Below are 42,722 nucleotides of genomic sequence, written 5' to 3' on the forward strand. Positions count from 1 at the left end.
TGATTAATTGTAATATGCTTTTAAATTAATTCTTTTTACCTGTTTTAGTCGTATGTTAGTGAAATATTATAGGATTTGGAATTTCAAAAACCTTGAATTATCCTTCTTGTATTTGATTGCTTGGTAAAAAAAACAAGGGCAACAACGCCTGACACGACCGGCTCCTGACGACCGGCTACTGACTCCTACCCCCAGGAAAAACTTTTTCAGCAAGCCCTAAGTAGCCTATACTAAACGGATTTAGTATTAGTCCGATTATTTCCGAGTTATTAGTGGTAAATTAATCTTACCAATTAAAAGGTCCCAAAGCCCGATCGTTGTAATCGCCACCCTCGGCAATAAAATGAATGACCATCGATTTACGGGTTAGCAGGGTATTATTAATCTTCCCACCACCATGAATTAACATTCCGTGCCAGAGAAGAATCTCTCCTTTTTTAGCAGTAAATGATTGACAGTCATAATTCTGAGCGCGCTGGTTAACATAATCTTGGTATTGGGGAATTTGCTCGGCAGTAATATTTTTAAGATTGACGGCGGGATAGTCTGGAAAAAAGTCAGTTACTTTGATATTTTTATGAGATTTAGGATAAAAAATTAGCGGACCAGCATCGGCGGAAATATCTTCCAAGGCAATCCAAACACCGACTAAATGATTAGCAGGATGAACATAAAAAACTGCCATATCCTCGTGCAGCCCCTGCTCTGTACCGTGCAGGAAGTTGATGGAATATCTCGGTTCGCAGGATTTGCCAATAATTAAATTAACTAAATCTTTCAGATTTTGATTGTCAAAAATTGCTTGAGCGGCGGGGGAAATCTCATGAAAGCCATGAAGTCGCCAAATAGAATTAACCAAGGCTTTTCTTTGCTCGATATCTAGGGCTAAAACTTGCTCGTGACTTAAACTCGCCGGTAGATTTTCTGCTTGAATGCCTTCAATTCTTAATCCAGGGATAGCCGATTCTAGGAAAAATAAATCGGCTAATTCTGCTACTAAATTATCGATCGCCGTTGCGGGAATTAAATCTTTGACAATACAATAACCCAATTCTCGCCAATGGTCAAGGAGTTGATATTCTCGTTCGGAAATTCGCCGTTGTTGACGAGCTTTTTGCAGGGATTTTTCGGCTTGCGATCGCTCTAACCAGGGTAATTCGGCAGTAGAATTGAAAGACCAGGGCAAATTTTTTAAGATATCGGCAATTTTAAGAATCATGGTGAGTCCATCTTTTCCGAGCTACTTTCGGACTATTCTAATCTATGAGTGTTCGGTCTAGTCTGTCAACAGATATATAGCGTTTTTCAGTCTGCTGAGGTACAAAAGTTATGGGTTTTAGGCACTCATGCAAGAGGCAAAAGGCAAAAGGGAAGAAAAATAGGTGTACCTCACTAGCTTAGGAAACGATATAAATTATCTGAAAAAACCCCCTAGGATGAGTTAGGAGGTTACAGGGAAAAAATTAATCAGGGTTGATGGGATTAACTGGCGCTAACTTCAGCAGGATAAACGCTAACTTGACGGCGACTTTTATCCTTGTATTCAAATTTGACCACACCATCAATTAAAGCGAATAAAGTATCATCGCCACCACGACCAACATTTTTACCCGGGTGAACTTTAGTACCCCGTTGACGGATGAGAATATTTCCCGCTTTTACCACTTGACCACCGTAGCGCTTAACGCCTAGTCTCTGGGAACGAGAATCGCGTCCGTTGCGGGTACTACCCGTACCTTTCTTATGAGCCATAATTTCTCTCCAAATGCTTTTTTGATTCTAAAAGTTATTCTTCTTCATCGCTACTATCTTCCACAACTTCAGCGCTGGAGGTAGCAGCAGTGGCGACTAGGGTTTTACCGTTATAATTGATTGAATCAATCATAAAACGGGTAATTTCTTGACGATGACCGCGTTTTTTACGGGTTTTCTTTTTCGGGCGCATTTTATAAACAATAACTTTTTTGCCCCGACGATGTTGTATGACAGTGCCTTCGACGGTGGCCCCTTCGATAAAGGGTTGACCGATGCTAATATCATCCTCATCATGGATTAATAGCACTTTGTCGATGGTATGGGTACTTTGTTCATCGACGGGAAGAAGTTCGATATCGTAATAGCGACCGGGTTCTACCCGAATCTGTTTGCCACCGGTCTCAATAATTGCGTAACTCATGAATTTTCTGCGCTCGTTTTGCCGTACAGGTAGCTGAAAAAAATTCCAGCTTTTGTGCTAATGTCCTCACCTGATCCGAGCAGGAATTGACACAATTTACTATTATCTAATATCTAGGGGGCAATTGTCAAGCTTTTAGCCCACCGATTCGCTATATACTAAAAATAATCTTACGAAAAACTCAATTAAACCGTTATGGAACAGTGGGAAAGCAGAGGACACCTGTTAACCGAACAAATTAACCCAAACAGCCTAAATTTAGACCAATTAAACCCGCTCGAATTGGTGGATCTCTTCAATCGCGAGGATGCCCAAACCCTAAAAGCGATCGCCATGGCCCGGCAAGAATTGGCCCTAGCAATCTCCCTGACCAGTCAAGCTCTGGCTAAAGGTGGTAGACTCTTTTACATTGGGGCAGGAACCAGTGGCCGGCTGGGGGTTTTGGACGCGGCCGAATGTCCTCCCACCTTCTGCACTCCCCCGGAATTGGTACAGGGAATTATCGCCGGTGGAGCGGCGGCGCTGGTGCGTAGTTCCGAAGATTTGGAGGATAAAGCGGAAGATGGGGCGGCGATTATTGCCCAGCGAGAAATTCACGAATTAGACGTGGTAGTGGGGATTACCGCCGGGGGGACAACCCCCTACGTTCATGGGGCTTTACAGGCGGCAAAACAGCGGGGTGCGACGACGATTGCTATTAGTTGTGTCCCCGCCGAACAGGTGGAGATCGCGGTGGATGTGGATATCCGGTTATTGACTGGACCAGAACTTCTGGCCGGCTCCACCCGTCTGAAAGCGGGAACGGTGACGAAAATGGCTTTAAATATCCTTTCCACAGGGACAATGGTCATGTTAGGCAAGGTTTACGGCAACCAGATGGTCGATGTGGCAGTTACTAATCATAAACTCCATGACCGCGCCCTGCGAATTATCTGTAACCTTACCGATGTTAGTCGTCAGGAAGCGGCTATTTTACTGGAAAAAAGTGGCCGCCGGGTTAAACTGGCTTTGTTAATGCAGAAAACGGGACTTTCGGCGGCCCCAGGACAAGAATTGTTACAAAAGCATCGGGGTCAATTACGGGCCGCCCTGCAAGCTTATAATCAAATTGATTGATAAAAACCTATTGATTTTGACTTTCCTATGGTTAATATTTCTTCGGAAATTGCTGCGGTCGCTGTTATTTTCCTCGTCGCTGGTGCTATCTTGACTTGGAGTTTTTATCGAGCTAAACCCTACGGCCAACTGGGAATTTTACCTTGGTTACAATCCTTGGTACTAATTGCTCCTTGGTTAATTTTTTTCGGGCTATTTGCGGCGGGAATTTATCTCAATCTAGCGGTAATTCTCTTTTTACTGGTTGCTTCCACCATTATCTATATTTATTTGGGCAACCGTTTACGCTTACTGAAAACCAATCAGATAATTGAACCGAAAGTTAACCAGGCAGTTAGCCAGTCCGTTACTCCTCTAGAAATCCCGGCAGCGGTGACAGCAATTGTGCCGGATGTGATGCCAATTCCCGAAGAGGATTTAAAAGTTATTCAGAGTATTTTTGGGATAGATACTTTTTTTGCCACCGAAACTATCTCTTTTCAGGAAGGGGCAATTTTTAAAGGCAATTTACGGGGAGAACCGGATCTAGTTCACTCGCGCTTAACCCAGAAATTAAGTAATCATTTTGGCGATAAATATCGTTTATTTCTGGTGGAAGGAACCGAGGAAAAACCGGTGGTAATTATCCTTCCCAAAACTAATGATCCTAGTCCTGCCACTCTTGCTCAAAAAAATCTCTCTTTAGTTTTGTTAGTAGCCACTATTGTCACCAGCTTAGAAGCGGCTGGAATTTTATTGGGTTTTGATTTGTTTGGTAATTGGCAGAGATATCGAGAAGCAATTCCCCTGAGTTTGGGTTTATGGTCGGTATTAATTGCCCACGAAATCGGTCATCTAATTATCGCTAAACGCCATAATGTTCGTCTCAGTTTACCCTATTTTCTTCCCACTTGGCAGATTGGTTCTTTTGGGGCGATTACTCGTTTTGAATCTTTATTACCTAACCGCAGTGTTCTATTTGATATAGCTTTCGCTGGTCCTGCTTTGGGCGGTTTGGTTTCTTTAATCTTGTTAATCGTTGGACTGACTTTATCTAATTCGGCCAGCCTTTTTCAAATCCCTAGTACCTTTTTCCAAAGTTCAATTTTAGTGAGTTTTTTAGCGCGGATAGTTCTGGGCGACGAGTTACAAAATGCCGTTATCTCCGTGCATCCTTTAACTGTTATCGGTTGGTTAGGATTGGTGATTACCGCCCTTAATTTACTGCCCGCCGGACAGTTAGATGGTGGCAGAATTGTTCAGGCTATTTATGGTCGCAAAATTGCCCGCCGCACCACTGTGGCCACTTTGGTCATTTTGGGCATTATTTCCTTAGTTAATCCCAGTAATCCGATTCCTCTCTATTGGACAATTTTAGTCGCTTTTTTACAAAGAGAGTTGGAAAGACCGAGTTTAAACGAGTTAACCGAACCCGATGACACCCGCGCCGGTTGGGGTTTATTACTACTCTTTTTAATGTTGGCGACTCTGATTCCTTTAAGCCCTAGTTTAGCGGGACGGTTAGGCATCGGTGGCTAAATACTTCCCCGAAATTCTTGCCATTGATTGCCGTCAAAAAAAAGCTTGACAAAAACTCAAGTCTTGACTTATAATTTTCTTATAATGGGAATCCGTGTACGCCTATAGACCCCTGATTTTTCCGTAAAATATAGCCTCCAGCATTTACCCCTGAAGATTTGACTTTTGGAGTTGCTCAAAATGTCTAACGAAACTGTCACTTATTCCCTAGAAGCTGTCCTGACAAGGATTGAGGGGAAAATCGACTCTCTGGAAAAACGTATTGACGAGAAAATCGACTCTCTGGAAAAACGTATTGATGAGAAAATCGACTCTCTGGAAAACCGTATTGATGAGAGATTTGACAAGGTAGAAGACCGGTTAACTAAAGTAGAAATAGGACAGGCCGAACTCAAGGGAGATATTAAAGCTTTAGACGAAAAAATCAATGGATTAACTGCAAGGGTTGCCTATCAGGAATTCACCAATCGAGGGATTCTGATAGCATTGGTGGTCGCTATTTTAGGAGGTGCCGCTAAACTTTTTGGTTTTTTCCCTAATCCTTAGAAGTTGCCGGTAGCCGTACCTAGTAGATAGGCTCTTCCCCAAAATTTTTCGCTCATTACCCCGATCATTCGTTAGAATAGATTCAGAATTTAAGGATAAAATCTCATCTATGAATCCCGTTGTTTTGGTGCATGGTTTTCTGGACACTACTGCTGTTTTTAAACCGATGAGCGAGTATTTAAACTATCATGGTTGGCAGGTGCATAGTTTTAATCTAATTCCCAATCATGGTTACAAAAAGTTAGAAGTTTTAGCTGGTCAGGTGGAGAATTATATCGAGAAAAACTTTGCTAAAGAGCAGAAAGTAGATCTGATTGGGTTTAGTATGGGAGGATTAATTACCCGCTACTACCTGCAAAGATTGGGAGGAGTGGCAAGAGTGCAACGTTACCTAAATATTTCTGCTCCGAATCGAGGCACGTTAACCGCGTATAGTTTACCCTTAGATGGGATTAGACAAATGCAGCCGGGGAGTCAATTTCTAGAGGATTTAAATCAAGATTGTCAACAAATTTTAAATAAAATTAAAACCACAATTATCTGGACTCCCTACGATTTAATGATATTTCCTGCCCATAGTTCCCGTTTATCGGTGGGCAAAGAAATTTCCATTCCCGTATTGCTCCATGCTTGGATGGTCAAAGATAGCAAAGTTTTAACAACAATTAAAGATACTTTATTAGAATAGAAATACTGGTTCTCTCCAATACCAGAACAAAGTCAAAATATCACCAACAAAAAAGTTAATTATCATCAAAAAAGCTTGACTTATGGTTATAATTGTGCTAATTCAAAAATGAAACGCATCAGCGGCGGACTTCGGTATTTGTATCATTAGAAGATTATTAAACCTCTAGGTTTAATCACTTAAATTAGCAGTTTCTAGCCATTTTTTACCCATTTCAATGGGAATACCGAGGGGAGGACAGAGGACTTTAATTAATTCAATTCCTCCCGTGATTAAAATGCTTCTTAAGCGAGAATTTTTCTTGATTTCTGCGTCAACTTGTGCGACAAAAGTTTGTTTTTCAATTTCGGTATTAGTGGGATAAGTTTGGGTAAGTTGGCTGATAAGTTGTTGGATTTCTTGGGCGGCTTCAGCTAAATTTTGGGGTGTGGCGTAATTATGTTGAACTGCTTTTTGATCTCCTTGCACCGTATCGGCAAAGTTAGCAATATTTGCTCCACGAAGGTCATATTTAGGAGTTTCTGACATAGGATTAAAAGATTGAAGATTACTGATGAGAATTAGGGTTTGCGGCAAAAAGTACGGGCGAAGCATTCGGATAGAAAATCTCCGGTTTCACCGATAGGTTATTGCCCGAATGCTTCGCCCCTACAGGACGCGGGCCGATGAAGACGCAAGGTTTTGAAGCACGATTCTCTCAAAATCTTGCACCTGTTTCGCAAGAAAAGCCACAAAACCCCTATCTTGCCTACATTTCACATTTATTCAGCAAGCCCTAATTATAGCATCCATAATGGCAAAACTGAGAACATTTCTCTGAATGAAAGCGATACGTCGAATTCAATTCCCCCTTGAAAAGGGGGATTTAGGGGGATCAAAATAAGGATTGAGCGGCTTTAATCCGAATACTTGGATTCTTGTCTGTGAATAGTCTTTTGGCAAGAGTTCTGATAATTAAATCGAGGGATTCTGTACTCAATTTCATATCAGTTTACTGCATAACGAGAGCCAATTTTACCGAGGGCATCAACAGCACTGAAACGAACGCTATCATCTTCATCGGAACAAACATTTACTAGATAAGGAATAACATCTTCTAGTCCAATTTCACCTAAAGCAATTGTGGCTGTGACACGAACTTTTACTTCCTTATCTTGTAGGGATTGAATGAGATAGGATATTGCTTTTTCACTACCAATTTTTCCGAGAGATTCCGCCGTGATTATCCGAATATCGGGATTAGTATCAGATAAGCAGGAAGCTAGATAAGGAATTGCGGATTCATTGCCAATTTCTCCTAAAGCTCGAATCAGATTTAGGCGAACATTAAGATCATTTTCTCCTATTAAATGGGATACTAAGGTGTCGGCAAGGCTGCTATTGCCAATTTTGCCCAAGGCTTCGGCAGCTTTAGCGCGGATCTGGGGGAGAGAATCGTTGAGTTTATTCAATAAAGTATTGATGGCGATTTGGGTGTTATTAAGTTGCTGAACCATGTTATTTTTTCTCTGGGTTATTGTTATTAGGTTGCTGGGGATAATTCTGTTGGCTTCCTTGCACATTATGAGCTAAATTGCCAATAGTGGCTCCTCTGAAATCATAGGTAATAGATGAGGTTTCAGAGGTTGGGGATTGAGTGGAGTAAGAAATAGATTCAGGGAGGGGGTGATAGTATTTAAGTTTGTTTTGAATTGTGTCTAGTGCTTTTCTAGCTTGAGAGAGAGTATCGCCATTATTTAATGTGACAAAATCAGGATTTTTCAGGCATTTGATAAGTTCAGTCATCGCCGCTTCTGTGCCAATATTACCCAAAGCCTCGGCTGCCTTCCTACGAACAAACTCATCAGAGTCTTCTAAAGCCTTGAGTAACCCCGGAATAGCTGTTTCCGAGCCAATTTTACCCAAAGCGAAGGCTGCGTACCAACGAACATCCTCATCAGAGTGTTCTAAAGCCTTGAGTAACCCCGCAATGGCTGTTTCTGAGCCAATTTTACCCAAAGCGAAGGCTGCGTTCCCACGAACACCCTCATCAGAGTGTTCTAAAGCCTTGAGTAACCCCGCAATGGCTGTTTCTGTCTCAATCTCAGTCAAGGCCTCGAGTGCGTTATCAGAGTGTTCTAAAGCCTTGAGTAACTCCGCAATGGCTGTTTCCGAGCCAATCTTAGCCAAAGCGAAGGCTGCGTTCCCACGAACAGACTCATCAGAATCTTTTAAAGCCTTGAGTAACCCCGCAATGGCTGTTTCTGAGCCAATATTACCCAAAGCGAAGGCTGCGTTCCTACGAACATACTCATCAGAGTCTTCTAAAGCTTTGAGTAACCCCATAATCGCTGTTTCCGAGCCAATTTTACCCAAAGCTAAGGCTGCGCGCCTACGAACATCGCTATTAGAGTCTTCTAAAGCCTTGAGTAACTCCGCAATGGCTGTTTCTGGGCTAATATTACCCAAAGCCTCGGCTGCGTTCCAACGAACACCCCAATCAGAGTCTTTTAAAGCTTGACTTAACTGATTAACAACTTCATTAGACTTTGTTAATCCCAATAACTCCACCTTAAACCGTTTCGGTACATCCAACCCAAGCACTAACCCCACTGTCTGCTTTTGAAACTTAAAGTTGACTTCTCCTGCTAACCTCGCTCCTAATTTTAAATCAATCTCTAACCCTAATTTAACCACCCGTTTTGCTTGGGTTTCATTATCCAATAACCCCAACAGTAACGCCATAGGTTCCGTCCATTTGAGATAATTCAAATAGTCCCACTGTAACTGCTCATCCCTGAGATGGGGTAACTTTTTCTTTAATTCCTCAGCCGTGTAATATTCTTGAATCAGTTGATGGCGAAAAGCAATTTTATCATTACCTTCTAGGTGAATTAGATGATATTTCAGTAAATCCTTTAACCACTGCTTACTGTAATGTTTTGGCAATTCTTGATTTTTGATAAATTTGCTTAATTCTTCCTCTGCTTCTGTTCGGGAAATAGCCACCTGAATCTCGGTTTTTGACTCCCCTTGGGTCATTTTCCACGCTAACAATTGCAGCAATTCTCGCCACCAATCCCGCGATTCTTGGTAAGTAGGAACATCTGCTTTTAATTTCTTGTCATAAATTCCTGTAAAAATCTGGAAAACTAAGCCTAAATTAGCAGGAATTTTGTTCTGATTATTATCAAAAACTGAACAAAGCATCCACAAAAGTAGAGGAGTTTCTGCCAATTCCTTGAGACGATTTCCCAACTGTTTAAGCATTTCTTCGCCTTTTTCAGGCAAATAGGCCTTGACAAAATCCCGCATCTGTGGTTCAGTCAGGGGGAGCATTTCCAGCTTTTTTTCAATATCTAAGTCGTCGCTGCCTAAATCCCTTGTCGTGAAAATCATCGAAATTTCTGCATACTGCTGGCGAAAGTTTTTTAAATTCTGTCGCGCAGCTTCCGAGGGCAACTCATTGATACCATCAAATAATAATAATGGTCTAAAATTCTGATTTTCTAACAGCCAACTTTCTAGGGTATTACTATCAATAATTAATTTATGGCGTTTCAGGAATTGTAAAATTAAATCAAGAATTGAGGTTTCATACAAGCGTAATTCGATGAGAATGGGAATTTGAATGATTTTAGCCTGATTTTGTTGATTTAGGCGCAAGCTTTGGGCCCCTACGGATTCTTCTAATAATAATCTGGCTAAAGCGGTCGATTTTCCTGAACCGGGACGACCTTTTAAAAGAACGTGATTAGTTGCATACTTGCGTAAACCATCTAAAACTGTGAATCTTTCGGTTTTTTCTGGTCTTTCTTGTCGGTTTTGTGGTTCTTTTTCAATCGTCTGTACCCACAAATCCCTTAGCAAAGGTGCAGTTTTCGCTGGGCGTGTTTTTCCCTCTACGTCCGTGAGGGTGTAAAATGTCTCCCACTGGGCGTACTTTTCCGAGTCCGAGATTGATTCGAGATAGGGAGTCCAGTCAATCATTGATGCTGTCAAGTATTTAAATTACCTGTTGAGACGAGGAAAAAGGCAACCCCCCAACCCCTAGCAGGGGTAGGGTTGATTCATGAATCAACCCTACTATGAATCAACCCTACCTTGCTTATTTTTAATTGTAGGCTAAGAAGATTTGGTCATGACTTACAAGATAGAATCGGAGTTTCTGCATCCCTCTCTCCTGTCAGACCGGGAAAACCCCATCCGAATATAAACACTCACGCTGCCGTCGTACCTTGTTCCAAGCACTTTAGCGTATATCTGGCACGAGTTTTAAGAATTGTTAATTGATCTGTTTTTGCCAACAACTCATCTAACTCAGCTACTTCATCAGCGCAGAGTAAAGATTCTGCATTTCTCGTCACTAAATCATCTAAACGGGTTTGCTCTACGAGGGACAATTGACAACTTGCCAGCGCTTTTAATTCATCCACACTCAAACCAATCAAACAATCTTCATCGAGTCCTAATGAATTGGCAAATCGAGAATAGGTGTTCCAGTCTAATAAAACCCCAACTCGTTCCCCTTGCTCATTTGTTAAGTATTCTACTGGCTTGGACATATTAGAAACACTCACAATACAATATAATCCTATTTTAGTAATTAATTCCAGAAAATGCCATCGATCGCCGATAAGGTTATCCTATTTTTGTTTTCCTAATTGTTAGGTTTTCTAAAAAGTTGAAAAAGTACGGGCGAAGCATTCGGATAGAAAATCTCTGGTTTCAGCGATAGGTTATTGTCCGAATGCTTCGCCCCTACAGGACGCAATCGCCGATAAGGTTATCTTATTTTTGTTTTCCTAATTGTTGGCTTTTCTAAAAAGTTGGTGCGTTACGGCAATATTTAGACCTTGATTTTTCCCCTAAAAACAATGGATGCCTAACGCACCCTACGTTTATTTTTGTTTTCCTAATTGTTGGGCCTTATAAAAAGTTTCTAAACTGTGACTATCCCCGACAAAACGCCAGTGCCAGGGTTCATAATTAATACCCTGGAGATTATTTTCAGGGAAAGATAACTCGAAACTATACTGGGCAGCGTTATTTTGCAACCAACGAAAAGCGGCAGTATTAGCAAAACTGCTACTTAAATTCGTTGCGGGAGCGCGACCATCGCCAATATCGATCGCATAACCGGTATGATGTTCGCTGTAACCCGGAGGTGCGCTCACTTCTGCTCGTTTGCGGGTTTGCTGATTGCGTTGTTCTTTAACTTCAAAAAAGAGCTTGTCTTGGGTTGCTTTCGATCGAAATGCGGAAATCGGCATTAAAATCACCCCCGACCTTCTCGCGTCACTCTGCATCTGGATAAAAGCTTTGGCTGCTGCTTTCCTTAAACGCATAGCACCATCCCCAGTAATAGGGGCTAATTCCGTCTCTGGAGCCTCTTCATAGGGTAAATGACCTAGAATGTTCTCAATGGGGCTAGGAGTGGCTTTAATGGGGGGGGATGGATTAATAGGCAGTTTTTTTACGGAAGCAGGGGGACGATTCAAGACTGCTAGGGCAATTAGGCCGGTTCCCACCAGAGCGAGTAAACCGCTTGCGATCGCTATTAGACCATTAGGATTAGTAGTTTTTGTGTACTGGTTGTCCCGCAAAGCTTCGGGAATATCATCGATCGGTTTCACGGTTTACTTACCCTCCTCCAAGATAATTACATTATTCCCCGGCCACTCCATCTTGACGAGCAGCGTGTTGAACGGCGGCGGCCACAGCCGTAACTACACGACTATCAAAAACCGAGGGAATAATATTCTCTCGATCGAGATTAGCAGGAGTGATCAAAGAAGCGATCGCTTTGGCCGCTTCCAGATACATATTATCGGTGATTGCCCTAGCGCGACAGTCCAAGGCCCCGCGAAATAATCCGGGGAAAGCGAGAACATTATTGATCTGATTGGGATAATCGCTGCGTCCGGTAGCCACCACGGCCACTAAATCATTGATTAATTCCGGTTGAATTTCGGGAATCGGATTAGCCATGGCAAACACGATCGCATTTTTAGCCATTCCCTTAACCATTTCGGGAGTCAACACCCCCGGTGCGCTCACCCCCAAGAAAACATCAGCGCCTTTAAGAGCATCCCCTAGCTTACCACTGGCGGCCACGGCCCAAGCTTGTTTTTCTGGGGTTAAATCGTCCCGGTTTTGGGAGAGGATACCAAGGGAATCACAGAGGGTTATATCTGTGGCTCCTGCGGTTTTAAAGAGAGTAGCGATGGCGATTCCCGCCGCACCTGCACCATTAATGACGATTTTGACTGTATCAAGCGATTTTTTGACCAATTTGAGGGCATTAATTAGGGCAGCCAGGGAAACGATCGCTGTACCGTGTTGATCATCGTGGAAAACGGGAATATTTAATTCCGCTCGCAGACGTTTCTCGATTTCAAAACAGCGTGGAGCGCCGATATCCTCTAGGTTAATACCCCCAAAAACCGGAGCGATTCTTTTGACGGTTGCGATGATTTCTTCGGGGTCTTGGGTGGCTAAACAGATGGGAAAAGCGTCAATTCCGGCGAATTCCTTGAATAACATTGCCTTCCCTTCCATTACTGGTAGGGCAGCCTCTGGCCCGAGATTTCCTAATCCTAATACCGCGCTACCATCGGTCACTACAGCGACGGTGTTGCCCTTGATGGTCAATGAGTACACTTGTTCGGGGTCGTGGGCGATAGCGGTGCAGATGCGACCAACTCCGGGGGTGTAGGCCATGGCCAGGTCATCTTGGGAGGTGAGGGGAATACGACTCTCAATGGAGATTTTACCCCGACGATGGAGATCGAAGGTGCGATCGGAAACTTTCAGGAGTTTAACATCCGGTAGAGCTTTAACCGCGGCGATAATCTGTTCCGCTTGGTCGGTACTAGCGGCATCAACCATCACCTCGCGGGTGCTAATCTTTAAATTGCGTTCGATCAGAGAAATTTGCCCTAAATTCCCCCCGACATCGGCGATCGCATTGAGGACAGAAGCGAAGGTTCCCGCTTGATTGGGGATTTCTATCTTGAGACTTAAACTATAGCTAGGATTGGGCGTTAAATGAACCATGCTGAAGGCTTCCAATACTGATAAATATTGATTATCTTCTATCTGTGAAGGACTTTGGTATCTAATCGCGCAGTTTCTTTAGCTATTAGGGTTTCTCTGGGCCTAACACCAGGGGAGCGGGGTGTGGGGTGTGGGGAGAAGGTAGGAAGGCTGCATCTCACATTTGCAAAAATACCGACAATCAGCAATTATCAGTCACTCTCAAATGCGTACAAAAGTATTAACAACTACCTGTAAGCAGCCCACCGAAAAACTAATGCGCTCCGGGGTTTGGGGGCGGCGCCACGCCCCCAACGGGGGGTTTGGGTAGGGTTGATTCATGAATCAACCCTACTATGAATCAACCCTAGGGGTTTGGGGGGTAGAACCCCCCAAAAGCTTGGATTGAGCGATAAAATCGGAAGTAAAGCCCAATTTTAAAAGAGAGTTTTCCCTTAAAAATCCCAACTTAGTAGATTGACAAAAATGAGATGCACCCTAAATATTCCACATTTGTTGATAAGCAGTTTCTAAATCTCTGGTAAATTGTTTGGCATTCCAGAGGGGAGATGTATGACGAGATTGACGTAATTGATAACGGACTTCTTCCCTTAAATTTTTATTTAATCCTAACTTAATTCCCCACTGCACATATTCCTCATCACTCCAAGCTATACCCTGACTAATGCCGGCATTTTTCATAAAAGTATAGCTATTGCGGGCTGCAAATTGTTCACCAACCCTAGTGACTAAAGGAATCCCCATCCAGAGGGTTTCTAGGGTTGTGGTAGCACCATTATAGGGATAGGTATCGAGAACTATATCAGCAATTCCTAGATTAGCGCGATGGGTTTCCTCATTGAAATCATTGGGCAAAAATCTTAATCTATCTTGACTAATTCCCAATTCTTCGGCACTTTTGAGAAATAATTCTCGAATGGTTTCTTTGTCGGCAAAACCTTTGATTAAAAGATAGCTATTAGGAACCTGTTGGAGAATCTGCAATTGGAGACAAATCGTGTTTAAGGTGCGTTTTAATCCCGATTGCACGGTCAGATAAATAATAGCATCATCGGGAATATTTAAATCAGTTCTTCTCCTAGTGGGAACACCCACTTCAAAACCATCCACGGATAAATAAGAGTTAGGAAGTCGGATGATTTTTTCTGAATAAATTTCTTCAGCATTTTCGGGTAAAACGTAGTTATCGGCAATAAAATAATCAATCGCAGGGATTCCCGACGCATCTAATCCTAACCAAGTTACTTGTATCGGTGCGGGTTTTAATGCCATTACTAGATAAGTTGTATTATTGGTTAAGCTATCAATATCCACTAAAATATCTAATTTGTCTTGACGAATTTGGGCAGTTATTTGTTCAATTTTTGCTGGCAAGTTATAGCTATAATCTGAGTTATTTTTAAACCATTTTTCAGTAATTTCGTCTGCTGCTTGGTTGACAAAATAGGTGTAAATTTCAAATTTATCTCGATTATGATAGTGAAATAACCAGCGACTTAACCAACCCACAGAATGACGACGGAGAGTATGGGCAATATAACCAATTTTTATTTTTCTTGCTGGAGATTTTGGAGAAGAAACAGGAGCAATATAGTGGTAGCGGGTTCTTACATCTGCTTGAAAAATTTCCGCTAGTTTACTTTGTAAATAGCGATTAATTTTCGGATTATCTTGATAGTAGGGAAGACAGCTAGTAACTCCCAAAATAGAGTCGATAATAAAGGGAAGTGCATTAAATTGTTCGGCATTAATTTGTCCCTCGATTAGTTGTATTAATTCATCGATAAATTTAGGTAAATTTCCCCAGTCTCCCTTAGCTTGTAAAATACCAATCACTAGAGAAATTCCCAAGAGCTTTTCAGTAGTTGTCTGGCAATTTTTATAAAAATTTTCGGCAATTTCTAGAGATTTTTTATAGTCAACAGTGGTGGTTTTATAAAGATTAAACAAACTATTTTGTAAGTATAAATCCTCTGGTAGAAAGCGCAAACAAAGTTCTACTAAATTAATAGCAAATACACTTTGTTTTTGTTGATAAGCATAATTGACAATTGCTGAGATAACTTTGGCCGCAATTATTTCTGGATTATTGATATGTAAGGCTGCTAATTCTAAAAAGTGGATGGTATTAGTGCAGGGGTAGATTAAAACTTTTTCCGTCACTCGCAGCAGTAAATCAAGATTAATTGCTGCTGTAGCTGTATTCTCTAACAGTTCAAATACACACCAATCATTGCACTTTTCCATAGCAAAATTTTGGAATTGTATTTCTAATTCCATCAGATGCAGGAGATTATTTAAAAAACTAGGATTAAGATTTTGTAGCTGCCATCGAATTAGATAACTTGTCTCTAGTCTTTGGGAATTTTCTTGTCTGGTTGCCTCTGCATCTAAGATTTGAGTTAAAGTTTCTATCCACCCCGATAATTCTGATTCGGCTGCTTGACTCAACACCAGTAACCAAGTAGCTTGCGCGTCTTCTTCTCTATCTTGTAAAAGATAGGCTAATCCTAGATAAAAATAATCCTCAATGACCGAAGAATTGTTTTCAGTTAATTGTTCATAAAACTGCAATACCAGTTGATAATTGTTGTCGTTTAAATGGGTTTGTATGTCTTGATGCCATTGCATAGTTTTTATCCGCTAAGATTGACAATAAATATTCCACATTTGCCGATAAGCAGTTTCTAAGTCTCTGGTAAATTGTTTGGCATTCCAGAGGGGAGATGTATGACGAGACTTTCGGAGTTTCCAACGGACTTCTTCTCTTACATTTTTATCCAATCCTAACTTAATTCCCCACTGCACATATTCTTCATCACTCCAAGCTATACCCTCAGTTATTCCCGCATTCATCATTAAAGTATAACCGTTGCGTGATGACCATTGTTGCCCCACTTTAACCACCAGAGGAATTCCCATCCAGAGGGTTTCTAGGGTGGTTGTACCACCGTTAAAGGGATAGGTGTCCAAAACCACATCAGCGATGGCTAAATTTGCCCTGTAGGTTTCCGTCTGATAGAGAGGAAGCATCTTAATTCGATTAGTTTCTACCCCAACTTCTGCGGCAATTTGACAGAATAAATCCCAGAGGGAATTATCATCAGCAACTCCTTGAATCAGGAAATAACTATTAGGTACGGATTTGAGGATTTGCATTTGTAAGCGAATCATCGCCGGATTACGCTTAATTGCCGTTTGAGAGCTTAGGTAAATAACCGCATCATTATTAATACCTAAATCTTCTCTTCGCAGGGTAGGAACGGCTATTTCAAAACCATCCACAGCGACAAAAGTATTAGGCAAACGCCAGATTTTTTCCTGATAATATTCTTGGGCATTTTCTGGTAGTACATAAGGATCCGCTAAAAGATAATCTACTGCGGGTAAACCGGAACCATCAAAACCTAACCAGTTAACTTGAATAGGAGCAGGTTTTAAGGCAATAACTTGGACAACCATTGGTCCAGTACCACTATCTAAATCCACAAGAATATCGATGTTATCTTCTTTGATTTTGCGATAGATTGCTAAGGAATCAGCAGTAGCATGATAGATTTTATCTGCGGGATTAGAAAACCATTGTTTCGTTATTTCATCCACAGATTGATTCACCATATAAAGATGGATATCAAACTGTTCACGATTGTGATGATTAATAGTCCAACGACTCAATAAACCGACGGGATGACGTTTTAAGGTTTGGGCAATGTAACCAATTTTCAGTTTTTTATTGGGATTATCTTCTCTAGGTTTGTCAAAACTTTCCTCCTGAAAACCCAGCATTGCTTTGTAGGTTTCTTGGAAAAAACTGCCAATCTGACTTAAAAGCGGTCGATTCTCTTTCGGGTTATCTTCATAGTAAGAAATCGGGTTCATCACTGTTAGTAAAGCTTCCCGCACTAAGGGGTGTATGTCTTGGGGTTTTTCTTTTAGAAATTGTTTAATTAAGTGTTTATACTCTTGACAAATACTAGGGATGTCATTCCATTTTGAGGCTCGTAAAGAACCACTAAAGAGGAGAGATTGACTAAACATTTTTAAATCAATTGTTTGACTTTTATCTTTAAATTCTTTGATAAGATGTATCCCTGTTGGGTAGTTAGGGACAGAGACACAAAACCAAAATAAATTAGCTACTAAGTACAAATTTTCGGGATAAAGGGGAAGAAAAGCTTCCGCTAAGTCAACGGAATAAGTAGGTTGATATTTCTCAAAAGCAAAGTGTCGGGTGACAGTGATGACGTGATTAAGTAATTCTGGAGAATTGTCAAGATAGGGTAAACTTAAGCGAACTAATTCTATGGTATATTTATGAGCGTAAGGTATGACGGCAATTACTACCCGTTCCAATAATTGAGAGTTAACTGAACCCTGAGTAATTAATTCTAGTATTTGCCATTCTTGCAGTTGTTGAGGATGAAATCTATTTAATTTCATTTCAACGAGAGTTAAATGCAGTAAATTATCGAGATAACTGGGATTAATTTCCTGTAGATGTTTACGAATTAACCAACTGATTTCTAGATTTTCTAACTCTAATTGTCGGTTAGCTTCGGCAGCTAAAATATTGCTTAATTCTAGCAGCCATGAATCAGTTTCCTGTTCTTCTCCTTGAGTGAAAACAAATAACCAAGTAGCTTGTGCTTCTTCTTCTTTTGCCTGCAAAAGATAGGATAATCCTAAATACCAATAATAACTAATTTCTAGGGGCTCTCTTTCTATCAGTTCTTCGTAAAACTGACTAACAATATCGTATTGATTGTTTTCTAAAGCGGTTTTAACTTCATTTTGCCAAGACATGATTTAATTCTCTCCTTAATTAACTTTCACAATAGATTTGCCACATTTGACGATAGGCGCTTTCCACATCTTTAGTAAACTGACGTGCATTCCAAATCTGTGCTGTTTGACGAGAAGCTTGCAATTGCATGGCTATTTTTTTTCTTAATTCCTCATCCATTCCTAATTTTATTCCCCACTGAATATACTCCTCATCACTCCAAGCAATACCCTCGCTAATTCCCGCATAAGTCATAAAAGTATAACTGTTACGACTGGCCCATTGTTGACCAACTTTTGTCACTACAGGAATACCCATCCAAAGAGTTTCTAGAGTAGTGGTTGCACCACTGTAGGGATAGGTATCGAGTACCACATCGGCAATTTGGAGATTAGCGCGATGAATTTCCTCCGTAGCAACTCCTGAGAGAAAGCGCAATCTATTTTCATCGATTCCTTCCTCTTTAGCAATGCTGATAAATAAATCTTTGATCAGCTTTTCACTTCCCGCACCTTTGATTAATAAATAACTGTTAGGTACTGCTTTAATAATCTGCATTTGTAAGCGAATTGTGGCAGGATTTCTTTTTAATCCCACTTGCAAAGTTAAATAAGTAATTGCCTCTGCTGGTATGTTTAAATCCTCTCGGGTTAGCGTTGGTGTTCCGATTTCAAATCCATCCACGGCAAGATAACAGTTAGGCAAGCACCAAAGCTTCTCTTGATAAAACTCTTGGGCATTTTTTTCTAGAACTAAATTATCTATAAGGAAGTAATCAATAGCAGGTATTCCTGTGGCATCTAATCCTAACCATGTTATTTGAATTGGTGCGGGTTTAATTGCCATAACTCCACAGGTGGTATCCTTAGTTATACTATCTAAATCTACTAAAATATCGATGTTATCTTGATTAATTTGTTCAGCAATAATTTGGGGATTTGCTGGTAAATTATTATACTTATCCACCTTATTTTTAAACCATTGTTCCGTAATATCGTCCTCGACTTGATTGACTAGGTAGAGATGAATATTAAAGTTATCTCGTTGATGATAATGAATTAACCAGCGACTTAAAAACCCGACGGAATGTCGCCGTAAAGTATGGGCAATATAGCCAATGTTTAGTTTTTTATTGACATCTTTAGGTTTCTGAGACTCGATAGTAACTTGATTAAATCTTTTTCTAACTGCCTCTTGAAATAGTTTAGCTAACTGATTAGTTAACCAGCGATTGCCTACTAAGTCATCTTTTAAATAAGCTAAGGGAGAAGTGATAGAAATAACCTCAGCTTGATTTCTCATAGGACATTGACACCGTTCTAAATTATTTTGAATTGCTTGATAATATTCCTGAGCTTTATTGCCAATATTTAACCAATTACCTGCTAAAAGTTCCGTATAGAGCAGCAGATAAATACTATCCAGTTTTGATACTTTATCATTGGATAAATTCCTGATTTTATTGGCAGTTTCCAAGGCCAACTCAAAGTTACCAGTCTCGATATAGTATTGATGAATTTTATGCAAAAGTAGTAAGCGATCGGGTATAATATCTAGGCAGCTAAGAGTCAAAATAACAGCATTAGTTTTATCGGTATAATAAATTTTTTCAATATGTTGTTCGATAATTTCCAATATTGCCGATTGTTGTGACTCTATTTTTAAAAGGGTTATGATAATATCCAGAACTTCTTGCGCTGGCCAATCTAGAAGTCTATAGATTGTGTCTAGGAGTAAATTTATATCGAAAGTTGTTAACTTGTCCGAACTAATTAAATTAACTATTTGCCAATCTTTAAGTTTTTGGGGATAAAAATATTCTAGCTTAATTTCTAACAGCACTAGATATAATAAATTTTCTAGGTTATCTGGATTTATCTGGTAGATATGCTGACGAATTACCCAGCTTAATTGCCAATTTTTTAGCTTAACTTGTCTTCGCGCTTCCCCATCCAAAATATTGACTAAATCTGCTGTCCACAGCATCACCTCCTGTTCATCCCCTTGACTGAGGACGAATAACCATGTGGTTTGTGCTTCTTCTTCCCTAGCTTCCAAAAGATAGGCTAATCCTAAATACCAATAATGACTAATTTCTAAGGGTTCTCTTTCTATCAATTCTTCGTAAAACTGACTAACAATATCGTATTGATTGTTTTCTAAAGCGGTTTTAACTTCATTTTGCCAAGACATGATTTAATTCTCCCTGATTAACTTTCACAATAGATTTGCCACATTTGACGATAGGCATTTTCCACATTTTTAGTAAACTGACGTGCATTCCAAATCGGTGAAGTTTGTCTAGATTCATCTAATTTAGCGATAACTTTGCGTCTCAGGTTTTCATCCTTACCTAACTTAATCCCCCAGTCGATATACTCCTCATCACTCCAAGCAATACCCTCACTAATTCCCGCATTAACCATTAAAGTATAACTATTTCTCGATGACCATTGTTGACCAACTTTTGTAACTAAAGGAATCCCCATCCACAGCACATCTAAAGTCGTCATTCCTCCCGTAAAAGGATAGGTATCTAAAACCACATCAGCTATTCTTAAATTTGCTCGATAAATTCCTGTGGGATAGAGGGGTAAGATTTTTAATCTCTCATAATTAATTCCTTCTTCCTCGGCAACTTTGAAAAATAATTTTTCCACTGATTTAGCATCACTTAACCCTTGAATACTCAAATAACTATTAGGAACTGCCTTTAAAATTTGTAGCTGAAATCGAATAGTTTCAGGGTTACGTTTAACTCCCGTTTGTACGGTTAAGTAATTAATTGCATCCTCTGGAATCCCTAAATCATCTCTTCGGAGAGAGGGGTAAGCAACCTCGACACCATCCACACAAATATAGGAATTAGGTAAGCGCCAAATTTTTTCTCGGTAATATTCCTGTGCATCTGCTGGTAAAACGTAATTATCAGCAAGATAGTAATCAATTGCGGGAATTCCTGACGCATCAAAACCTAACCAAGTCACTTGTACTGGTGCGGGTTTTAGTGCCATGACTTGGCAAGTTGTGTTATTAGTGATACTGTCTAAATCTACCAAAATATCAATATTATCTTCACTAATTTTTTCAGCAATCATTTGAGGATCAATCGGTAAGTTATAGCAAGCATTTACCTGATTTTTAAAAAAATTTTCAGTGATATAATCTTCTTGTTGAGATACTAAGTATAAAGAGACATGAAACTCATTATAGTCATGATACTTGATTAACCATCTAGAGATTAATCCGATAGAATGATTATATAAAGTATGGGCAATATAGCCAATTTTAAGAACTTTATTGGCATCTTTAATAGTCGATTTTTGCAGAGAATGACAGTTAGAATTATTGCGAACATATTCCTGAAAAAGTTGACCAACACAATTACTAATATAACGGTTTTTTCTTGGGTTATCTTCTAGGTAAGTTAGAGGGGATAAAACTGTTAGGTATGGTTTATCCAATAATCTTGGACATTCTCGATTAGCGATACTTTTTTGCAAGGATTCTGTATATTCTTCAATATCTGCCTTAATATCGACCCAATTACCACTAAATAATTTGACATAAAGAGCAACATAATCAGCTACAACTTGAGAAGGCAAACCTCGACAAATTGTTTTTAATTGACTAGCTACTTGCATAGCATCGGCAAAATCTCGAGTATCAAAATGACATTGATAAAGTTCAGCTAACAGATAAATTTGCCCTGGTTCCACTGCCAAACAAGTATTAATAATATCAATAGCCAATGGTATGCCTAGAGAAGGTAATTTAGCTTCTACTACTTTGATAAAAGTTTGTCGCTCACGGTGAGATTGAAATATTGCCTCTAAGTAGGGGACGGTTTCTGGTATCTGAGAATCGAGAAATTTTTCTAAAACTTCTGCTAATAAACTTAACTCTAGACTCTGGAAATCATTGATTTTTAACACATCAACAAATAACCAGGTTTTTAACTGCTCTTTTTCAAAATAATTCAAATTAATTGCTAATAAAATAAACCGCAGTAAATTATCAATATTATCGGGACTAATCTCGCGAATATGTCCTCGAATTAACCAACTGGTTTCTAAATTGCCTAACTCTAATTGTCTTCGCGCTTCCCCATCCAAAATATTGACTAAATCTGCTGTCCACGCAGTCATTTCCCCTTCATCCCCTTGACTGAGGACGAATAACCATGTGGTTTGTGCTTCTTCTTCCCTAGCTTCCAAAAGATAGGCTAATCCTAAATACCAATAATGACTAATTTCTAAGGGTTCCTTTTCTATCAATTCTTGATAAAACTGGCTAACTTGCCAGAAATCCCCTTGGATAATTGCCGGTTCAACTTGGGAATGCCAAGACATAAGTATTTATCGTTAAGTGTCTCTACTAGCGTACCCAAATATAAGCAAAATTTTTCTATATAAGTAAAATTTATCAGTCGGTCAGGGGTTGGGTTTTGGGGTGGTCACTGCGTGCGCTTTGCGGGGGGTGTTAGGGTTTTAGTTGAAATTCCCCCACTTCCCACGTCCCCACGTCCCCACTTCCCCCGCTTCCCACTCTGCACCCAGTTTCAACGCGTCCTAGCTTACCATCAATGTCAGCCAAGAGTCAGTCCCGATGAAAAAGTTTTCACCACCAGAGACGAAAGAGGTTTCCTTCCCTATACCCCACACCCTACACCCTACACCCTACACCCTACACCCTCTTTCAAGTCAGTTTTTTGAAAGATTTTCTAAATAAACCAATAAATCGGCCATAGCTTGAGTATCGGGCTGAAATTTGGGCATTGGCGGGGTTTTACCGCTAATTACCTGTTCAATCAGACTAATTCTCGATTTGCGACGGGAAACGTCCTCTAAACTCGGTCCGACGATGCCATCAGCAAACTGACCGTGACAAGCAGCACAGTTAATCTGAAAGATTTCGTAACCGCGACTGACATTACCTTGTCGGGATAACACCTCTTTAATGTAGGGATCCGACATCTTAGCCAGATGAAAGGTGATTAAATAGGTGCTAATCAGGAACAAAACCACGATTATAACCATTAAGAATCGATAAAGCCCGAATTTTGGTTTAACTAACTGACTATTCACGAAGGCCGCCGAAGGAAAGGTGAGTTTCTCTTTACATTTTGCAACTTTTTGCCCCAAAATTCCACCGCTCCTGCTAGAGATAGGCAAATGGAGAATAATATAAGACAAAACTGCATCTTTTTCTAACCCTCTAGCAATGAACCTATTAACCAGACTGGAAGATTGGCCCTATATTATCTTACCTATCACCATCATCCTCAGTTTCCTGCTGTTGGGATGGCTCGTAGAACAGCGCGTTGTCAGTCAACTTTTATCGATTGCCAGAGAAAAAAACCTGCGTTTCTCGGAAGGGGTTTTACGTTCCCTTCGTGGATTAAGCATACTTTGGTTCGGACTTTTGGGTTTAAATATTGCCCTCTCCCTTCCCAATCTTCCCCTCTTTCCCTCCCTGATTCTCCTGAGCCAAAAATTGCTGCTAGTGGCTTTTTTAGCTTCGGCTACTTGGGTTGTTGCTCAATTATCCGTGGAAATATTACGAGTTTATACCACGGGAGATGATGGCATTTCTTCCCTAACTTCCCTATTTGAATTTCTCGCCAAAGTTCTGATTTTTAGCTGCGGTTTTTTGCTTATTTTAAGCTCGATTGGTATTTCGATCACTCCCATGCTTACTGCCTTTGGTATTGGGGGTGTTTCCCTCGGTTTAGCTCTCCAAAATACCCTAGCTAATTTAATGTCAGGGATTAATATTATCACTTCTAAAAAAGTTAGACCGGGAGATTATATTGAACTGAGAACGGGAGAAGCTGGTTATGTGCGAGATGTGGATTTAAGATGCACAGTAATCGAAGAAATTACCAATAATCTTTTGGTTATTCCCAATGCTCAGATCATTTCTTCTAGTTTCCGTAACTATAGTTTACCAGATCACTCCCTACTGATTCCCGTGGAAGTGGGCATTAGTTACGATAGTGACTTAGAAAAAGTCGAAAAAGTTACCCTAGAAGTTATGCAAGAAATCGCTCAGTTATTGCAACCTCACCTCGGTAACTATAAACCCTTGATTCTTTATGGTAAACTCGATTACTATAGCATTGTGCTAACAGTTTATCTCAAGGTGGTAGAAGAAGAATTTTTTCAACATCTCACCATTAAACACGAATTTATTAAACTCCTACACCGACGCTATCAGCAAGAAGGAATTAAACTTCCCTATCCAATTCTTTTTCCCTATCCCCCCAGTAATCCCCCTAGTTAACCTCAATTTGCTATCGCAACAAACAATTGAAATGCGCGGAAAACTTACAATTGATAATTCTCCTCAAAAAACTTACGAGTCATCGGTTGGGCAACTTCAATACCGTGGCCTTCTCCTAATAATTCTAGGGGTTTTCCTTCCACTTGAATCCAGACTTTGGCATTGGGATCCTCGGTAGTAGTAGTATAGATGATTTGTGCCAAACGACCGATCAACATATCAGGTCCATCATCATTGCCAAACTCCCGCGAGAGATTAATCTTAATTCCCGTTTTATCTACTTTTAAATCAAGTAATTTAGTCCCGGCGGGAATAGTAGTCATGTCCTGAGGATTACTTGGACCAGCTAATAGAATCTTCAATACTGCTGTTAACTCTCGGTCGTCGCTATCCGCTTTTTGAACGGTAATTTCTTGGGTGACTAATTGATTACCCGTATCGGTCACTTTTAACCAATAAACCTGTCGAGTTTCCCTAACAGGAATAGCTGCAGGAGTTGCTGTTGGACTTGTCTCCACTGGACCGGGAGAAACCGGTTCAACAATTGGTGATTGACTTATCGGCGCTGGAGTGGGAGATTCAATCGGGTTTTCGCTGGTTTTCTGGGAGGAAGATAGGTGATGGACGGCAAACCAAGCAGTGGCCCCACCAGCAGTAAATAAAGCGAGGCCGATACCAATTATCCAAGGCAAAGAGATTTTATCACTAGAGCGAGAACTAGGCATAATTCAGTTATTAGTTATCAGTTATCAGTTATCAGTTTTAAGTTATCAGTTATCAGTTTTAAGTTTTAAGTTTTAAGTGAGCAGTTATCAGTTTTAAGTGAGCAGTCGAACGCTTTTATTCTCCCCCCGCAACGCGCACGAAGTGGTCTCCCCACGTCCCCACATCCCCACCACCCCACGTCATAATTGATAATTCATAATTCCCACTTCCGATCTCCTGTTTTCCGACCGTTAAATTTAATTGGGGTTCCCCGATCGAGGCTTGATGCTGCCAAAGGCGGCTATACTCAGCTTATCATCGTCGATCTGCAATTGGAGAAGGCGGGCGATAATTCCTTGTTTCTCGAAGTTTTTTAAATCTAACTGGGTGGATATACCCTCGGCAAACCCCTTGAGAAGGCGCGAGGAGATGCGACGACCATTAAGAGTGGCTGTGGGGTCAATAAGCTCGATTTTTCGCCCCTGCACTAGCTTAAATCCCACTTCTAAGCTCAGATTGAGGGTGGCTGCTGGTTCGTCTGGCCGTTGTGTCTCTAGCTGCAGGCTGAGGGTGACTCGATTATTATTAAGAAAATTAAAATTTGCTTGACTAAGTTTATATTTTGTACTGCTCGATTCTTCCCTAGAGGGAATCAGATTATTAATCAGGGTCTGAATTTGTTCTTTGACCGCTGCCGATTGTAAAGCTTGATTAACATTAGTTTCCGTGAGGACAAGATGCAATGCTCCCGCAGCCGGTCGGCGCAGTGCGGCGGCTAAACTGCTGTTTTTTTGCTGTAATTGCCGCAAATCGAGGCTAATTGGCTCAGTTTCTAGCTCGATCTTCTCAATGCGAACATCAGCAAGGGGATAAATTCCCCGTGCAGAAATGCGAACTCGATCGATTTTGCCTTGCAGAGCCTGATAATTGGGAGTATTATCGACCCTGACGGCTAATTGTTCCACTTTTTGGACTTGGGAGCGAAGGGTATGGGCTAAAACCGTATCAATAATTGCCCCTGCGGGAGTTAACAGGGTCAAAACACTAGCGAGAGTGATTGTTAGCCATTCCATCGCTCAATTACACCCATCCAGCTAAATTTTGCCAAGCATTAGTCAAAAGCTGACTTAACCAACGTCGTTGCACTTGATCTAAAATCGGGTCTTCTGCGAGAATTTCTTCAGTCAGATCATCGAGAGATTGACCCTGAGCGCGGGCCATTCTGATAATTCCCGCAATCACGGCAGCGATCATCTCCTCGTCCACGGGGCGCTGTCGGAGGGCGGCAATTTCTTCGGGGGTAGTCGGGATGGGATAATTCATAATCAGATGGTCCTGGCTGTGTATTAATCTAGGTATGTAAAGTTTTTTAAACTTTTTTCAGAAAACTTTTTGTGTAGTCTAGCGTAATCAGACGATTTTTAGGTGTAATAGCTAAATCAAGATGAGAGAGATACTTTACAGAGAAATTCCGACTCCCGACTCGATCGCCGTTTGTCAGTGGTTACAATCCGATTGGCAACCTGCAAGCGGTGTCAAGACAAATACACCTAACGGGGTGAGATTGCGCTTATCGGAGGCGATCGAATTATCGATTTTTGTCTGGACGCTGCAACGGACTACTTATTTAAAAGTTTTCCGCTGGGGTGAGCGATCGCATGATCAAGAAACATCCCTGACTCGGCAGCTCGATCGAGCTTTACAAAAGCGTTTTCCGCCGCAGTTTAGCACGATACCAAACATCGATCAAAAAAATCACTCAATTTTTACAGATTTAGAAGCGGACTATCCCCTAACGGTTCACTACTTCCGCAAAATGCCCCAAGGAGAGGCAGACTTAGAACGTTTGTATTGGTGGGAAAAACGTTGGCGCGACAGTGCCAAAAATCCCCAACAACCGCAGCCAGTAATTTTCTCTAGTAGTGAGGAAAATGATCATCCCATCACCTACGACTTAATTTATATTGGTGGTGCCTTGGGGGCAATTCATGCGGCACAGATGGCCAAATTAGGTTATCGAGTCCTCTTAGTAGAAAGACTACCTTTCGGACGAATGAATCGGGAATGGAATATCTCTCGATCGGAGTTTCAAAGTTTAATTAATTTAGGCTTATTTACTGCCGAAGAATTCGAGGAATTAATCTTCCAAGAATACATCGATGGCTTTAATAAGTTTTTTGATGGCAATAATCCACCCCATCTGAAGGCGGAGATTCTCCATACTCCCACGGTTTTAAATATCGCCATTAATTCCGATAAATTGCTGCAATCCTGCGGTAAAAAAATACAGGATTATGGCGGTAAAATTCTCGATCAAACCGAATTTATTAAGGCTGATATTACTGCTAATAGTGTTACTGTCACCCTTAATCATGGTGGAGAAATTCAACAGATAAAAGGTCGTTTATTGATTGATGCTATGGGTTCCGCTTCTGCCATTGCCTGGCAATTAAACGGAGTGCGTGCCTTTGATAGTGTCTGTCCGACGGTGGGGGCAGTAGTAGAAGGATTCGATCCGGTGGTGTGGGATTCTCACTATGGCGATGTCTTAAATTCCCATGGCGATATTTCTAAAGGTAGGCAATTAATTTGGGAATTATTTCCGGGGGAAGGAAGAGAATTAACTTTCTATCTATTTCACTATCATCAAGTCCATCCCGATAACCCCGGTTCTCTGTTGGAAATGTACGAAGATTTCTTTACTATTTTACCCGAATATCGACAGTGTGACCCAGAAAAATTAACTTGGAAAAAACCAACCTTTGGTTATATACCGGGGCATTTTAGCACAGGAAAAAAAGATCGAATTGTCTCCTTTGATCGCATTTTAGCCATCGGTGATGCCGCCTCCCTGCAATCACCCTTAATTTTTACTGGGTTCGGTTCTTTGGTGCGTAATTTAGAGCGCTTAACCCATCTTTTGGCTCTGGCCTTGAAACACGATTTACTAACAGCTAAAGACCTAGAAAACGTGCGGGCCTATCAAAGTAATGTGGCGGTAACTTGGTTATTTTCTAAAGGAATGATGGTTCCCACGGGAAAAACCTTACCACCCCAAAGAATTAACGCCATGTTAAACACATTTTTCGGTTTATTGGCCGACGAACCGCCGGAGATTTCCGAAACTTTTATTAAGGATAAAACCGATTGGTTGACCTTTAGCCGTTTAGCAATTAAAGCGGCCAGAAAAAACCCCGCTTTACTGTTATGGATAGCAGAAATGGCTGGCAGTCAGGATTTAATTCGTTGGTTGGGTTCCTATCTCGATTTTAGCCTTGATGGAGTCAAAAATCTGCTTTTGGGTCCCTGGTTTTCCCAATGGTTAAAAAACTCCCAAAGCTGGCTAGAAAAAGACAATCCTCGCCTCTGGTTAAAGTTATTGAGTTTTAATTATGGCCTAAGAAATTAATTAGAGTTTGCTGAAAAAGTAGGGGCGAAGCATTCGGGCATAACCTATCGCTGAAACCGTAGATTTCCTATCCGAAATGCTTCGCCCCGAAGATGCAAGGTTTTGAACCACGATTCTCTCAAAATCTTGCACCTGTGGGAGCGAAACAGGCATCTAAAACCCTTACCTCGTCTATATTTCACATTTATTCAGCCAACCCTAAGTAGGAGACTCCCAGACAGCTATCGGGGATCAGATTTGAGTTTTTACACTAAATCCAGTTATTAAAGACTGATTATTTATTTCCACTTTTGCCTTTTGCATGAGTGCATGAGTGCCTGTCTTCATAAGTAGCCTATACTCAACGGATTTAGAACGTAGGTTGGGTTGAAGCATGAAACCCAACGCCCGCATGGGTTACGCTACCGCTAACCCATCCTACAAATAATTGTGCCTACCTACTTAAGTAGCCTATACTCAACGGATTTAGTATTAGTTCACTGTTTGTGGAGTTAAGAAACTGTTGGAAAAGTTCAAGAATGCGCTTACCTAAAGGTTCTAACTGCGATGCTGATGTAAAATAGCCATCATCTTTTGGGCCACCGCTGCTGTTTGTTCCAGCATAGCAAAATGACCACAATCGGATAACTCAATGACGTTGCTGCCAGTTTCAAACAAAGGATGAAAACTGGCCAGATGGTTAACGTACTTAACTTCCATAATCGTATCCTCTTTCCCCGCCAGAAAATAGACCGGTTGCGGGAGACGGGAGACAATCTGGGGTAAAAGATGAACTTCGCTGATAGTGGTGGTTTGCAAAAGTGACCCTAGGGCCGCTTGGTAATCGGCCCGGACAAAATCAATCACGCGCTGTTTGCCCCATTTTTTACCTAGGGTTTGCTTGACCATCATCCGCGAGAATAAAACATCAATAAAGGGAACACGGGGCAACCAAGGCGGTCTTCTCTGTAAAATCTGTCTTCCGGCTTCCCGAAATCGCTCAAATTCCTCCTTTAGATAGATGCCACCGCCGGCATTCATACAGATTACCCCTTTAATCCGTTCAGGACAGCTATCCGCGGCCCACAAAGCAACACTACCACCGAGGGAATGACCAACTAACCAAGCAGCATCGAGGTTTAAGCGGTTAAGAAGGGTAATAACGTCTTGGGAGTAGGATTCAAGGTTATAACTGCTAGGAGGACTGTTAGAGGTGATTTTTTGGGAGTCGCCAAAGCCCCGGAGATCATAGACTAGACAGGGATAATCCGGGGAGAGAATATCTACCAAAGGCTGCCAGTAGTGACGACTCAGCAGCCAACCGTGTATAAAGACTAAAACCGGTTTATCCGCTCGGGGCGAAAATAACTCGTAACTGTGGGATACTCCCGATATGTCGATGGTAGGCATATAATCAATCTCAACCTAAATTAAACCGTTGATAGGGGTTACTAGGGAAACTTCTAGAGAAAAAAAGGTGTATTTAGCCTTGTTTATAGAGCAAAATCGGGGAAGCTTAGGATCTTCCCCCGATAGCTGATCACTCACTGCTATAGACAATTTCAAAAGCTTCTACTCAAGTATAAAACACTGGAGATACTTCCCTAAAATAGGATGAAAACCTTAGACTAGGATTCATCTATGAAATGCGATCGCTTTTTAACTCTTTCCCTCGTCTTCAGTCTGGGATTAGCTTTTCCCCCCTCTCTACCCGCTCAAAATCCCCCCGCTACCACCTTTCAACCCGGTCCTTGGCAGCCTGTTGCTAGGGTGAATACGAGTCGTCCCGTGGAGATTAAAATCATCAATCAAACCGATATTGACCTCAATTATGACCTATCGGCCAATATTAATTCCTCTCCCCAATTATTATCTCCAGGTACGGAGACAAACCTAAGAGGTTTGGTAATTCCAGCATATATTCTGATTAATCGGGCTAATGCCGCCGCAGATCCCTATTCTTCTAGTTTAATCTATGCCGTAGAGGTCAATGATGATAATTTAGTCACGATTACTGTCACCAAAGTTCCGGGGAGTACCCCCGGTTATACCACCTTTAACATCAATCAACAGGGTGCTATTTATATTTACTAGCTCTAGCTTAAGCTGTTATGGAGCCACCTCGATTGTTAATTAAGTTTAGGGTTCTTTCTACCTCCTTTGGCTTCAGGATTTTAAAATTCGTCTTCTTGGGCAAGAATTGTCTTAAGAGTCCCTTATTATGCTCGTTTAATCCCCCTCTCCCAAGAATGATAAGGAGTAGCAAAATAAAAATCTGCCCCGATTTTCTGAGGGGGCATCTCAGTTTTGCAGAAATACTGAAAACAGGATATAAAGGAAGAAGAAATTGATCAACAGAGGCAAGGACAATGACCAGATTAAATGATGCTGACCGAGAAAAAATCGAAATCGAAGGTTAAAATTAGTTTGATTTTTAAATTCTCAGCCGTTACGACTAAAGTCGCATCAGCTAAATCCATTGGGCGATCTTTATATTTTTCCATCAGTGACAGTAATCGAGGATAATCTTTTTCTTCGATCGAGGCTAACCGTACCATTTTCTTCAATAGCAATTTACCGAGTTGAGCTTGCATCGACCATCCCCCACGTTGCAAGCAGAGATACATGGATTCGGTAAAACAAGCCCAAGTTGTTATTAGATAAGAGGACTCATTCTCGATCAAAATTTTAACTGCTTGATGTCGTGGCTGAGATTTATCTACCGAACAGAATAAAGGGGCAGTATCGCACAGGATCATAGGATCAATCCCTGTTGTTTATATTTATCCATCAAAAGATTTTCCTAGTCCTTTTCACTAATTTCAGAGGCGGTCAATTCCATTTCTTCAACTTCTTGAAACCATTTAGCCCATTTTTCTTTTAAGTCCTCTCTTCGGTACGCTTCAATTTCTTCGGCGATCTCTTCTTCGGTAATATCCTGAACGCCGGGTAAGGATTGAGTTTTATCGAAGAGTTCTTTAACTTTTTTGCTTAAAGCCTGACGGTTTTGTTTGTCCGCCAAATTTAACAAAGCGTCTTTCAATAAATCTTCAACGCTATTATATTTCCCTGTCGCTAATTGAGAGTTAATTAATTGTTCTAATTCGGGAGATAAGGTAATATTTATGGTAAAATATGCTCCTTTGTAATTCGGTCGATATTATGATGGTTCGTGAACGATTTCATCGATAAACTCTTCTTTTTCTTCTTCCGTCATGGTATTCCAATCATAGCCGCGTTCTTTGGCTACGATTCGAGCTTTGTCAATGGCGTAATTAGACAAGGATTCCCATCGATCCGACTGACTGAGGATGAGAATTTTATAAACTTCCCGTTGCTGTGCTTCGGGGAGTTGTTTGAATAAGTCGATAACTTGTTCGTTGCTTAAGGTTAAGTTCGGCATAGGTCAATTCTAGACACCAGCATGATTAATCAGTTTAACACCGGTCCTTAATGGAGAAGGTTTTCGGTTCGCCTACACCTTCCGGGCTTCGATCGGTTAGAATCGAGAAATTATCGGCCTAGAAAGTCCTTTCATCTTCGCGCTTGCCGTAAAATTATGATTGTCTCTCTCCAAGAAGCTCAAGCCAAACTGCCCGAACTGATATACAATCTCAAACCCGGGGAAGAATTGTTGATTACCGATAATAATCTCCCACTAGCCAAATTAATCGGGCAAACCCCCACATCTCCCCAACGTCCGGGGCCTGGCCTATGTAAAGGAATGATTACCATCGTGGCCGATGATGAAGAACACTTACAAGACTTTGCGGAGTATCTGCATTGAAATGTCTAATCGATACCCATACTCTGCTTTGGTACACACTCAACGAATCCCCACTAAGTAGCGCCGCCCATCAACTAATTAGGGTTTGCTGAAAAAGTTTGTTGGTGGGGTTAGGAGTCAGGAGTCAGGAGTCAGGAGTCAGTAGCTGGTCGTTTCAGGCTTTGTTGCCCTCTTTTTTTTGTACCAATTTATGTACTACGAGAGGGATAATGCAAGGTTTTTGAGAGTCCCAATCGGATTTTCGCAGCATGAACATCGGATTTTAACAGGTCAAAAGCCTTATTTTAAAAGGGTTTTACCATTATTCAGCAGACCCTAAATATTTTACACAATTCATACCAGGTAAGCAAGAGGGCTACGGCACTACTACCGAATCATTAGCCAATTTCACTGCATCAGCTTCATCCCTTGCCACTGAACCAAATAAAGACAAAGACTTTACCCCCAGTTTTGGCAACTCTTCTCGGTGTGAGAGGAGGAGGCAGATTTTGCTGCCGTTTCCTCCTGATAGCTAAGATAGGATCAGTTTTTGCGGTAAAAAATCTTACTGCCTTGGTCACTGACAAAATGACAATTGCGGTAGGACCGCCAGAGAGATTTGAAAATCGGTTCTTTCGAGACGCGATAATAGTCTCCTAAGACGGGACGGATGGCCTCGGTTGCTTCTTGGAGATGATAGTGGGGAATAGTGATAAAAATATGATGGGCGACGTGAGTACCAATTTGGTGATGGATGGGATTAAAGATGCCATAATCGCGATCGATGGTAGAAAGCGCCCCTTTAAGAAAGTACCAATCTTGACCGCGATACCAGGGAATATCATCTTCGGTGTGGTGTAGGAATGTCACCAAGTCTAACCAAACCACAAAGACGATATAGGGCATGATGTAGTAGTTAAACAGAAACCAAAAGCCTTGGCTAATACCCACCCCGATTAATAGACCTAACATAAAGGTACAGCAAACGGTGCTAGTCAGTACCTGCCACCGTTCCGAGGGGCGAAAGAGGGGGCTTTCGGGCATAAAATGGGACCCCTGTTTATTAGGGGAACGACGGAAAAGATAAAGGGGATAAACAAATAAAATTAGCTGAAAACGAGCTAATTTTTCGTACCAAGCCATATTGTTATACTGGGTTTCCGTGACGGGATACCAACTTTCATCGGTGTCGATATTGCCAGTATTAGCGTGATGGGTGCGATGACTGATGCGCCAACCGTGGAAAGGTACGAGAATGGGAGTATGACTGAGATGACCGATTAAGTTATTTAACCAACGATAACGGGAAAAGGAACCGTGACCGCAATCGTGACCGACGACAAATAAGGACCAAAACATGGTTCCCTGCATAAACCAAAAAAGGGGGAAGAACCATGCTTGATTAATCTGGTAAGTTATCCAGTAAAGTAGGGTAATAATGCCAATATCAAAAAAAAAGTAAGCTAAAGAGCGAAAAACGCTTGATTGGAAGCAACGGGCCGGGATAGCTAGACGGACATCCTGTAGGGTAAATGGCAAAAATTCTCTTTTTAGGGAGGGTTTAGGTAGGGTTTGGGACACTAGGTTATAACTCAAGGTAGATGACAAGGGCAGTATTGACGAAAGCTTGAGAACTAAACTTTTCTGTTTCTCGATGCGCTATCTTTTCTCTATCTCAGCTAGGAGCAGATAAGACCGAGCGATCGAGCGAATTTCGTCTAACTCACCAGAATTATATTGTAGGGCTTAATGTAACTTAACAAAAGCCCCTAGGGAAAGTCAATCACATTCTCCCCCTGTCTGTCCATCTGTCCCCTTGGACATCTAGTACAATAATATCTGAGAAAATAGATAAGACTCTCGGTTATTCAATCAACATTATGAACGAGTTACCTATTCGTCCAGCTAACAAAAATTTTACCCATAGTTGCTTGACTTTTGCCGATTTTTATGCGGGAATTGGTGGCTTTCGTCTCGGTCTTGAACAAATCGGTTGGCAATGTGTTTTTAGCAACGAAAATAACCCAGATTGTGTGAAAACCTACAATCACAATTTTCATGAATCCATAAAACCGCAAGATGTTGAAGCTTTAATTCCTAGCTTACTTCCCGATTTTGAGGTTTTTTGTGGAGGATTTCCCTGTCAGCCATTTTCCAGAGCAGGACAACAAAAAGGTTGGCAAGACAGTCGCGGACTAGCCATTCAGGAAATTCTCAGAATTTGCCATGAAAAAAAGCCTAAAGTTATCTTTCTTGAAAATGTTAGTAATATCGTGCGCTTAAATCAAGGGCAGATATTAAAAGATATATTAATCCAGTTAAAAGAAATAAATTATCTGGCTTTTTATGCAGTTATCGATAGTAAATATTTCCAAATTCCTCAATCAAGACCTCGCTTTTTTTTATTGGCTTTCCGCAAGGATTTAGGAATTAAAAACTTTCAATTTCCCCAACCTTGCCATGCAGAAGTGGGTATTGAAAAAATTATTGTTCCGGGGGATTATTCAATTCCCATATCGGAAAAATGGCAGCAGTATATTGATTATTATGCTGGCAGAATTACTGCCGAACAATTATCTTTTCAACTGCCAAAAACAAGAATAAGTATTGAAAGGGCAAGTGTTAATGTAGATTATGATAATTGTATTTATCAAATGAGATCTAGTGGCATCCGAGCAATTTCTATCCAAAAACCCTTTCCTACTTTTGCGGTTAGTGTTAGCGGTGGTGGTGCCATGATTCCAGTGTATAGCAAGGAAAGAAGACATTTAAGTCTCTTAGAAATAAAAAGATTAATGGGATTTGCCGATGATTATTATTTTCCTGTTTCTCGCACCGCTGCTATTAAACAACTTTCTAACGCTGTCTGTCCCCCAGTCATTAAACATATTGGTAGAAATATTACTAAATCACTTAATTAGCTCGATTTAGCCGGTCTTCAATATTTTCTTGACTGGGGAAAATCATCTTAGTTACTTCAGGAAAAGCTAAGACGCATTCTGAACATTTATCAGGAGCATAGTTACAAAGATTACAGATTTGCCATTTGCATTTATTACAATAGAAGCAGAGAGCTTGAAAATTGTCATCGGCACTATTTCCACCTTTTTCTACGGGAATCCGATGATCCCAAACTAAACGCACTCGATCCCTAGCATAGGTATTTTGATTGATATTTTCTTTCTTTTTAAGAATTGAGCCAGAAAAATTACATTTATTTTTTTGTTGTTCTAAGATATTTCTCTGAATTAGGGATGAGGGAGGTGTTCTAATCGGTGGTTTAGTAGTGGTAAAAAGTTGTTGATGATCGGAACTATCTAAAATATATTTTTGACTGCCTAATCTTTTTTGTCCTGGGGGAGCATAAATAAAATTAAATCCCTCTTCATTCCAAAGTTCGCTAAAAGGTTTATTAGCATCAGCATAGGAGTCTTGAATTAAATTTTCAGGAATTTTACCCTTGAGTATAGTTTTTATCTCTTGTAAATTATTGGTCGCATTAGTTAGATCGCTCTCACAACCTTCTCCATACCTAATCAGAGTTAGCAAAGCAGCAATAGTTCTTTTTTTATATAAAATAATTACTCTGTTATCATTAAAGATAATTAAATATCCTTTTCCTTGAGGATTCTTGGTAATTTCCCTAATATCTTCTAACTTGATCCCACTCATCTTAATACCTCTAGAGACTACAGATAACTGGCTGTTAAAAATTGTCAGATGCCCCCCTTATTAAGGGGGGATTAAAGGGGGGACTAAGGGGGGATCGGCACCCCCCTTATCAAGGTGAGCAGGAGGGATCAAAGACAAAATCTATCTTCAATTTAATTGAAACCACCTACTTATATTTATCAAATGAGGTCTAGTGGCATCCGAGCAATTTTTATCCAAAAACCCTTTCCTACTTTTGCGGTTATCGTTAGCGGTGGTGGTGCCATGATTCCATTGTATAGCAAGGAAAGAAGACATTTAAGTCTCTTAGAAATAAAAAGATTAATTTTCCTGTTTCTCGCACCGCTTATTAAACAACTTTCTCACGCTGTCTATCTCCCAGTAATCGGTACCCTGCCGATGGTTGTGAGTGTGATTATGAGGAATCCTCCTAAGTGTGTATTTAAAAGTTTTACATGGCATCAATAGTTCCATCTGACACCTTTTTCGCCTCCCGTTTTCCATCCCTTTCCATTGCGACAATCAATATGAACGAAGCCCTTTTTCGCCCCCCAACCCAAGGCACCATACCAGTGTTGATCTACCCACTTTTGAAATTCAAACACATCTCCATGAGCAGGGCAAATATCGACCGCAGTTCCTCGGATATGCTGCGAGTTACTTAACCCTCCCACAGCACGATTGATTTGCTCAGGGCGATACCCAGAAGTGATGATAATGGGCTTACCGTAGTCAGTGCGAATCTTCTCCAACTCTCGCATAATCGTGAGTATGTTATTTTGCAAAGTGGTGTCGTGCGGAATGCGTCGGGGGTCGTTTCGTAAGTTTTCTCCTAGAGTGAAATGGGGGGTTAAATGGGTGGACATATCACTCCAATCTACATCTTTCGGAGTCAAAATTTTGGGCATTTCCCTAACCACTTCGACTTTGCTAACCTGATCGCTAGATTCTGTCGCTGCCTTGCCTGTTTCAGGCTTTGCGGCTAACTCTTCCGTATGTAAAGGTGTAGAAGGTAATTGTTTGATAACTTGACAAGCCTTGTCGTAATAACGTTGACGCTCCTGTAAGTGATTTGCTGGATCGCGTCCATTGACTCTGGCTGAAATCTGACGACAGGTTGCTCCCCGATCGCAAAGAGCATTCATGTTATTATTCTTCCACCAAAATCCAGCACTGGTAAAAGGATAATTGGCACCAACGTAATCTGCGCCATCCATCACCTTGGGATCATTAATAAAACGAGAAAAAGCTTGATAATTATACTTACCAGTCAATTGAATTGCACCTGCTCCGCGATACTTTTTCCCTTCACCAATTTTCGTATTACCTAGCTCTTTTGCTTTAGGATAGGGGGGATCATATGTTCGTTGAGCAGCTACTTGGCTCGGCCTCCAAATTTCCGTCATGTATTGCAAACCTCCACTTTCATGGGCTGTTTGGCTGAGAAAATGTCTAATTCGTGGCACTGTATTAATTTCAAATCGCTGTAAACAAGAGTTTAAGTCATTGAATTGTTTATCACTCATTTTACGTCCATAGACAGACTCAGCTTGCTGACGAGTTACAAGATTAACGCCTTGATGCTGACTTGATTCTGGCGCGGATACAGATGATAGGCTATTGTTTCTGCTAGATTGTTGCCAAGGTAAATGCCAATGATCCGACCAAAGATACCAAGTGCCAGCACCGTAGTCTAACTCCACTAGGCAATGTCCGTCAATTTCTTCTGAATACTTGAGGACTTTGTACTCTCTGCCCACAGGAACTTCTTTTTTCTCGTTTTCACCGAGGTCTGATGAATCAATAGGCTGCTTTTTCAGATAGGTTTTAGTAGTTGCCTTGATGATGGTATTGGGGGGCGCAATGACCCAATTTTCGGGTTCTACCTTTGTGGTTGTAGCTGATCTTTGAATTGAGCGGGTGGCTGCGGCTTTGAGGGTTCCTCTATTTGTTAGGGAGATGGCAGAAATTCTTGATAATTGGTCAATGGCTTCCCGCGCTGAACCATTTTTACTGGACTGGGGAACAGATGATAGTATCTTGTGTTCCCAAGGTAAGTACCAGTGATCTGACCAAATATACCAAATTCCCTGGCCGTAGTCTAATTCAACGAGGCAATGTCCATCAGATTCTTGTGAATGCTTGAGGATTTTATACTCTGTACCCACAGGAACTTCTTTTTTCTCGTTTTCACCGAGTTGTGATGAATCAATGGGCTGCTTTTTCAGATAGGTTTTAATGGTTGCTTTAATCTTTGTATTGGGGGGAGCAGCGACCAAATCTGCCCGATTCTGGGTTACTGATAAGGTTGAGGTGACAGGTTTCGCCACCGCAGAAAGTTGAATTTTATCAAGTAAGGCTTTCCCGTTAGTCTGTTGACTCACCCAATCTTGATTTTGGATCAGCCAGTTTTTTATGGAATTATTTCCCCCATCTACTCCATCCCTTTCATACTCGTCAATAGCTTGCGCTAGTCCTTTCCTCTGCTCAACAGCAAACAAATCCTTTAGGATATCATCCCTTGATTGAGAATTGCCAAGGCCAATTCGGGCGATCGCCCGATTCATTTCGTACTTCCAGCTATCTCCCTCCGTTGATGCCCCCGGTATTCGTAGTTCGATGGCGCGATCGAGATAGGAGATGGCTTTGTCTAAATCAGGAGGCTGTGAACTGATATAAGCATAACCTAACTCTGCATTATACGAGGCATTATTGTTATCACTGGCTACCAGAGCCTCAAAAATCGGAATTGTTCTATTGACCCGATCTTTAAATGTTAGAGTTCTCCTTCCCAAGCTACGGGCATCATGGGCAAGATTAAAAGCACGTTCTTTAACATCATCAGTAGCAGATTCAAGTTTCTCTTGCATTTCTGATAATTCGGACTGATTTAGCCCTTCTTGAATCTGCTGGTTGACTAGATTGCGGATGTATGTTTTTTCTTCGAGTTCTTTTGCCTGAGATTCTGCTTTCTCTTTGGCTAGGTCAGCCGTGTCTATACGGTTAATTACCTTCTTTAATGCCGCATCTAGGATGGCTTTACCACCGTAGCCGCCCACCAATCCAGTGACAAAAATCGTGATTTCCACGCCTGTATCATAAGTTTGTCTAAGTTCCTGGGGTAAGAACTGATAGGCAATAAGTGACCCACCTATGCCAACAAAAATTTCTCCCAAAAAGCCGGGGTTGAGATTATTGGGATTTTTCTTACTCCAAGACGGCAATTCTAACTCGCCGTCAAGCAATATGGAGTAAAGTAACCCGCCTAATCCCCCAGCCAATACCAGACTTAGATAGATATTATTTATGCCATTGAACCATTGTAAGTAACCTTGCAAACCGCTAATTTTGGCGGCATTGTTACTCGCAGAACTTGTAAAACTGATTAACTTAGCAAAGCCCAGACTCATACCAAGTCCTAATAAAAAAGTAAGGATGAAATTAATAGTCTTGGGAATGGGAGGAAATGTTAGGGGAGGTTTTTGTTTTGCTTTGTTCATGAACTTAAATCCAAAACTCAGTTTGTTTACTGTTGAAAAATTATTTTAATTGGCAGGGATTAATGGGCTTAGATGACTCAATCTCGCTGTTACTTATCCGTCAGAATTATCCTGTCCGCTGTTGCTATCGTTATTCAAAGAGCGGAGCGATTTACCTAATAAATCTCCTAACTTACCATTTATAGCGGTAAGCGCTTGAGTGAGATACAAACCAAGCTTTGCCTAGCATGGTTTATAGCTCGTGACACTGTACCTCATACGACTGCACACCGCTATAGTAAAGATTGAATCAGTAACATACCACTGGTGGAAAGCATCAACTTGTTAATCTCTTCTCCATTTCCATTGGGAAAATTATAGATATTGGAGTCTCCCAAAATCCCCGCTTGGGGAGCTAATGCTTTAGCAATTTCAACAACCTGGGGTAAATTTTCTATTAATTGAGGTGCTAACTCCCGAACCATTTTAGCCGTGCGCTCGGCATCCGTAGCCGGTATGAGATGGTAACGCTTACCTTCTGCTTCTGCCAAACGTTCGATAGTTTTTGCTTCGTTCTCCACTGACTCTGCGGCTATTTCCGCTTGCAGCTTCTGGCGTTCGGCTTGGGCTTTTTCAATTGCTGTAGTAACAGCTTCTTCTGCTTCGGCGCGTTCTATTTCTGTTTCCAGCCGTTCTTTTTCTTTACTAATAATCGAGATGGTTGCAGCAATTTCTCCCGTTTCTATTTCTTGATTGACTGTTGCTTGTTTTAAGCGAAACGTTTTATTTTTCTCAATTAAGTCTGTGTCTTGTGAGATTTTTTCAAGTTGAATTTCAATCTCTGTTTTGTTTTTGAGGGATTCTAGTTCTTTTTTGTCATTTAACTCAGCAATTTCGAGCTTTTTCTTTAAAGCCAATTCAGAGGTTTCAATCGCCTCCTGTAGTTCTTTTTCTTTCTCATTTTGGTATTTTTCTAGAATTAGCTCATGATCAGTCTTCCTTTTTTCGACTTTTTCTAGTGTTTCTAAATTTTTCAAAGATGTTTCTTGATGTGTAAGCTCTTGATTTTCCAGTTCAATTCCTATCTCTAATTCCTTTAGCCTTATATCTCTGCCTTTCTCTAATTCCTGTTTTCGTATTGCTTCTTCCGTATCTAATTCCTGTTTTCGTATTGCTTCTTCCGTCTTTAACTCTTCTGTGCGAGTTGCCAGAATTGCCGGTTGAATCACTTTTGTTCGAGCCTCAACTGCCTTAGCATCGAAATAGTTATCAGCAGTATAGTTGGCACTTTCTTCAATTTCACCAATAACTAGGTCTCTAACAGTTAATCCTAGAGGATTTAGGCAGTTACCAAGTATAGTCGTAGCTTCTTTTCCCACCTCTGTGCGATTTGTATGGAGATAGTCTAATGTATGTTTACTGGCACTTCCTCGTAGGGCGGTTTCGGCGCGTTTTTTAACAGCTTTCTCTACGGCTACGGTTGAAATACTGTCTTCTTCTACCAAAAATTTTTGAGCCTTTTGGTTGTCTTCTTTTGTGTCGGCAATATAGACATAAATTGTCGCTTGTACATTGGCTCGTAAATAATCCTGAGTACGAATATTTGATACTTCTATATCAACAGCAAATTCTTGGGATCTAATCGTGTCTGAGTCTGGTTCTGGTTCAGTCCATGCCTTGAAACCCCCAATAATTTTGTCTTTTTGCGACCACAAAGCAACCAGCATCAAAGTAAGCACAACAGTTACTCCTATCGGCACTAAAGGGAAACTGCCGTTACCTGGCGGTGGATTTGATCGGGAAGGTTCAGAGGAAGATTGAGCGACAATAACAGGCTCTGTTTGGCTGGGTTGTATTGGTCTCATATAGTAAAGATTCAGATCGGGAATTGCCAGCGATTCTAACATTCATGGTTCTTCGGTGGATAATATGTTAACAAAAATTTGTAACCGTTCAGGGGTAGATCTGTTTCATTTACAGGGTGAGCGCATCTCAAACCCTATTGACAATTGTGCAATTTTGTGGTTTGCGTGGGCATTTCCAGTGATACCAGTCAATCAGAATAGTTACGAACTCTTAACATTTAGTCGATTTTTGCTTAACAATTGAGATAGAAAATTATACTCAAATATGCCTGAATCACCTTCTAGGTGAGCAACTCACCTAAGCTGTTAAAACCGAAAAAAAAGGGCGAATTTTGTTCACCCTAACAGACAAAGTAATCATCCTACAAAGTGCCGATAAACTTATCAATGCGATCGAATCCTTTTTCAATCGTCTTCAGGTCTGTAGCGTAGGAAAGACGAATACAATCATCGGCACCGAAAGCAATACCGGGGATAGCAGCTACTTTTTGGGTTTCGAGGAGTTTCTGACAAAAATCCCGGGATTTTAAACCAGTTTGACTAATATCGATAAACACATAAAAAGCACCGTTGGGAGTAGGACAATTGAGTCCAGGAATGGCTCGCACTCGTTCTAAAATATACTGTCGGCGCTGGCTAAAAGCTTTGACCATTTCCTCAATGCAATCTTGGGAACTCTCTAAAGCAGCGATCGCACCGTATTGGGCAAAAGTGCAGACATTGGAGGTACTATGACTTTGGATCTTAGTCATGGCCTTGACAATTTCCACCGGTCCTGCTATGTAACCGACGCGCCACCCCGTCATCGAGAAAGCTTTAGCAAAACCATTACTAATAATACTGCGCTGAAAGATTTCCGCACCAAAAGAAGCGATACTGCGGTGAATTGCGCCATCGTAGAGGATTTTCTCGTAAATTTCATCAGAAACGACTAAAATATCCTTTTCAACCACAATTTTTGCTAAAGCTGCGATTTCTTCGGGAGTATAGACAATACCGGTGGGATTAGAGGGAGAATTGAGGACAAATAATTTAGTTTTCGGTGTAATTGCCGCTTCTAGCTGTTCGGGGGTGATTTTATAGTGATTCTCTAGGCTAGTGTTGACGATAACCGATGTTCCCCCCGCTAACGTTACCATTTCAGGATAACTCAACCAGTAGGGTGCGGGAATAATTACTTCGTCCCCCGCTTCAATTAGCGCCATGATCAGATTGTAGAGAGACTGTTTACCGCCATTGGTGACGATGACATTATCGGCATTGTATGCTAATTGATTATCCCGCAGCAATTTCTCGGCGATGGCTTTTCTTAACCCCGCTTCCCCGGCAGCCGGTCCGTAGCGAGTTTTTCCCTCATCGAGGGCCTTTTTCGCGGCAGCTCTGATGTGAGTGGGTGTGTCGAAATCTGGCTCCCCGGCGCTAAAACTACAGACATCTTCGCCGTTTTTCTTCATTTCCTTGGCCAGAGAGTCGATAGCTAGGGTAAGGGAGGGAGTAACTTGATTGACTCGTGACGCTAGTTTCATAGTATTTTACCCTGAAAGGGCTTTTCTGATGACCTACACAACCTTTAGTATTGTCCATCACCTCGATTGTTCTGGGTGTTTTTTTATATAATCTCCGGAATTGCGGCGCTTAGGGATGGGTGTGGGGTGTGGGGTGTGGGGTGTGGGGTGTGGGGTGTGGGGTGTGGGGTG

Annotated in this window: 37 protein-coding genes and 2 pseudogenes; 11 read left to right on the plus strand and 28 right to left on the minus strand. The window is 41.1% G+C overall.

Going from position 1 to position 42,722, the window contains the following annotated elements; genetic code table 11:
- Window positions 1-286: 286 nt before the first annotated feature.
- The 3 genes from O9290_RS08100 to rplU form a co-directional block, all read right to left on the minus strand.
- Window positions 287-1,219, minus strand: a complete 933-nt coding sequence (locus tag O9290_RS08100; protein WP_288059510.1) for a phytanoyl-CoA dioxygenase family protein — start codon at window positions 1,217-1,219, stop codon at window positions 287-289.
- A 263-nt stretch (window positions 1,220-1,482) separates the two neighbouring features.
- Window positions 1,483-1,752 (minus strand): 50S ribosomal protein L27, encoded by a 270-nt coding sequence (rpmA, locus tag O9290_RS08105; protein ID WP_002744094.1) that lies wholly within the window; start codon window positions 1,750-1,752, stop codon window positions 1,483-1,485.
- 34 nt (window positions 1,753-1,786) lie between these two features.
- Window positions 1,787-2,176 carry a 50S ribosomal protein L21 gene (gene rplU / locus O9290_RS08110; RefSeq protein ID WP_002760284.1) on the minus strand — a complete coding sequence of 130 codons (390 nt, stop codon included), beginning with the start codon at window positions 2,174-2,176 and terminating at the stop codon, window positions 1,787-1,789.
- Between the two features lie 195 nt (window positions 2,177-2,371).
- Here rplU and murQ point away from each other — a divergent pair, with 195 nt between their 5' ends.
- The 4 genes from murQ to O9290_RS08130 all read left to right on the plus strand — a co-directional run bounded on the left by murQ (window position 2,372) and on the right by O9290_RS08130 (window position 6,044).
- Entirely contained in the window at window positions 2,372-3,292 is a 921-nt protein-coding gene (gene murQ / locus O9290_RS08115; protein ID WP_288058375.1) for an N-acetylmuramic acid 6-phosphate etherase, read from the plus strand.
- 27 nt (window positions 3,293-3,319) lie between these two features.
- Window positions 3,320-4,810, plus strand: a complete 1,491-nt coding sequence (locus O9290_RS08120) for a site-2 protease family protein (RefSeq protein WP_288058377.1) — start codon at window positions 3,320-3,322, stop codon at window positions 4,808-4,810.
- Window positions 4,811-4,990: 180 nt separating this feature from the next.
- Window positions 4,991-5,356, plus strand: a complete 366-nt coding sequence (locus O9290_RS08125; RefSeq protein ID WP_287707737.1) for a DUF4164 domain-containing protein — start codon at window positions 4,991-4,993, stop codon at window positions 5,354-5,356.
- 109 nt (window positions 5,357-5,465) lie between these two features.
- Complete coding sequence (locus O9290_RS08130; protein WP_008196995.1) at window positions 5,466-6,044, plus strand: esterase/lipase family protein; 579 nt, start codon at window positions 5,466-5,468, stop codon at window positions 6,042-6,044.
- 171 nt (window positions 6,045-6,215) lie between these two features.
- On the opposite strand, the gene O9290_RS08135 is transcribed toward O9290_RS08130, so the two are convergent.
- The 10 genes from O9290_RS08135 to O9290_RS08180 all read right to left on the minus strand — a co-directional run bounded on the left by O9290_RS08135 (window position 6,216) and on the right by O9290_RS08180 (window position 22,217).
- On the minus strand, window positions 6,216-6,638 hold the full coding sequence (locus O9290_RS08135; RefSeq protein ID WP_288058380.1) for a hypothetical protein: 423 nt from the start codon (window positions 6,636-6,638) through the stop codon (window positions 6,216-6,218).
- Between the two features lie 392 nt (window positions 6,639-7,030).
- Window positions 7,031-7,540: a HEAT repeat domain-containing protein gene (locus O9290_RS08140; RefSeq protein WP_002765758.1), complete on the minus strand. Its 510-nt coding sequence runs from the start codon at window positions 7,538-7,540 to the stop codon at window positions 7,031-7,033.
- A 1-nt stretch (window position 7,541) separates the two neighbouring features.
- A complete protein-coding gene (locus O9290_RS08145; RefSeq protein WP_288086894.1) occupies window positions 7,542-10,013 on the minus strand; it encodes an NACHT domain-containing protein in 2,472 nt (823 codons plus the stop codon).
- Window positions 10,014-10,243: 230 nt separating this feature from the next.
- Window positions 10,244-10,588 (minus strand): hypothetical protein, encoded by a 345-nt coding sequence (locus O9290_RS08150; protein ID WP_002754005.1) that lies wholly within the window; start codon window positions 10,586-10,588, stop codon window positions 10,244-10,246.
- A gap of 336 nt (window positions 10,589-10,924) precedes the next feature.
- Window positions 10,925-11,659 (minus strand): M15 family metallopeptidase, encoded by a 735-nt coding sequence (locus O9290_RS08155; protein ID WP_288056201.1) that lies wholly within the window; start codon window positions 11,657-11,659, stop codon window positions 10,925-10,927.
- Between the two features lie 31 nt (window positions 11,660-11,690).
- Window positions 11,691-13,082: an NAD-dependent malic enzyme gene (locus O9290_RS08160; protein WP_288056198.1), complete on the minus strand. Its 1,392-nt coding sequence runs from the start codon at window positions 13,080-13,082 to the stop codon at window positions 11,691-11,693.
- Window positions 13,083-13,559: 477 nt separating this feature from the next.
- The gene (locus O9290_RS08165) at window positions 13,560-15,713 is read right to left on the minus strand and encodes an O-linked N-acetylglucosamine transferase, SPINDLY family protein (RefSeq protein ID WP_288056196.1); all 2,154 of its coding nucleotides are present in this window, start codon (window positions 15,711-15,713) and stop codon (window positions 13,560-13,562) included.
- Window positions 15,714-15,725: 12 nt separating this feature from the next.
- Window positions 15,726-17,885 (minus strand): O-linked N-acetylglucosamine transferase, SPINDLY family protein, encoded by a 2,160-nt coding sequence (locus O9290_RS08170; protein WP_288086896.1) that lies wholly within the window; start codon window positions 17,883-17,885, stop codon window positions 15,726-15,728.
- 19 nt (window positions 17,886-17,904) lie between these two features.
- Window positions 17,905-20,058: an O-linked N-acetylglucosamine transferase, SPINDLY family protein gene (locus O9290_RS08175; protein WP_288059241.1), complete on the minus strand. Its 2,154-nt coding sequence runs from the start codon at window positions 20,056-20,058 to the stop codon at window positions 17,905-17,907.
- A gap of 17 nt (window positions 20,059-20,075) precedes the next feature.
- Window positions 20,076-22,217 carry an O-linked N-acetylglucosamine transferase, SPINDLY family protein gene (locus tag O9290_RS08180; RefSeq protein WP_288059243.1) on the minus strand — a complete coding sequence of 714 codons (2,142 nt, stop codon included), beginning with the start codon at window positions 22,215-22,217 and terminating at the stop codon, window positions 20,076-20,078.
- Between the two features lie 111 nt (window positions 22,218-22,328).
- Between O9290_RS08180 and O9290_RS08185 the strand changes: the two genes are divergently transcribed.
- Window positions 22,329-22,580 (plus strand): hypothetical protein, encoded by a 252-nt coding sequence (locus tag O9290_RS08185; protein ID WP_196219893.1) that lies wholly within the window; start codon window positions 22,329-22,331, stop codon window positions 22,578-22,580.
- On the opposite strand, the gene O9290_RS08190 is transcribed toward O9290_RS08185, so the two are convergent.
- A complete protein-coding gene (locus tag O9290_RS08190) occupies window positions 22,569-23,060 on the minus strand; it encodes a c-type cytochrome (RefSeq protein ID WP_502846454.1) in 492 nt (163 codons plus the stop codon). The two genes, O9290_RS08185 and O9290_RS08190, sit on opposite strands and share 12 nt — an antisense overlap.
- A gap of 28 nt (window positions 23,061-23,088) precedes the next feature.
- On the opposite strand from O9290_RS08190, the gene O9290_RS08195 reads away from it, so the two are divergent.
- The gene (locus O9290_RS08195; RefSeq protein WP_185237441.1) at window positions 23,089-24,150 is read left to right on the plus strand and encodes a mechanosensitive ion channel family protein; all 1,062 of its coding nucleotides are present in this window, start codon (window positions 23,089-23,091) and stop codon (window positions 24,148-24,150) included.
- A gap of 44 nt (window positions 24,151-24,194) precedes the next feature.
- Here the strand turns inward: O9290_RS08195 and O9290_RS08200 are convergent, their stop codons facing one another.
- From O9290_RS08200 to O9290_RS08210, 3 genes are all read right to left on the minus strand, one after another.
- Complete coding sequence (locus tag O9290_RS08200) at window positions 24,195-24,875, minus strand: GerMN domain-containing protein (protein WP_288059245.1); 681 nt, start codon at window positions 24,873-24,875, stop codon at window positions 24,195-24,197.
- Window positions 24,876-25,112: 237 nt separating this feature from the next.
- The gene (locus O9290_RS08205; RefSeq protein ID WP_002763593.1) at window positions 25,113-25,928 is read right to left on the minus strand and encodes an LmeA family phospholipid-binding protein; all 816 of its coding nucleotides are present in this window, start codon (window positions 25,926-25,928) and stop codon (window positions 25,113-25,115) included.
- A gap of 7 nt (window positions 25,929-25,935) precedes the next feature.
- Window positions 25,936-26,178: a hypothetical protein gene (locus O9290_RS08210; RefSeq protein ID WP_002763591.1), complete on the minus strand. Its 243-nt coding sequence runs from the start codon at window positions 26,176-26,178 to the stop codon at window positions 25,936-25,938.
- A gap of 121 nt (window positions 26,179-26,299) precedes the next feature.
- On the opposite strand from O9290_RS08210, the gene O9290_RS08215 reads away from it, so the two are divergent.
- The gene (locus tag O9290_RS08215) at window positions 26,300-28,264 is read left to right on the plus strand and encodes an FAD-dependent monooxygenase family protein (protein WP_288059248.1); all 1,965 of its coding nucleotides are present in this window, start codon (window positions 26,300-26,302) and stop codon (window positions 28,262-28,264) included.
- 537 nt (window positions 28,265-28,801) lie between these two features.
- On the opposite strand, the gene O9290_RS08220 is transcribed toward O9290_RS08215, so the two are convergent.
- Window positions 28,802-29,653 carry an alpha/beta fold hydrolase gene (locus tag O9290_RS08220; protein ID WP_288032418.1) on the minus strand — a complete coding sequence of 284 codons (852 nt, stop codon included), beginning with the start codon at window positions 29,651-29,653 and terminating at the stop codon, window positions 28,802-28,804.
- Between the two features lie 231 nt (window positions 29,654-29,884).
- Here O9290_RS08220 and O9290_RS08225 point away from each other — a divergent pair, with 231 nt between their 5' ends.
- Window positions 29,885-30,337, plus strand: a complete 453-nt coding sequence (locus tag O9290_RS08225) for a hypothetical protein (protein ID WP_061431049.1) — start codon at window positions 29,885-29,887, stop codon at window positions 30,335-30,337.
- 28 nt (window positions 30,338-30,365) lie between these two features.
- Here O9290_RS08225 and O9290_RS08230 read toward each other — a convergent pair.
- The 4 genes and pseudogenes from O9290_RS08230 to O9290_RS08245 all read right to left on the minus strand — a co-directional run.
- Window positions 30,366-30,534, minus strand: a pseudogene (locus O9290_RS08230) (IS30 family transposase); the annotation flags it as partial.
- Between the two features lie 87 nt (window positions 30,535-30,621).
- Entirely contained in the window at window positions 30,622-31,002 is a 381-nt protein-coding gene (locus tag O9290_RS08235) for a type II toxin-antitoxin system VapC family toxin (RefSeq protein WP_288059250.1), read from the minus strand.
- Between the two features lie 44 nt (window positions 31,003-31,046).
- Entirely contained in the window at window positions 31,047-31,265 is a 219-nt protein-coding gene (locus O9290_RS08240) for a hypothetical protein (protein ID WP_223213100.1), read from the minus strand.
- Window positions 31,266-31,403: 138 nt separating this feature from the next.
- Window positions 31,404-31,646, minus strand: a complete 243-nt coding sequence (locus O9290_RS08245) for a hypothetical protein (RefSeq protein WP_002763580.1) — start codon at window positions 31,644-31,646, stop codon at window positions 31,404-31,406.
- A 156-nt stretch (window positions 31,647-31,802) separates the two neighbouring features.
- Between O9290_RS08245 and O9290_RS08250 the strand changes: the two genes are divergently transcribed.
- Window positions 31,803-32,030, plus strand: a complete 228-nt coding sequence (locus tag O9290_RS08250) for a type II toxin-antitoxin system Phd/YefM family antitoxin (RefSeq protein ID WP_002763578.1) — start codon at window positions 31,803-31,805, stop codon at window positions 32,028-32,030.
- 391 nt (window positions 32,031-32,421) lie between these two features.
- Here O9290_RS08250 and O9290_RS08255 read toward each other — a convergent pair.
- A pseudogene (locus tag O9290_RS08255) lies at window positions 32,422-32,517 on the minus strand (nucleotidyltransferase family protein); the annotation flags it as partial.
- Between the two features lie 35 nt (window positions 32,518-32,552).
- Complete coding sequence (locus tag O9290_RS08260) at window positions 32,553-33,590, minus strand: fatty acid desaturase (RefSeq protein WP_288059265.1); 1,038 nt, start codon at window positions 33,588-33,590, stop codon at window positions 32,553-32,555.
- A gap of 299 nt (window positions 33,591-33,889) precedes the next feature.
- Between O9290_RS08260 and O9290_RS08265 the strand changes: the two genes are divergently transcribed.
- The gene (locus O9290_RS08265; RefSeq protein ID WP_288059252.1) at window positions 33,890-34,930 is read left to right on the plus strand and encodes a DNA cytosine methyltransferase; all 1,041 of its coding nucleotides are present in this window, start codon (window positions 33,890-33,892) and stop codon (window positions 34,928-34,930) included.
- On the opposite strand, the gene O9290_RS08270 is transcribed toward O9290_RS08265, so the two are convergent.
- Window positions 34,923-35,681 carry an HNH endonuclease gene (locus O9290_RS08270; RefSeq protein ID WP_288059254.1) on the minus strand — a complete coding sequence of 253 codons (759 nt, stop codon included), beginning with the start codon at window positions 35,679-35,681 and terminating at the stop codon, window positions 34,923-34,925. The genes O9290_RS08265 and O9290_RS08270 overlap by 8 nt on opposite strands.
- A gap of 156 nt (window positions 35,682-35,837) precedes the next feature.
- Here O9290_RS08270 and O9290_RS08275 point away from each other — a divergent pair, with 156 nt between their 5' ends.
- Window positions 35,838-36,149 (plus strand): hypothetical protein, encoded by a 312-nt coding sequence (locus O9290_RS08275; protein ID WP_288059256.1) that lies wholly within the window; start codon window positions 35,838-35,840, stop codon window positions 36,147-36,149.
- Here the strand turns inward: O9290_RS08275 and O9290_RS08280 are convergent.
- The 3 genes from O9290_RS08280 to O9290_RS08290 all read right to left on the minus strand — a co-directional run bounded on the left by O9290_RS08280 (window position 36,143) and on the right by O9290_RS08290 (window position 42,551).
- Entirely contained in the window at window positions 36,143-39,181 is a 3,039-nt protein-coding gene (locus O9290_RS08280; RefSeq protein WP_288086898.1) for a D-Ala-D-Ala carboxypeptidase family metallohydrolase, read from the minus strand. The genes O9290_RS08275 and O9290_RS08280 overlap by 7 nt on opposite strands.
- A gap of 272 nt (window positions 39,182-39,453) precedes the next feature.
- Window positions 39,454-41,067, minus strand: a complete 1,614-nt coding sequence (locus tag O9290_RS08285) for an SPFH domain-containing protein (RefSeq protein ID WP_288059828.1) — start codon at window positions 41,065-41,067, stop codon at window positions 39,454-39,456.
- A 320-nt stretch (window positions 41,068-41,387) separates the two neighbouring features.
- Window positions 41,388-42,551 carry a pyridoxal phosphate-dependent aminotransferase gene (locus O9290_RS08290; RefSeq protein WP_288059830.1) on the minus strand — a complete coding sequence of 388 codons (1,164 nt, stop codon included), beginning with the start codon at window positions 42,549-42,551 and terminating at the stop codon, window positions 41,388-41,390.
- Window positions 42,552-42,722 lie beyond the last annotated feature (171 nt).

It is taken from the genome of Microcystis sp. LE19-41.2A (assembly GCF_027530405.1).
Lineage (GTDB): Bacteria > Cyanobacteriota > Cyanobacteriia > Cyanobacteriales > Microcystaceae > Microcystis > Microcystis aeruginosa.

Excerpts from the sequence above, each read along its gene's own strand:
- O9290_RS08100 (WP_288059510.1), bottom strand. The coding sequence starts at position 1,219 with ATGATTCTTAAAATTGCCGATATCTTAAAAAATTTGCCCTGGTCTTTC.
- rpmA (WP_002744094.1), bottom strand. The coding sequence starts at position 1,752 with ATGGCTCATAAGAAAGGTACGGGTAGTACCCGCAACGGACGCGATTCT.
- rplU (WP_002760284.1), bottom strand. The coding sequence starts at position 2,176 with ATGAGTTACGCAATTATTGAGACCGGTGGCAAACAGATTCGGGTAGAA.
- murQ (WP_288058375.1), top strand. The coding sequence starts at position 2,372 with ATGGAACAGTGGGAAAGCAGAGGACACCTGTTAACCGAACAAATTAAC.
- O9290_RS08120 (WP_288058377.1), top strand. The coding sequence starts at position 3,320 with ATGGTTAATATTTCTTCGGAAATTGCTGCGGTCGCTGTTATTTTCCTC.
- O9290_RS08125 (WP_287707737.1), top strand. The coding sequence starts at position 4,991 with ATGTCTAACGAAACTGTCACTTATTCCCTAGAAGCTGTCCTGACAAGG.
- O9290_RS08130 (WP_008196995.1), top strand. The coding sequence starts at position 5,466 with ATGAATCCCGTTGTTTTGGTGCATGGTTTTCTGGACACTACTGCTGTT.
- O9290_RS08135 (WP_288058380.1), bottom strand. The coding sequence starts at position 6,638 with ATGCTTCGCCCGTACTTTTTGCCGCAAACCCTAATTCTCATCAGTAAT.
- O9290_RS08140 (WP_002765758.1), bottom strand. The coding sequence starts at position 7,540 with ATGGTTCAGCAACTTAATAACACCCAAATCGCCATCAATACTTTATTG.
- O9290_RS08145 (WP_288086894.1), bottom strand. The coding sequence starts at position 10,013 with ATGATTGACTGGACTCCCTATCTCGAATCAATCTCGGACTCGGAAAAG.
- O9290_RS08150 (WP_002754005.1), bottom strand. The coding sequence starts at position 10,588 with ATGTCCAAGCCAGTAGAATACTTAACAAATGAGCAAGGGGAACGAGTT.
- O9290_RS08160 (WP_288056198.1), bottom strand. The coding sequence starts at position 13,082 with ATGGTTCATTTAACGCCCAATCCTAGCTATAGTTTAAGTCTCAAGATA.
- O9290_RS08165 (WP_288056196.1), bottom strand. The coding sequence starts at position 15,713 with ATGCAATGGCATCAAGACATACAAACCCATTTAAACGACAACAATTAT.
- O9290_RS08170 (WP_288086896.1), bottom strand. The coding sequence starts at position 17,885 with ATGTCTTGGCAAAATGAAGTTAAAACCGCTTTAGAAAACAATCAATAC.
- O9290_RS08175 (WP_288059241.1), bottom strand. The coding sequence starts at position 20,058 with ATGTCTTGGCAAAATGAAGTTAAAACCGCTTTAGAAAACAATCAATAC.
- O9290_RS08180 (WP_288059243.1), bottom strand. The coding sequence starts at position 22,217 with ATGTCTTGGCATTCCCAAGTTGAACCGGCAATTATCCAAGGGGATTTC.
- O9290_RS08195 (WP_185237441.1), top strand. The coding sequence starts at position 23,089 with ATGAACCTATTAACCAGACTGGAAGATTGGCCCTATATTATCTTACCT.
- O9290_RS08200 (WP_288059245.1), bottom strand. The coding sequence starts at position 24,875 with ATGCCTAGTTCTCGCTCTAGTGATAAAATCTCTTTGCCTTGGATAATT.
- O9290_RS08205 (WP_002763593.1), bottom strand. The coding sequence starts at position 25,928 with ATGGAATGGCTAACAATCACTCTCGCTAGTGTTTTGACCCTGTTAACT.
- O9290_RS08210 (WP_002763591.1), bottom strand. The coding sequence starts at position 26,178 with ATGAATTATCCCATCCCGACTACCCCCGAAGAAATTGCCGCCCTCCGA.
- O9290_RS08215 (WP_288059248.1), top strand. The coding sequence starts at position 26,300 with ATGAGAGAGATACTTTACAGAGAAATTCCGACTCCCGACTCGATCGCC.
- O9290_RS08220 (WP_288032418.1), bottom strand. The coding sequence starts at position 29,653 with ATGCCTACCATCGACATATCGGGAGTATCCCACAGTTACGAGTTATTT.
- O9290_RS08225 (WP_061431049.1), top strand. The coding sequence starts at position 29,885 with ATGAAATGCGATCGCTTTTTAACTCTTTCCCTCGTCTTCAGTCTGGGA.
- O9290_RS08235 (WP_288059250.1), bottom strand. The coding sequence starts at position 31,002 with ATGATCCTGTGCGATACTGCCCCTTTATTCTGTTCGGTAGATAAATCT.
- O9290_RS08245 (WP_002763580.1), bottom strand. The coding sequence starts at position 31,646 with ATGCCGAACTTAACCTTAAGCAACGAACAAGTTATCGACTTATTCAAA.
- O9290_RS08250 (WP_002763578.1), top strand. The coding sequence starts at position 31,803 with ATGATTGTCTCTCTCCAAGAAGCTCAAGCCAAACTGCCCGAACTGATA.
- O9290_RS08265 (WP_288059252.1), top strand. The coding sequence starts at position 33,890 with ATGAACGAGTTACCTATTCGTCCAGCTAACAAAAATTTTACCCATAGT.
- O9290_RS08270 (WP_288059254.1), bottom strand. The coding sequence starts at position 35,681 with ATGAGTGGGATCAAGTTAGAAGATATTAGGGAAATTACCAAGAATCCT.
- O9290_RS08280 (WP_288086898.1), bottom strand. The coding sequence starts at position 39,181 with ATGAACAAAGCAAAACAAAAACCTCCCCTAACATTTCCTCCCATTCCC.
- O9290_RS08285 (WP_288059828.1), bottom strand. The coding sequence starts at position 41,067 with ATGTTAGAATCGCTGGCAATTCCCGATCTGAATCTTTACTATATGAGA.
- O9290_RS08290 (WP_288059830.1), bottom strand. The coding sequence starts at position 42,551 with ATGAAACTAGCGTCACGAGTCAATCAAGTTACTCCCTCCCTTACCCTA.